This window comes from Extensimonas soli (assembly GCF_029211265.1).
GTDB classification, from domain to species: domain Bacteria; phylum Pseudomonadota; class Gammaproteobacteria; order Burkholderiales; family Burkholderiaceae_C; genus Extensimonas; species Extensimonas soli.
In genome coordinates this window covers 56,046-113,716 of the sequence record NZ_JARGEL010000032.1, presented here as the reverse complement: position 1 = coordinate 113,716, position 57,671 = coordinate 56,046, and the positions used below count along the sequence as shown (strand labels likewise).

Annotated in this window: 54 protein-coding genes and 1 riboswitch (2 of these 55 cut by a window edge); of the genes, 17 read left to right on the top strand and 37 right to left on the bottom strand. The window is 60.3% G+C overall.

Annotated elements, in window-relative coordinates; all coding sequences use genetic code 11:
- A protein-coding gene (locus PYV55_RS15560) for an efflux RND transporter periplasmic adaptor subunit (RefSeq protein WP_222116149.1) crosses the window boundary here: on the bottom strand, positions 1-882 show its 5' portion. The gene continues 279 nt to the left of window position 1, outside the view; the window shows 882 of its 1,161 coding nt (coding positions 1-882); it begins with the start codon at positions 880-882; its stop codon lies beyond the left edge, outside the window.
- 135 nt (positions 883-1,017) lie between these two features.
- On the opposite strand from PYV55_RS15560, the gene PYV55_RS15555 reads away from it, so the two are divergent.
- A complete protein-coding gene (locus tag PYV55_RS15555) occupies positions 1,018-1,182 on the top strand; it encodes a HepT-like ribonuclease domain-containing protein (protein WP_144733844.1) in 165 nt (54 codons plus the stop codon).
- 90 nt (positions 1,183-1,272) lie between these two features.
- On the opposite strand, the gene cobO is transcribed toward PYV55_RS15555, so the two are convergent.
- The 7 genes from cobO to PYV55_RS15520 form a co-directional block, all read right to left on the bottom strand.
- Positions 1,273-1,842, bottom strand: coding sequence for a cob(I)yrinic acid a,c-diamide adenosyltransferase (gene cobO / locus PYV55_RS15550; protein ID WP_275853057.1), 570 nt, complete (start codon positions 1,840-1,842; stop codon positions 1,273-1,275).
- Between the two features lie 64 nt (positions 1,843-1,906).
- Positions 1,907-2,671 carry an ABC transporter ATP-binding protein gene (locus PYV55_RS15545; RefSeq protein ID WP_275853055.1) on the bottom strand — a complete coding sequence of 255 codons (765 nt, stop codon included), beginning with the start codon at positions 2,669-2,671 and terminating at the stop codon, positions 1,907-1,909.
- Positions 2,668-3,699, bottom strand: a complete 1,032-nt coding sequence (locus PYV55_RS15540; RefSeq protein ID WP_275853053.1) for a FecCD family ABC transporter permease — start codon at positions 3,697-3,699, stop codon at positions 2,668-2,670. Before PYV55_RS15540 ends, PYV55_RS15545 begins: the two co-directional genes overlap by 4 nt.
- 338 nt (positions 3,700-4,037) lie before the next feature.
- Entirely contained in the window at positions 4,038-4,904 is an 867-nt protein-coding gene (locus PYV55_RS15535; protein ID WP_275853216.1) for an ABC transporter substrate-binding protein, read from the bottom strand.
- A 107-nt stretch (positions 4,905-5,011) separates the two neighbouring features.
- On the bottom strand, positions 5,012-5,617 hold the full coding sequence (locus tag PYV55_RS15530) for a bifunctional adenosylcobinamide kinase/adenosylcobinamide-phosphate guanylyltransferase (RefSeq protein ID WP_407066816.1): 606 nt from the start codon (positions 5,615-5,617) through the stop codon (positions 5,012-5,014).
- Positions 5,617-7,035, bottom strand: coding sequence for a cobyrinic acid a,c-diamide synthase CobB (locus PYV55_RS15525; RefSeq protein WP_275853050.1), 1,419 nt, complete (start codon positions 7,033-7,035; stop codon positions 5,617-5,619). Before PYV55_RS15525 ends, PYV55_RS15530 begins: the two co-directional genes overlap by 1 nt.
- Positions 7,036-7,137: 102 nt before the next feature.
- Complete coding sequence (locus tag PYV55_RS15520) at positions 7,138-9,060, bottom strand: TonB-dependent receptor domain-containing protein (protein WP_275853047.1); 1,923 nt, start codon at positions 9,058-9,060, stop codon at positions 7,138-7,140.
- Between the two features lie 86 nt (positions 9,061-9,146).
- A riboswitch (cobalamin riboswitch) is annotated at positions 9,147-9,383 on the bottom strand.
- Between the two features lie 175 nt (positions 9,384-9,558).
- Here PYV55_RS15520 and PYV55_RS15515 point away from each other — a divergent pair.
- Both PYV55_RS15515 and PYV55_RS15510 read left to right on the top strand, forming a co-directional pair.
- A complete protein-coding gene (locus PYV55_RS15515) occupies positions 9,559-9,792 on the top strand; it encodes a DUF904 domain-containing protein (RefSeq protein WP_275853045.1) in 234 nt (77 codons plus the stop codon).
- Positions 9,789-10,124 (top strand): cell division protein ZapA, encoded by a 336-nt coding sequence (locus PYV55_RS15510; RefSeq protein ID WP_275853043.1) that lies wholly within the window; start codon positions 9,789-9,791, stop codon positions 10,122-10,124. The genes PYV55_RS15515 and PYV55_RS15510 overlap by 4 nt, the downstream gene beginning before the upstream one ends.
- 61 nt (positions 10,125-10,185) lie before the next feature.
- Here the strand turns inward: PYV55_RS15510 and PYV55_RS15505 are convergent, their stop codons facing one another.
- On the bottom strand, positions 10,186-10,704 hold the full coding sequence (locus PYV55_RS15505; protein ID WP_275853041.1) for a Crp/Fnr family transcriptional regulator: 519 nt from the start codon (positions 10,702-10,704) through the stop codon (positions 10,186-10,188).
- A 142-nt stretch (positions 10,705-10,846) separates the two neighbouring features.
- On the opposite strand from PYV55_RS15505, the gene epsA reads away from it, so the two are divergent.
- Positions 10,847-11,674 carry an XrtB/PEP-CTERM-associated transcriptional regulator EpsA gene (epsA, locus tag PYV55_RS15500; protein ID WP_275853039.1) on the top strand — a complete coding sequence of 276 codons (828 nt, stop codon included), beginning with the start codon at positions 10,847-10,849 and terminating at the stop codon, positions 11,672-11,674.
- A 67-nt stretch (positions 11,675-11,741) separates the two neighbouring features.
- Here epsA and PYV55_RS15495 read toward each other — a convergent pair whose 3' ends face one another.
- From PYV55_RS15495 to PYV55_RS15410, 18 genes are all read right to left on the bottom strand, one after another.
- Positions 11,742-12,491, bottom strand: coding sequence for a VPLPA-CTERM sorting domain-containing protein (locus tag PYV55_RS15495; RefSeq protein ID WP_275853037.1), 750 nt, complete (start codon positions 12,489-12,491; stop codon positions 11,742-11,744).
- A 72-nt stretch (positions 12,492-12,563) separates the two neighbouring features.
- Entirely contained in the window at positions 12,564-13,394 is an 831-nt protein-coding gene (locus PYV55_RS15490) for an ExeA family protein (protein ID WP_275853034.1), read from the bottom strand.
- A gap of 5 nt (positions 13,395-13,399) precedes the next feature.
- The gene (locus PYV55_RS15485; RefSeq protein WP_275853031.1) at positions 13,400-15,802 is read right to left on the bottom strand and encodes a tetratricopeptide repeat protein; all 2,403 of its coding nucleotides are present in this window, start codon (positions 15,800-15,802) and stop codon (positions 13,400-13,402) included.
- A gap of 25 nt (positions 15,803-15,827) precedes the next feature.
- Entirely contained in the window at positions 15,828-17,378 is a 1,551-nt protein-coding gene (gene xrtD, locus PYV55_RS15480; RefSeq protein WP_275853029.1) for a VPLPA-CTERM-specific exosortase XrtD, read from the bottom strand.
- Positions 17,379-17,536: 158 nt separating this feature from the next.
- Positions 17,537-18,274, bottom strand: a complete 738-nt coding sequence (locus PYV55_RS15475) for a WecB/TagA/CpsF family glycosyltransferase (RefSeq protein ID WP_275853026.1) — start codon at positions 18,272-18,274, stop codon at positions 17,537-17,539.
- 53 nt (positions 18,275-18,327) lie between these two features.
- Positions 18,328-19,392: a glycosyltransferase family 2 protein gene (locus PYV55_RS15470; protein WP_275853024.1), complete on the bottom strand. Its 1,065-nt coding sequence runs from the start codon at positions 19,390-19,392 to the stop codon at positions 18,328-18,330.
- 128 nt (positions 19,393-19,520) lie between these two features.
- Positions 19,521-20,741 carry a glycosyltransferase family 4 protein gene (locus tag PYV55_RS15465; protein ID WP_275853021.1) on the bottom strand — a complete coding sequence of 407 codons (1,221 nt, stop codon included), beginning with the start codon at positions 20,739-20,741 and terminating at the stop codon, positions 19,521-19,523.
- Entirely contained in the window at positions 20,738-21,235 is a 498-nt protein-coding gene (locus PYV55_RS15460) for a hypothetical protein (RefSeq protein ID WP_275853018.1), read from the bottom strand. The genes PYV55_RS15465 and PYV55_RS15460 overlap by 4 nt, the downstream gene beginning before the upstream one ends.
- Positions 21,236-21,309: 74 nt before the next feature.
- Positions 21,310-22,182, bottom strand: a complete 873-nt coding sequence (locus tag PYV55_RS15455) for an alpha-1,2-fucosyltransferase (RefSeq protein ID WP_275853016.1) — start codon at positions 22,180-22,182, stop codon at positions 21,310-21,312.
- Complete coding sequence (locus PYV55_RS15450; RefSeq protein ID WP_275853014.1) at positions 22,179-22,898, bottom strand: glycosyltransferase family 25 protein; 720 nt, start codon at positions 22,896-22,898, stop codon at positions 22,179-22,181. Before PYV55_RS15450 ends, PYV55_RS15455 begins: the two co-directional genes overlap by 4 nt.
- A gap of 8 nt (positions 22,899-22,906) precedes the next feature.
- Positions 22,907-23,881: a glycosyltransferase family 2 protein gene (locus tag PYV55_RS15445; RefSeq protein ID WP_275853013.1), complete on the bottom strand. Its 975-nt coding sequence runs from the start codon at positions 23,879-23,881 to the stop codon at positions 22,907-22,909.
- Positions 23,874-24,362, bottom strand: coding sequence for a serine O-acetyltransferase (locus PYV55_RS15440; RefSeq protein ID WP_275853009.1), 489 nt, complete (start codon positions 24,360-24,362; stop codon positions 23,874-23,876). The genes PYV55_RS15445 and PYV55_RS15440 overlap by 8 nt, the downstream gene beginning before the upstream one ends.
- Positions 24,363-24,370: 8 nt before the next feature.
- Complete coding sequence (locus PYV55_RS15435) at positions 24,371-24,898, bottom strand: serine O-acetyltransferase (RefSeq protein WP_275853007.1); 528 nt, start codon at positions 24,896-24,898, stop codon at positions 24,371-24,373.
- A gap of 14 nt (positions 24,899-24,912) precedes the next feature.
- Positions 24,913-25,971: an acyltransferase family protein gene (locus PYV55_RS15430; RefSeq protein WP_275853005.1), complete on the bottom strand. Its 1,059-nt coding sequence runs from the start codon at positions 25,969-25,971 to the stop codon at positions 24,913-24,915.
- 15 nt (positions 25,972-25,986) lie between these two features.
- Complete coding sequence (locus PYV55_RS15425; RefSeq protein WP_275853002.1) at positions 25,987-27,033, bottom strand: glycosyltransferase family protein; 1,047 nt, start codon at positions 27,031-27,033, stop codon at positions 25,987-25,989.
- Between the two features lie 4 nt (positions 27,034-27,037).
- A complete protein-coding gene (locus PYV55_RS15420; protein WP_275853000.1) occupies positions 27,038-27,997 on the bottom strand; it encodes a glycosyltransferase family 2 protein in 960 nt (319 codons plus the stop codon).
- Positions 27,998-28,624, bottom strand: coding sequence for an acyltransferase (locus PYV55_RS15415; protein WP_275852998.1), 627 nt, complete (start codon positions 28,622-28,624; stop codon positions 27,998-28,000). It abuts the gene before it with no gap.
- Positions 28,625-29,058: 434 nt separating this feature from the next.
- Positions 29,059-30,834, bottom strand: coding sequence for an ABC transporter ATP-binding protein (locus tag PYV55_RS15410; RefSeq protein ID WP_275852996.1), 1,776 nt, complete (start codon positions 30,832-30,834; stop codon positions 29,059-29,061).
- A 109-nt stretch (positions 30,835-30,943) separates the two neighbouring features.
- Here PYV55_RS15410 and PYV55_RS15405 point away from each other — a divergent pair, with 109 nt between their 5' ends.
- Together PYV55_RS15405 and PYV55_RS15400 are read left to right on the top strand one after the other, a co-directional pair.
- Positions 30,944-32,425 carry an O-antigen ligase family protein gene (locus PYV55_RS15405; protein ID WP_275852994.1) on the top strand — a complete coding sequence of 494 codons (1,482 nt, stop codon included), beginning with the start codon at positions 30,944-30,946 and terminating at the stop codon, positions 32,423-32,425.
- On the top strand, positions 32,422-35,007 hold the full coding sequence (locus PYV55_RS15400) for a cellulase family glycosylhydrolase (RefSeq protein WP_275852992.1): 2,586 nt from the start codon (positions 32,422-32,424) through the stop codon (positions 35,005-35,007). The genes PYV55_RS15405 and PYV55_RS15400 overlap by 4 nt, the downstream gene beginning before the upstream one ends.
- A 2,277-nt stretch (positions 35,008-37,284) precedes the next feature.
- Here the strand turns inward: PYV55_RS15400 and PYV55_RS15395 are convergent.
- From PYV55_RS15395 to cobA, 8 genes are all read right to left on the bottom strand, one after another.
- Positions 37,285-38,106 carry a CpsD/CapB family tyrosine-protein kinase gene (locus tag PYV55_RS15395; RefSeq protein ID WP_275852988.1) on the bottom strand — a complete coding sequence of 274 codons (822 nt, stop codon included), beginning with the start codon at positions 38,104-38,106 and terminating at the stop codon, positions 37,285-37,287.
- A gap of 13 nt (positions 38,107-38,119) precedes the next feature.
- Positions 38,120-39,703 (bottom strand): GumC family protein, encoded by a 1,584-nt coding sequence (locus PYV55_RS15390; RefSeq protein ID WP_275852986.1) that lies wholly within the window; start codon positions 39,701-39,703, stop codon positions 38,120-38,122.
- 11 nt (positions 39,704-39,714) lie between these two features.
- A complete protein-coding gene (locus PYV55_RS15385; RefSeq protein ID WP_275852983.1) occupies positions 39,715-40,851 on the bottom strand; it encodes a hypothetical protein in 1,137 nt (378 codons plus the stop codon).
- 15 nt (positions 40,852-40,866) lie between these two features.
- On the bottom strand, positions 40,867-41,436 hold the full coding sequence (locus tag PYV55_RS15380; RefSeq protein WP_275852980.1) for a polysaccharide biosynthesis/export family protein: 570 nt from the start codon (positions 41,434-41,436) through the stop codon (positions 40,867-40,869).
- Positions 41,437-41,526: 90 nt separating this feature from the next.
- Complete coding sequence (locus PYV55_RS15375) at positions 41,527-42,006, bottom strand: hypothetical protein (RefSeq protein WP_275852977.1); 480 nt, start codon at positions 42,004-42,006, stop codon at positions 41,527-41,529.
- Positions 42,007-42,123: 117 nt separating this feature from the next.
- Positions 42,124-43,560, bottom strand: a complete 1,437-nt coding sequence (locus PYV55_RS15370) for an undecaprenyl-phosphate glucose phosphotransferase (protein ID WP_275852975.1) — start codon at positions 43,558-43,560, stop codon at positions 42,124-42,126.
- Between the two features lie 187 nt (positions 43,561-43,747).
- The gene (gene rng, locus PYV55_RS15365) at positions 43,748-45,235 is read right to left on the bottom strand and encodes a ribonuclease G (RefSeq protein ID WP_275852973.1); all 1,488 of its coding nucleotides are present in this window, start codon (positions 45,233-45,235) and stop codon (positions 43,748-43,750) included.
- A gap of 63 nt (positions 45,236-45,298) precedes the next feature.
- Positions 45,299-46,141 carry a uroporphyrinogen-III C-methyltransferase gene (gene cobA, locus PYV55_RS15360; RefSeq protein ID WP_275852971.1) on the bottom strand — a complete coding sequence of 281 codons (843 nt, stop codon included), beginning with the start codon at positions 46,139-46,141 and terminating at the stop codon, positions 45,299-45,301.
- A gap of 271 nt (positions 46,142-46,412) precedes the next feature.
- On the opposite strand from cobA, the gene PYV55_RS15355 reads away from it, so the two are divergent.
- The 11 genes from PYV55_RS15355 to PYV55_RS15305 all read left to right on the top strand — a co-directional run bounded on the left by PYV55_RS15355 (position 46,413) and on the right by PYV55_RS15305 (position 55,860).
- Entirely contained in the window at positions 46,413-48,134 is a 1,722-nt protein-coding gene (locus PYV55_RS15355) for a cytochrome D1 domain-containing protein (protein ID WP_275852969.1), read from the top strand.
- 96 nt (positions 48,135-48,230) lie between these two features.
- Positions 48,231-48,545 carry a c-type cytochrome gene (locus PYV55_RS15350; RefSeq protein ID WP_275852966.1) on the top strand — a complete coding sequence of 105 codons (315 nt, stop codon included), beginning with the start codon at positions 48,231-48,233 and terminating at the stop codon, positions 48,543-48,545.
- A 12-nt stretch (positions 48,546-48,557) separates the two neighbouring features.
- Positions 48,558-48,899 carry a c-type cytochrome gene (locus tag PYV55_RS15345; RefSeq protein WP_275852964.1) on the top strand — a complete coding sequence of 114 codons (342 nt, stop codon included), beginning with the start codon at positions 48,558-48,560 and terminating at the stop codon, positions 48,897-48,899.
- A complete protein-coding gene (locus PYV55_RS15340; RefSeq protein ID WP_275852961.1) occupies positions 48,896-50,107 on the top strand; it encodes a cytochrome D1 domain-containing protein in 1,212 nt (403 codons plus the stop codon). Before PYV55_RS15345 ends, PYV55_RS15340 begins: the two co-directional genes overlap by 4 nt.
- 3 nt (positions 50,108-50,110) lie before the next feature.
- Positions 50,111-51,208, top strand: a complete 1,098-nt coding sequence (gene ahbB, locus PYV55_RS15335) for a siroheme decarboxylase subunit beta (RefSeq protein ID WP_275852959.1) — start codon at positions 50,111-50,113, stop codon at positions 51,206-51,208.
- Positions 51,192-51,692, top strand: a complete 501-nt coding sequence (locus PYV55_RS15330; RefSeq protein WP_275852956.1) for an Lrp/AsnC family transcriptional regulator — start codon at positions 51,192-51,194, stop codon at positions 51,690-51,692. The genes ahbB (PYV55_RS15335) and PYV55_RS15330 overlap by 17 nt, the downstream gene beginning before the upstream one ends.
- On the top strand, positions 51,679-52,161 hold the full coding sequence (gene ahbB, locus PYV55_RS15325) for a siroheme decarboxylase subunit beta (protein WP_275852954.1): 483 nt from the start codon (positions 51,679-51,681) through the stop codon (positions 52,159-52,161). The genes PYV55_RS15330 and ahbB (PYV55_RS15325) overlap by 14 nt, the downstream gene beginning before the upstream one ends.
- Positions 52,162-52,167: 6 nt before the next feature.
- Positions 52,168-53,397, top strand: coding sequence for a heme d1 biosynthesis radical SAM protein NirJ (gene nirJ, locus PYV55_RS15320; RefSeq protein ID WP_275852952.1), 1,230 nt, complete (start codon positions 52,168-52,170; stop codon positions 53,395-53,397).
- Between the two features lie 82 nt (positions 53,398-53,479).
- Complete coding sequence (locus tag PYV55_RS15315) at positions 53,480-55,009, top strand: cytochrome D1 domain-containing protein (protein WP_275853213.1); 1,530 nt, start codon at positions 53,480-53,482, stop codon at positions 55,007-55,009.
- The gene (locus tag PYV55_RS15310; RefSeq protein WP_275852949.1) at positions 55,006-55,578 is read left to right on the top strand and encodes a cytochrome c oxidase subunit 3; all 573 of its coding nucleotides are present in this window, start codon (positions 55,006-55,008) and stop codon (positions 55,576-55,578) included. The genes PYV55_RS15315 and PYV55_RS15310 overlap by 4 nt, the downstream gene beginning before the upstream one ends.
- 12 nt (positions 55,579-55,590) lie before the next feature.
- On the top strand, positions 55,591-55,860 hold the full coding sequence (locus PYV55_RS15305) for a cytochrome C oxidase subunit IV family protein (RefSeq protein ID WP_275852947.1): 270 nt from the start codon (positions 55,591-55,593) through the stop codon (positions 55,858-55,860).
- 7 nt (positions 55,861-55,867) lie between these two features.
- Here PYV55_RS15305 and PYV55_RS15300 read toward each other — a convergent pair whose 3' ends face one another.
- Positions 55,868-57,337 carry a class I SAM-dependent DNA methyltransferase gene (locus tag PYV55_RS15300; RefSeq protein ID WP_275852945.1) on the bottom strand — a complete coding sequence of 490 codons (1,470 nt, stop codon included), beginning with the start codon at positions 57,335-57,337 and terminating at the stop codon, positions 55,868-55,870.
- A 193-nt stretch (positions 57,338-57,530) separates the two neighbouring features.
- On the bottom strand, positions 57,531-57,671 hold the 3' portion of the coding sequence (locus tag PYV55_RS15295; protein ID WP_275852943.1) for a Fic family protein. Its footprint extends 963 nt past the window's final position; the window shows 141 of its 1,104 coding nt (coding positions 964-1,104); its start codon lies off the right edge, out of view; the stop codon is at positions 57,531-57,533.

Sequence of the window (57,671 nt, the reverse complement as noted above, 5' to 3'; positions counted from 1 at the left end):
CGCGTCCCGCGGCAGCACGATGTCCACCTCGTAGCGGCGGGTCACGCCATCACCCGACGGCACAACACCCCGGACCCGTCCCTTGAGCCGCTCATCGCCCAGCGCGTCGATGCGCACGGGAATCGAGTCGCCGACCTTGACTGCCGCCAAGCTGCGCTCGGGTACGAACGCCTTGAACAGCAAGACCTCGCGCGACTCCACCGTCATCAGCGGCGCGCCGGGAGTAGCCATCTCGCCGCTGCGCCGGGCCACCGAGACGACCACGCCATCCACCGGACTGGTGATGGTCACGTAGTTGCGTTGCGCCTGTGCCGCCGCCAACGCCGACTGCGCTTGTTCCAGCGCCGCGCGGGTGGTTTCCTCCCGCACCCTGGACTTGCGCAGCGCGTCAGCCGAGATCGCGCCTGCCGGCGCCAGTTGCGCGTTCTGGTTCGCGTCGTGCTGCGCATCCCGCCAAGCCTCCTGGGCGGCCTGCACGCCGGCGCGTGCCTGCGCGATGGCCGCGTCGATGTCAGAGGCGTCGATGCGCAACAGCAGGTCGCCGCGCCTGACCGCCTGGCCCTCGCGAACATCGAGCTGGCGAATGAATCCGGTCACGCGCGAAGCCACGTCGATGCGTCCATCAGAGACGACGCTGCCAGTCACGTCGTTGGTAACAGGCCATCGTGCCTGCCGTACCACGACAACTTCCGCAGGCATCGGCGTGGATGCGGATCGAGGCGAGCTTGAGCCATCCGTGCAGGCGGCGAGCAGAAATACGCAGAGGGACAGCACAGCCGCCATGCACGCCTGCGTGCCCCTGCCTGCGCTCTGCGTGCCAGCCTCCCAGACCGACGGTACGGGGCTATGGCGGCCGAGCGCATAGGTAGTCAAGCGATTCATGAGTATCTCGAAGTCTTGGTCATGTCAGATTCTAAACAAGTTCGTACGATCGAACTATTTCCTGAATCCGTGAACGTCCCCCAACGCCCGGCCCGATAAGTTCCGCGCTTGCCTGCTTGCCGAGGCACGTCCCGTATGACGCGAGATAGGCAGCGGCAGCTGCCGCTGGCATCTGCCTACCAGATGCGCAAGGCCTTGACCCACGGGTATTTCAAAGTGGACTTCGAGATCGTCTGGAACGCCATCGAGCGCGACTTGCCAAGCCTGGGAAGGCACATTCGGGCGGCCTTGGGCAACTGAGCAAGCCTGTCTGGGCAAGGAAAGCGCCTCGCTCGGTCCTGAGGCTCGGAAGCTGAGAGTTTTTCGGCCGCGGCCGAACGACTCTCAGTCTCAATCCTCTATCCCGCGCTGCGCCGGCACGCCGGCGTTGAAGGCGTGTTTGACCAGGCGCATCTCGGTCACGGTGTCGGCGATGGCGATGATTTCCTGCGGGCAGTTGCGGCCCGTGAGCACCACGTGCACGTCTTGAGGGCGCGTGCGCAGGGTGTGCAGCACGTCTTCGAGCGGCAGCCAGCCGTAGATCAGCGGGTAGGTGATTTCGTCGAGCACGACCAGGAAATAGTCGCCGCTCAGGATGCTGGCCTTGGCGCGCTCCCAGCCGTTGCGCGCGAGCTGGGCGGAGCGCTCGAGGTCCTGGCTTTTCCAGCTGAAGCCGTCGCCCAGACCCTCCACGGGCACGCCGAGCTGCTCGAACACGCGGTGCTCGCCAAAGCGTGCGCTCGGCACTTTCATGAACTGGTAGATCTTCACGGCCTTGCCGCGGCCGTGCGCGCGCAGCGCAAGGCCGAAGGCCGCGGTGCTCTTGCCCTTGCCGTCGCCGGTGTTCACGATGATGAGGCCACGGCGCTCGCCCGCGGGGGGCTCGTAGGGTTTTTCGGTCGGTGGGGTTTGGATGTCCATGGGGGCTCCGGGAATGTGGGGTGGTCGAAGAATACGGAGGGTCCGCGGCGGGGCTGTGCTCTCACTATTTGAGCATCGCCACCCACTGCCCCTGCAGCGCGTGGATGGCGATGCGCCCGTCGAACACCTGCTCGAGCGCGCGCTGCGTGGCCGGCTGGGCGCAGGCGCCGTGGTGCACGACGCGCCCCTGGGCCAGCACCAGCATGTCGTCGGCCTGCAGGGCGAGCGAGACTTCATGCAGCACGCTGACTACGGTGGCGCCCTGCCCCACCAGCGCGCGCACGAGCTGCAGCCAGTCGGCCTGGTGCGGCGGGTCGAGGTTGGCGAGCGGCTCGTCCATGAGCAGCACCGGCGCCTGCACCGCGAGCGCGCGCGCAAGCAGCACGCGCTGGCGCTCGCCGCCCGAGAGCTGCCCCAGGCAGCGCGCGCGCCAGTCCCAGGCTTGCGTGGCGCGCAAGGCCTGTTCGACGGCGGCAAGGTCGGCAGCGCTGGGCGCGGCGAGCCAGGGCCGGTGCGGCAGGCGCCCGAGCAGCACCACATCGTGCACCGTGAGCTCTTCGGCCACGGCCTCGTTCTGCCCGAGCCAGGCCAGCGTGCGCGCGCGCTCACGCCGCGGCCAGTGCGGCAGCGGGCGGCCCAGCAGCTGCACCTGCCCCGTGCAGGGCTGCAGGCCCGCGAGCGCGCGCAGCAGCGTGGATTTGCCAGCGCCATTGGGCCCGACGATGCTCGTCCAGCGCCCCGCGGGCAGCGCGAGGCTGATGTTTTGCAGTATGGGGTGTTTTTCGATGCTGACGCTGATCTGCTGAGCGCTGATAGCTATGTTAATCATAGCAAACCTCCGCTTGCGCTGCGCCGGTGCATGCGCCACAGCAGGTAGCTGCCGCCGAGCGCCGCGGTGAGCACGCCCACGGGCAACTCCTGCGGCGCGAGCACCCAGCGCGCGAGGATGTCGGCCGCAAGCAGCAGCACCGCGCCCATGAGGCTCGCGAGCGCGATGTGGCGCGCAGAGGTGGTGCGCACCAGGGTGCGCACGAGGTGCGGCGCGGCCAGGCCGACGAAGGCGATCAGCCCCGTCTGCGCCACCGCCGTGCCCGTGGCCAGCGCCAGCACCGCGACGAGCCCGGCGCGCATGGGCACGAGCGGCAGGCCCAGGCTCGCAGCCGTGGCCTCGCCCAGCGTGAGGCCGTCGAGCGCGCGCGCCAGCGCCGCCGCGCCCAGCAGGCACAGGCCCCAGGCCGCCGCCATGAGCGCGCAGGCCAGCCAGCCGACGAAGCTGGTGCTGCCCAGCGTGAACGCCTGCATGGCCTGCAGGATGTCGGGCGAGGCAAGCTCCACCAGGTCGCGCGCCGCGCCCAGCACCACGCCCACGATCACGCCCGCAAGCAGCAGGCGCAGCGTGTGCTGCACGCCGCGCGCCAGCGCGAGCGTGAGCAAGACCGCCGCCGCCGCGCCCACGAACGCCATGCCGCTGATGCCCAGCTGCAGGCCCAGGCGCGCGAGCCACGGCGCGCCGCCCGTCGGCACCACGCCAAACAAGGCGAGAGCCAGCGCGCCGCCGAGCGCTGCGCCCGAGGCACTGCCGAGCAGGTACGGATCGGCCAGCGGGTTGCGAAACAAGCCCTGCGCCACCGCGCCCGCCAGCCCCAGCAGCGCGCCCGCGAGCCACGCGCCCAGCGTGCGCGGCAAGCGGATGTCCCACACGATCTGGCGCGCCACGGCGTCCTGCCCTTGCTGCAGCAGGCTCGTAAACCCCGTGCTGCCCACGCTCGCGCCCAGCAGCAGCAAGGCGCTGCTTGCGAGCAGCAGCGCCACGGCGAGCAGCAGCGCGCGGCGGCTTTGGCGATCCAAAACTTTCATCCCAGATGGTCCTTAGGCGACGCCCCATGGTGCGCGCGCTGACCGTAGCCCCGTCATTGCGGGGGGCGTTGGGCCGAGAGCGCTCCCCTTCCCGTCATTGCGAGGGCCGTAAGGCCCGTGGCAATCCATAGGGCCGAAGGTCCAGCGCCCACGCCCCTTGCAAAGCCCGCACTGGATTGCCGCGCCCCTGCGGGGCTCGCAATGACGATGGTCTATGCCAAACGCGCAATGGCGGGCACCTTTCAGCCCGAGGTCGGCGTGGCGGACGCCCGGGCCACAGCAAAACCGCCATGCCAGCCGCCCTGCTCTCCTCCCGCACCCCAATGCGCGCCAGCAGCTCATTGCGCTCTGCCTCCGAGCTTGTCAGCGAGGCAGCGCGCCATGGCACGCGCGCCCTCGGCCATGCGCGGGCCGGGGCGCACGATGAGTTCGGACGTGGCGGCGTCGAACACGCACACGCGCTGCGCGCGCACCGCGGGAATGCTCTCCCAGCCAGGGTAGAGCGCGCGTGCCTGCATGCTGCGGTTGCCGAGCATGATCACGTCGGGATTCGCGCGCACCACGTACTCGGGGTTCAGGCGCGGAAACGGCCCCAGCGCCGCGGGCACCACGTTGCGCGCGCCCAGGCGCTGCAAGGTCTCGCCGATGAAGGACGATGCGCTCGCTGCATACGGCCCGCGGCTGACCTCGAAATACACACGCGCGCCGCGCGCGCTGGCCGGCAGCGACTGCGCTGCCGCCTGCACGCCGGCGTCAATCTCGCGCCACAGGCGCTCGGCGCCCTGCGCCGGCGGTATGCCAAGCAAATCACCGAGCACGCCCAGTACCTGCCGCACCTGCGCATGCGTCTTGGGCTCGAGCGCCACCACCGTGAGCCCGAGCGCCTCGAGCCGCTCGGTGGCGCGCGAGGACACGCTCGCGAGCACCACGTCGGGGTGCAGCGCGACGACGGCCTCGATGTTCGGATCGAGCCCGCCGCCCACCTGCGGCAGGCGCGTGAGCTCTTGCGGCCAGTTCGAATAGCGATCCACACCCACGAGGCGCGCGCAAGCGCCGAGCGCACACACGCTCTCGCTCAGCGAGGGCAGCAGGCTCACGATGCGCTGCGGCGGCGCGGGCAGCCGCACCATACGGCCGCGCCCGTCGGTGATCTGCACGGGCTGGGCTGCGGCCACGCCGGCATACAGCAGGCTGGCGACGAGCATGCCCACGCCCCAAGCGCTGCGCCCACAAAAACGCCCCAAGTAGTGCCCAAAGTAGCGCCCCAAGTGGCTCCACCAGCCCTGGCGCACGATCTGCCGGCATGCACCCATCATTCGGACTCCTTCAGGCACAGCGGCAGGCCCGCGGCCATCAGCGTGACGCGCGTGCAGACCTGCGCCACGCGCTGGTTCAGCGTGCCCAGCGCATCGACGAAGGCGCGCACCTCGGGCCCGAGCGGGATGACGCCCAGACCAATCTCGTTGCCCACCAGCACCACGGGGCCGGGGGATTGCTGCAATGCTTTCAAAAACATAGCTTCCTGCGCTTGCCAGTCCTGCGTTAGATGCCTATTTTGCTCAGAATCATCGAAAGGCATGCGCCAGTTCGTGAGCCAGAGCGTGAGGCAGTCCACCACGACGAGCGTGTGCGCGTTGGAATGCACCGCGAGCGCGCCGGCCAGGTCGTGCGCCACCTCTGCCGTGCGCAGCCCCGGCACGCGCGCCGCGCGCTCGCGCTGGTGGCGCGCGATGCGTTCGCGCATTTCGGCGTCGTACGCCTGCGCGGTGGCGAGCAGCACGGCCTGGTGCGCCGGCTGGTGCGCATGAGATTGTGCGAGCCAGGCCGCGGCGAGTTGCTCGGCGCGGCGCGACTTGCCGCTTTTCTGCCCGCCGAGAATGAGCTCGCGCGCGGCGATGGGCGGCTGACGGGAGCCGATCACGGACACGCTGCTTTCTCCGCACCTGCCGCGCACTCTTCCTGCGCAGCGCCGAACAACAAGGCCACGGCCTGCGGGGCCGAGGCAAACCAGGCGTGGAAGTAGCTTGCATGGATGCTGCCATGCCGGTACAGCGCCTCGCCCACCTCGTGCACCTTGGCCCGGGGTGCTGCGCCCGGCGCTGCGGTGCGCGCGACTTCGCGTGCGCTGCTGCTGCAGGTCGAATAGTGAAAGGTGTGGCCGCGCAGGCAATGCCCCTGCCAGACCAGCTGCTGCGGCCCGAGCGCGGCCAGGCGCGTGTGCAGGGTGACTTCGCCCGGCAGCAGCCCCCACAGCGGCTGCACGCGGCCATCGGGCTGGCGGATGGAATCCATCAAGGCCACCATGCCGCCGCACTCGGCCCACAGCGGCTTGCCCGCCTGCACATGCGCGTGCAAATCGGCGCGCAGCGGCCGGTTGGCGTGCAGTTGCGCGGCGTGCAGCTCGGGGTAGCCGCCCGGCAGCCAGACGGCGTCGCAAGGCGGCAGTGCAGCATCCGCGAGCGGCGAGAAAAACACCACGCGCGCGCCCAGTTGCTCGAGCGTCTGCACATTGGCCGCGTAGATGAAGCAAAACGCCGCATCGCGCGCCACGGCCACGGTGCGCCCGGCGAGCAAGGGCGCCACGGGCCGCACCGTGGGCGCCGGGAAGTCCACCGTCCAGGCTTGCAACTGCGCCGCGTCCATGCGGCCCAGCGGCGTGGCGGCGAGCGCATCGGCCGCGGCGTCGAGCCGCGCCACGGCATCGCCCAATTCTGTCGCGGCCACGAGCCCCAGGTGGCGCTCGGGCAGCGTGAGCGCCGGGTTGCGCAGCAGCGCGCCCAGCCAGTGTGCGGGCTCCTGCAGGCTGGCCTGCAGCATGCCCGCGTGGCGCTCGCTGCCCACGCGGTTGGCCAGCACGCCGGCCCAGCGCAGCCCGGCGCGGTAATGCTGCAAGCCATACGCCACGGCCCCGAAGGTGCCGGCCATGGCGCCGGCGTCGATCACGGCAAGCACCGGCAGGCCGAAGCGCAGCGCCAAGTCGGCCGCGCTGGGCTCGCCGTCGTACAGACCCATCACGCCCTCGACGATGATCAGGTCGGCCTCCTGCGCGGCCGCGTGCAGGCGTGCGCGGCAGTCGGCTTCGCCCGTCATCCACAGGTCGAGCTGGTACACCGGCGCGCCGCTGGCCAGCTCGTGCCAGAACGGGTCGAGAAAGTCCGGCCCGCACTTGAACACGCGCACGCGCCGCCCCTGGCGCGCATGCAGCCGGGCCAGCGCAGCGGTGATCGTGGTCTTTCCCTGGCCCGAAGCCGGGGCCGTGACCAGCACGGCGGGGCAGCGGGCGACGGCGCCCTGGCCCATGTCAGCCATGTCAGCCATGTCAGCCATGTCAGCCATGTCCAGCTCCGAAAGTGCCCTTTGCCTTTGCATGTCTTTCCTTCCCATTTTCATCAGCGCCAAGGATGCCGGCAGCGCGCGCGGCGGCACCATTGCCGGGCATCACTGCGGCGCCCATTTGAGCCCCACGTACAGCATGCGCCCTGGCGGCACGTAGGTGTTTGCAAGCTGGTAACGCTTGTCGCCGAGGTTGTCCACGCGCGCGAGCAGCTGCGTGTCGCGCGCCACCGGCGTGCTTGCGTGCAGGTTGAAGAGCGTGTAGCCGCCGAGCCGGGTTTTGTTCGCGGCGTCGTCGAAGCGCTGGCCTGAAGCCTGCACCTCGCCGCCCAGCGTCCAATCGGCCAGGCGCGTGTCGGCGCCCAGCGTGGCGTAGCGCTGCGCGCGGCGTGCCAGACGCTTGTCGGTGTCGAGGTTGCGCGGGTCTTGCCAGTCGATCGAGCCGTGCAGCTGCACCCCACCCCAGCGCTGCGAGCCGGCCAGCGTCACGCCCTGGTAGCGTGCGTGCGCCGTGTTCGCATAGCAGCCGTAGGCCGAGGCGCAGGAGCCCGCGCCGACGAAGTTGATCAGGTTGCTCACGCGGTTGCGATAGACCACGAGCGACGCGCTGCTGTGGCCCTGGTCGTAGCGCAGGCCCAGCTCGGCGTTGTGGCTGGTTTCGGGCTGCAGCGCGGGGTTGCCGTATTCGCTGAAGCGCTGGTAGAGCGTGGGCGCGCGAAAGGCCGAACCCCACGACGCCGTGGCGCGCCAATGCGGCGCAAAGGCGTAGCCGTAGGCGGCGCTCGCGGTGTTCTTGCCGCCGAACTCGCTGTCGTCGTCGTGGCGCCAGTGCAGCTGCAGCGTGTGCGCGCCCGCATGCAGGCCGTAGCCCAGCGCGAGCGCGTTTTGCGCGCGGCTGCCGCGCACGGCCGTACTCCAGGCGTCGAGCGCAGGGTTCGTGAGCTCGTCCTCGCGGCGCTCGAGCGCGGCGCTGAAGCGGTGCACGCCAAGGCGGTAGTCGTTTTGCCAGAGGTAGTTGCGCAGCCGCGTTTCGGTCAGGTAGGGCGAGGGCGAGGTCTCGTAGCGGCTGAAGGTGTCGGTGGCCGACAGGCGCATGGTGTAGGCGTCGGTCCAGTCGGCCGTCCAGGTCAGGCCGGCGGTACGCAGGCGCTCCTTGTTGCGGTCGTCGTCCAGAGGCGTGGAGGGTTTGGGCATGCCGGACAGGTAGGCGTCGTAGCCCGAATTGAGCTGGCTTGCGAGCAAGGTCGCGTCGAGCCGGTGGCGCGCGTCGATCTTCAAGCCCAGGCGCGCGTGGCCCGAGGTGTTGCGGTAGCCGTCGCGGTCGGGGTTGTGCGGCACGCCGGCGCGGATGTCCCAACCGTCGCTGCGCTCGTGCGCAAGGCTCAAAGCGTAGTCGAAGGCATTGTCCACGCCGGTGGCGCCGCTCACGCCGGCTTCGAGCCTGCGCGTGCCGCGGTTGCCCACGCCCACGCTCACGTAGGGCGCGGGCGGGCCCTCACCCTTGCGCGTGAAGAGCTGGATCACGCCGCCGATGGCGTCCGAGCCATACACCGCCGCGGCCGGCCCGCGCAGCACCTCGATGCGCTCGATCTGCGCGAGCGGAATCTGCTCCCACAAGGCGCCGCCCGTGGATTGCGAATCCACGCGCACGCCGTCGATATACACGGCCGTGAAGCGCGTCTCGGCACCGCGCAAAAACACGCTGGTCGCATTGCCCGGCCCGCCGTTGCGCGCAATTTCCACCCCCGGCAGGCGCGCCAGCACGTCGGCCACACCCGTGGCGCCGCTGCTTTCTATGGTTTCACGGTCGACGATGGACAAGTCCGCCACCAGGTCGGACAAAGGCTGCGGCGCGCGCGTGGCCGTGACCACCACCTCCTGCAGCGAAGGGGCGCGCAGATTCTGCGCGAGCAGGGTTTGCGCCTGCGCGCTGGGCAGCGCCGCAGCGAGGGCAGACAAGGCAAAGCACGCCGCAGGGGCGCGCAGCGAGGGCGCGGCGGAGCGCGCAAAAGAGAGACGATTTTTCATGGAGAACATCCCATCGAGGGAAGCACCCGCGCCGGCTTCCCCGCCGGCTTGTGGGTAAAAATGGCTGCGCACGCGCAAAAAGCGCTTGCAGAGCCGCCTCGTTGGCCGGTATCCGGGCTGGCGGAACGCACTCCAAAGCCTTCCCAGATACTTTTCAGGGTATCCAGTGGCGTGGGGATGGAGAGGGAATCGGCAAGATTCGTCCGCTGACCGTTGCGGGGGCAGCGCAGGCTCGGCACGCATCGTGGATGCGCCCCTCCCTGCTTCCCGTTTAACCGCAGCCCATGGATCGGGCCGCGAGCACCAACGGCGGGGATTCTAATGTGCTGCACTGCAATGAAATCGATGGATTCGCGTTCAGGGCAAGGCGCAAACCGCAGCGATAGCCGCAGCTATCGCGAGGATTTGCAACGCCGCCCTGAGCACGAAGGCGCGATTTCATGTTCGGTTATTTGCGGGGCAGCACATTATGTGCGCGCCTCTACAATCTGCGGCGCCATGGACGACGCCGCATCCCCTAACGACCCCATCCCCCTGCTGAGCGAGCGCATCGAGCGCCTGCTGCAACGCCACGCAGAACTGCAGCGCAGCAACGCGCTGCTGAGCGAACAGGTGGCCGCCCTCACCAAAGAGCGCGACTCGCTCGCTTCGCGCCTGCGTGCTGCACGCGCGCGCGTGGATGCGCTGCTCGAACGCCTGCCCGAAACGCCCCCCGCGAAGGAAGCGTCATGAAACAGATCGAGGTGCAAATCCTGCAGCAAAGCTACCTGCTGAGCTGCCACGAAGGCCAGGAGGCGCGCCTGCTCGACGCCGTGGAGCGCGTGGACACCGCCATGACGCGCATCCGCGACGCCGGCAAGGTGCGCGTGCGCGAGCGCATCGCCGTACTGGCCGCGCTGAACCTCGCCTTTGAACTTGCCGAGCGTGAAAACGCAGCCATCACCGCAGCCGCCCAGGCCGAAGCCGGCGCCACGCCCCTGCCCCCCGGCGCAAGCCAGCGCCTGCAAACACTGGTGCAGCGCCTGGATGACGCCTTGGGCACGAACGGCATGCTGTTCGAATAAAGCAGAGGGGTAGCGGGCACAAAACCCGCAGCATTGCGCGCTGGCTACGCCGATGCCAATTTCATCCGGATTGCTGCGACGCCAATTGCTTTTGCAGCGCATGCAAACGTGCGCTGACAGAGTGCAGCAAAATCATCAAAAGCTTGTTGCCCAGCCACGGCAACGTCAGCATGATGTCTTTGAATGCCTGACTGGACAGCACCACCAGATCTACGGGTTCGGTTGCCACGCACGAAACGGCACGCGGTTTGTGGTCAATCATCGACATGCCGCCCACTGCCGCCCCAGAACCTATGGCGCCTATGGACATCGGTTGACCCCTGTCGTTCTCGATGAACAACTCCGCATGGCCGGTGAGCAAAAAAAACATGTAGTTGCCGACCTCGCCCTGCTGTACCAGCTTGGCCCCCCGCGGGGCTGAATAGCACACCATGAAATTGCAGAGCAGCAAAGTTTCGCTCGTGTCGGGGCTCTCCACCAACCCGAAGTTGCTGAAGATTTCATGGATGTCGTCGGCAAACTCCGTAGCACTCCCCAGGCACTCAAAGTCGGCCGGAAGCATGTCACTCAAAGAATCCATAAAACGGCTGCTTGTCTACTCTCGATTGCTGCAAAAGCTGTGCTCAGCGCACATTCCCATTGAGCGGTCATCATAGCCGCTATTGTTCGCTGACTTTTTGCAACATGGCGCCCGTTCTGTCCATACGGACCAATCTGCTAGGATGCACTTGGACACCACTAGCCCGCCCAAAATGTCGTTTCTCACGAATTTGTCATTGACAGAGCTGAACCAGATGCTGCAGGTAGTGCAGCAGTCCTTGACGATTCGCAGCCACTATGCCCTGTTCAACTGGCTGCAGGGGGACATTCAGACTTTCATGCCACACGACATCGTCATCGTCGCGTGGGGCAATTTTTCTCTGGGGCTGGTGTGCTACGACGTCGTCTCACCACTGCCCGGGCTGCGCACGGCATCCTTTGGCGACAAGTCCATCCAACCCTATATCACCAGCCTGCTGCAACGCTGGCACGCCTGCGATCATGCGCCCTTCACTGTGCATTCGAATGATGGGCTGCTGTTTCACGACATAGACAACCCTGACCTCCTGAACACCCTCTCGCGCATGCGCAGCGCCCTGGTTCACGGCATCAAAGACCAGCGCGGCCGGCAGGATTGCCTTTACGTTTTCATGGGCTCCACCGCATTGGCGGGGGAAGCGCCTCGTGAATCGCTACGCTACCTCTTGCCCTACATCGATGCAGCCTTCCGACAGGTTGCACATTTGCCGGAGCAATACCTTTCCCCGCCAGTATCCGCCAGCAGGCCCCAACCCCTTAAAACCGATGCCGACGTAGGCCTGAGCATGCGCGAAGTGGACATCATGGAGTGGGTGCGCAAAGGCAAAACCAATCAAGAGATCGGCATGATTCTGGACATCAGCGCCTTCACGGTCAAAAACCATGTGCAGCGCATTTTCAAAAAACTCGACGTCGTCAACCGCGCGCAGGCGGTGGCCAAAATAGAGTCCATGCGCAGCAGCTCTACTTGAGGCGAATATGGATCGCACATAAAAAAAGCCGCCCTGGTGTGCGGCTTTTTGGAAGAAGCAAACAGATTCAAGCCACTGCTGCGGGCGTGGCACGCCGACGCCGCTGCATCAATCCACCCAAACCAAGGGCAGAGCCGAACAGCAATGCGGCGGCAGGGATGGGAGTTGGCAAAACCGTAACCAAATCCTGCGCACTTCCATTGGAAAGCATCACGATTTTATACTTCCCGGTATCTGCGGAGCTGCTCAAATTGTTAAGCCACCCTTGCGCCATATCCCTGGCAGATGTCGAATCCCCATTAAAGAGTGGGGCGCTAGCACGGAAATTACCGCTCGACAAATCTAGATTGGAATTGGCAGATTCATTCACCACTTCCCAAATCGCCAGCTGCATTGCAGCGGATGTGATGCTGTTGGCTGCGCTCAAAACAGTCTGATAGTTTTGCGCAATGAGCTCTTGCAGTCTGCCCGCCCAACTCGGATTGGCAGCAGTCAAGTCTGTAGTTGTGTAGTTATAGTTCGATCCCTGAGTGATCGATTGGGTGAGTTCGATACACCAAGTCAAAATCGAACTACCCGTCTTAAATTGCGGATCATTAGAGGTGTTCACCTTCATGGTGAAACCGCCAGCAGGCTGGTTATAGTCAGAGACATATGGATTGCCATTCTGCAAATTGAAGTTTTCGTACCCGTATGCTGCACCATTAAATGCCAGGTTTACCGTTCCTGCCGTTGCCGCATGCATGGGCGCCATCACGCCCACAACCATTCCGGCAACTACAGAAATCGCTTTGAGAGAAAATTTGAGCTTGCTCATTGAGGACCTCCTTTAAAAAAACGTAGCTGAAGGTTACCGCTTGATTCGGTCACGCTCAATGAGCTGAACGGTCTATGCCGTCGGTGGTACAGAGAGCACTCCGTATTCCTGCCTGTCCCGCAGCACATCCTCCACCAGCGCTGCATCGATCACTACACTATCTGAAGCAAAGCCATAGACCAGCAACGTGTCGCATAGGATGTTGATACTACGCGGCACCCCGTGCGACGCCTGAGCGATGCGCTGCACCGCCGCGGGCGTGAAAAGTGGCTCCTCTCTACCTGCCACCTGAAGGCGGTGCGTGATGTAGGCGGCAACTTCTTCAGAGGTCAGCGGCGGAATGAAAAAGTCCACCGCCACGCGCTGCGCGAACTGGTGCAGCTCAGGCTTTTGCAGCAGATCACGCAGCTGCGGCTGGCCCACCAGAATCACCTGCAGCAGCTGGGCCTTGTCCACGTTGATGTTGGACAGCATGCGCAAGGACTCCAGCGCTCCCACGCTCAGGTTTTGCGCCTCATCGACGATCAGGATGGTTCTGCGGCCAGCGCCATACTCGTTGATCAAAAAGCGCTGGAATGCATCGTACCGGGCCACCGAGGACATGCCTTCGTAGGGCTGCCCGAAGGCCAGCATGATCCATTCGAGTAAATCCGCGATGTCCGGATGGGTGTTGTACACCAGGCCCACTGTCAGATCTGGCCCCAGTTGGTTCAGCAGGTGGCGTATCAGGGTTGTTTTGCCACAGCCAATATCTCCACAAATCACGGAAAAATTGGCGCGGTTCTGAATCCCATACTGCAGCATCGTGTACGCCAGGCTGTGGCGCTTACCCAGAAACAAAAAGTCGGGGTCTGGCTGAATGGAAAAAGGCTTTTCCTTCAACCCATAAAACGCTTCGTACATGCTGTTTAGAGTCCCTGCAGGGCTTTTTTGGCGCTCTCCACCTGCGGGAAGGGCTGCTTCGCCGAAAGCGCCACCGCCTTTTCCAAGGCCGGCTTGGCCAAGGTCTTGTTGTTTCTGGCCAGTTGCACCTGCCCGTAGTGGTATTGCACCACAGCCCTGTCTGGCAACTGGTCTGCCGCTGACTTGAGCAGTACCACGGCATCCTCGTTCTTGCCCACGCGGTAACTGGCCCAGCCCAGTGTGTCCTTGAACTGCGGCACGTTGGTATTCTTCAGGCGCTGCGCCAATTGGTAAGCCCTGTCTGCACTGGCTTTATCCTCACGGTAGTCTGCCAACAGACTGGCAAGGTTGTTCACCACCACCTCCGCGCCTGGCCGCTCTTTGATGAGCTGTTCATACACGGCGATAGCTTCGTCGATGCGCTTGAGCGCTTCCAACACCCCCGCCTGCGCCAGGCGCAAATTGAAATCCGCTGGCACGGCCTTCAGCCCTTTTTCGAGCGTGGCCTCGGCCTCCGCGAACTTGCCCTGCGCGGAAAACAGCGCAGCCAAACCGCCATACGCCGGGGCAAACTGCGCGTCTTGCGCAATCATCGCCTCATAAGCCTTTTGGGCGCCAGCCGCATCCCCCGTCTGCTGCAGCAACTGCGCGAGCAACAGCTGCGCATTCAGATTGTCCGGCGAAGCCTTCACCACCCCTTGCATGAAAGAAACGGCCTCTTTGCTCTTGCCTGCGGCCAGATAAGTGCTCACCAAGGCCATCATGGGGCGCACCTCGGTGGGCGACAACTCATAAGCCTTGCGGAATGACGCAATGCTGCCATCGAAGTTGCGCCGTGCGGCAAATACGGCCCCCTGAATCTGGCTCGCTGCTGCGGTCTGGTCTTTCATCTTCGCGACCGCGTCCGCAACGGCCTGCGCATTGGTCAGGTCGCCGGTGCTTAAGTAAGCTTGTGCCAACAATTGCAGCGCCGGGACGTGGTTGGGAGTGATGCCCAATACCTCACGCAACACCTCCTGCGCCTGCTTGGCCTTGCCACTTTGCAACAAAAATTGCGCGTAATTCACGCCGAACTGTGGCGACTGCTGCTTGCCCGCCTGAAAACTGCGCCCCAGGTAGTCCATCGCCAGATCACGCGAGCCTTGCAATTCGTGCGCCCTGCCCAATAGGGCCATGGCGCGCGCCGAGTTAGGTACGTCGCGCAAAATGGTGCGCAAGTCTGCCACGGCGTCATCCAGGCGCTGCTCGTCCATGGCCACACTGGCCTTCAACAGCAAAGCCTGCTCATTGCGCGCGTCTTTGGCCAAAACCTCCTCGATCAGTTTCTTGCCTTCGGACTTATCGCCCCGCTTGAGCAACTCCACCGCGAGCGCATCGCGCGCTTTCAAGCCGGCCTCTTCGGTGCCAGCCTGCTGGATCACCTCGCGCAACACGCTTTCTGCTTGCGCACTTTTCCCTTGCGCCAACAACGTGCTCGCCAGGGCAAAGCGCAACTCATGATTCTTGGGCTCGGCCGCAATCAGTTTGTTCAGCTCGGCCATGCCAGCATCTTCGCCTCGCGCCGAGGCCAGAAAACGCACGACATCCAGCTTGGCCTGCAAGTCTTTGGGAAATGCCTGCACAACCGCACGATATTCCGCTTCGGCCTTGTCTTTTTGCCCATGCAGCGTGTAATACTGCGCCAGCAGTGTGCGAAAAGATTTATTGTCCGGGTAAAGCGTAATCAGCTTGCGAAACACCTGCTCGGCCTGCTCGTGCTGGGCCATTTTTTCAAGGGCTTGCGCCTTGATCAGCTGCAGGGCCACGTCGCGCTCATTGGCAGCCAGGCCCTGATCGAGATACCTCACGGCAGCTGCGGCGTCGTCCGCCGCCAGGCGCTCCGAAGCCAGCACCACCAGCGCATCGACCTGGGCAGGCTCCTTGCGCAGGGCTTGTTGGGCAAGCTCCACCGCTTTTTTGCGATCGTCAAGCTTGAACATCAGCGCCGCGCGCAGGGCCAGCACGTCGGCGTCCTCCGGGGCCAAGGCCATAGCGGCATCACTTGCCGCCAAAGCCTTGTCTAGCACCCCGGCAGCCAAAAGCAATTTGGCCAAACGCAGCTGCGCAGTCAAGTTCTTAGGGTCGAGCTCCGCCACCTTGCTTAACAAGGCATATGCCTTGTCCCACTCGGCAGAGCGCTCGGCAATATCCACCAGCCCCATGAGCGCCGGGACATAGCTGGGGTTGATCTGCAAGGCATTCTGAAACTCCAGCCTAGCCTTCATCCATTCGCCTTTGGCCATGAGTTCGGTGCCGCGCGCATTGAAACGCGCCACTTTTTCTTCGGGTGAGGAACACCCCAAGACCACGACCACGGTCGCGGCCAAGGCCCACTTGCTCAGTGCCCCAAATTTGTTCTTACTCGTCATATCGTTCAACCCATCGGTTCGTTTGCTATTCGGGCACGTAGGGCCCAAGCATAGGTACGGCCAGCCTCACCAGCCGTTGCAGGCGCTCGTCCGCGCGCTGCACATTTTCTGCCGGGCCCAAAGCCGTCACCACACGCACCAACGCGCCATCGGTACGGTTGCGCGTCAAAGCGTCCTGCAGCAGATACCACTTCATCCAATACTCGTTCGCAATGCGTCGTCCGCGCTGCTCAAACCAGTAATACACCAACTGTCTCTGCCCACTTTTGTCGATCAGCACCCGCACCGCCTCCATAGGCTTGCCATCGGTCAGCGGAAACTTTACCTGCTCGATCGCAGAAATCACCCAGCCGCCTCCCGGAATGCACACCTGCGGCGAGTGCGGTGAAATGCCCTTGCGCTGCGAAGCGTAATAGGCGACGTAGAAATTTACCTGCGCGCCGTCCGGGTCCACGTAGTCGGCCAGCACGTAATCGCTGAAACCCAGCGCCTGCTCGACATCGATCGACAGCGACGACTCCTGCCGGGCCCGCCAGTCACCCAACTCCAGCGGAAAAGTCTTCAGGCTCTGGCGCAAGGGTTGCTCTTCAGCGCGCCCGCCCAACTGGTACACCAGCACCGAAGCTGCAGCCAACAGCAGCACGCCCGCTGCCAACTGCTTGCCCACGCCAGCCTCCGCAGGCCGCACAGGCTCCACTGCGGCTACAGCGGGCAACTTTTGCACCTCCAGCAATGGTCGGTGCTGGGTATAACGCTCGATCAGCCAGATTTCGAGCATCAAGACCAGCTGACAAATCAGAAAAATCACCCAGCCTTCAAAGTAGTGCAAAAAGCCATCCGCCATGCCGCTGCCCCAGCGCTCCACCAACACCCCCACCATGGCAATCCGCAAACTGTTCGTCAGCACGGTGATAGGGATAGTGCTCAAAAACACCAGCACCCGCCAGCGCAAGGCGGCTGGGTACATGTAGGCCATCAAAAAACCGATGCTCAACAGGGGGTACAGGTAGCGCAGGCCGCTGCATGCCTCCACGACCTGCAGCTTGTAAACACCCAAATCGATCACATTGCCTTCGAGGTACACCGCATAGCCCAGGGCACGCAATACGGTCACACCCAGCGACGAGGAAAGCAGCTGCAGGCGCCACGAAATTTGCGAATCCATGAAGTACGGCAATGGAATCGCAAACAGCAGGAACGCAATGGGCAGCCAAGCCACGCGCAGCAACGAAACCCCGCCGTAACACAGCACCACCCCCACCAGCGCGAGCAAAAAGCCCAGCTGAATGAGCAGAAAAATGGCCGTGACCTCCCCCAGCACCAGCAGCGCAGCGCTCAGCGCCAGAGCCACCAAACCCCATGCCGAGGGCGCGCCTACACTTTCACGCAGAGCCTGGCGCCGGCTCCACAACAGCCAAAGCGAAATCAACGGCAGGAAAAAACCGTGGCTGTATTCCTCTTGCTTGTACCAGCGGTGCACCAGGTCGAGCAGGCCGCCACCAAACGCCAAAAAGGTCAGCAGCAGCGCAAAAACAAGCAAAGCCTCGTTGAGGCGAAATTTGTGTGGAGCCGTCACGGGTGATTCGAAGAAATTTGGGTGGCAGATACTAGCAGTTACCCACACTCAAGTGATCCACCCCAGCGTGGGAAGGCTTAAGCCAGTTGGGCTATTTACGCATCTTTCTGAACCTTACCGCCCTCACCTGGCAACGCCTGGGTGCCAGCCAGATCTGATCACTTCGCATTGACCCAAAGCCCCAAAAAAGCCAAACCATCGTGCCAGTAGCGCCTGATCAGCGCCGGCTCCTCCTTGATGCGCCACACCCACTCGAGCCCCAGTTGCTGCCAAATTTCAGGAGCACGACGCACAGTCCCGGCCACAAAATTGACCACTGCACCCAGGTGACTCACCACGGGCACCTGCAAGTGCGGCAGATTATGAGTGATCCAGGCCTGCCCCTTTTTAGCGCCCAGGGCAACCACCAAAAAATCGGCGCCACTGGCATTGATGCGATCCAGCACCTGCGGACCAGACATCTCCTCGACACTTCCAAAGCCGGGGCATAGGGCGCCCACCGCCTGCATGGAGCCTCCCTGCGCAAACTCGGCATTCAACACTTGGCAGGCTGCGTCTGCAACACCCGGTAAGCCACCAAAAAAGAACACTCTCACCGGCCGTCCCAGCACCGACTGGCCAGCCCCGCAGCGCAGGGCTTCGAACAAGTCTGATCCCGCCACCCGCTCGGGCAAGGGCGTCCCCTGTTTGCGGGCAAGCCACAAAATGGGCATGCCGTCGGCCACGCTCATATCGCTTTGCAGCACAGACGCCTTGAAAGCCTCATCCGTTTGCGCCGCCACCAAGAAGTTCAGATTCGGGGTGGACAAAAAAAGCCGGCGGCGGTCACGCATCGCTTCGCACAGGCGACGCACGGCCTCCGCTTTGTCCACCACGTCAAAAGGCAGGCCGGCCACGTAAACCTTCCGGGTCGTATGCGCGGTCGTATGCACCACAGGTTTTGTCACAGTCACTTTCGCTCTGTCCGAACCCATGCCTTTTGCCGTCGAAAAACATACCCTGCATAAATCGGCAATTTGGCCAGCATGTAGCCCGGCACGCTTAACCATTCATGCGCACTGACCAAATCACGCCCCCAACCCTGCCAAGCCTGCCACAAGGTGACTTGGAACAGGAAAATAAGCAACGTTGCCAGCACCAGCGGAGCCGCCCACGCTGCGCCAGCCACAAGCACCAACACCAGGCTGGCCAACCACAGGCCGCACAACACTACCCCCAACAATGCCAGTGGCGGCACCAGCAAGTCCAGCGCCATAGCCACCACCGCCACGTTGCCTGAGCGCAAACCGCGCCAGAGCAACTTGGGGCCCAAACTCTGCAGAACGCTCAAATGCCCATGCTCCCAGCGTTTGCGCTGGCTTTGCTGGGCCGCAATTGCTGTCGGGAATTCACTCGTCACCCTTGCGCTGGGGCAAAACAATGGTGGGGCGCCAGCCAATGCCAAGTCAGCGCCCAGTTTCATGTCTTCAACCAAGTGCCCATTGGCCAGGTCCATGCCCTGCACTATGGGCCATGGAAATGCCATTCCTGTCCCCATCAATTGACACGGCCACCCTAGGCGGTGCCAGCCCAGTGGACGCGCCCAATTTTTCACGCGCCAAGCCCAGGCAGCCAAACGCTGCTTTAGCGAAGCAGCCGCATTGGGGAGCATTAAGTCCAAGGATTGAACGGGCCGCCCTTGAGTCATAGCCAGGTTTGCCAAACGCTGCAAACTTCCCGGCTCGACCCAACAATCCGCATCCACGATCACCAGCACATCGGGTGGATTGCGAGCCAAGTAGCGCACGCCAAAGTCCAAGGCAAAGCCTTTGCCGCGATCTGAAGCATGGCTGCGCTCCACAACCTCAGCCCCAGCCGCCCGCGCCACCTGCGCGGTATCGTCAGTGCAGTTGTCAGCCACCACCAGCAAGCGATCCCCCGCCTGTAGTTGCGGCAGCAAGGTGCGCAATGTGGACTCGATCACCTCTTGCTCGTTGTGCGCCGGCACCAATACGGCCACCGTTGGGCGCTTCATCTCATCGATAGCGGGAGGCGCAGGCTCAATAACAGCCCCACGTGCCAGACAAACTTGAAACAGTAAGACGCAAACCGGCACCGCACACGCCAGCCCAGCCACGCACAAAACAAGCTGCACTGCACCTATCAACACAAGCCGCCTCCTTTTGCCGCCTGGCGAAACAATTGCAGCAAATGGCTCGCTTCAGCGTCAACATCGTGGTGTTGCAATACTTTTTGATAGGCCTTGGTTCCCATATCATCCAATTCAGCTGTGCTGGCCCACACGCAGTCCTGCATTGCCTGCGCCAAAGCGTCCACATCGCCCGCCGGAAACAACCAGCCATGCTCCCCGTGCTGAACCAGTTCGGGAATGCCCGCGACAAAGGTGGACAGCACAGGGCGACGCAAGGCCATGGCTTCCATGATGACCACCGGCAAGCCCTCGGCAAAACTCGGCAAAACCAAGGCACGTGCAGCCAATAACTCCTGCCGCACCTGCTCGGCGCTGATCCAGCCCGTAATGCGAACTTGTGCCTGCAGGCCGTGGAACACGATCAGACGCTCTACCTCGGGCCGCATTTCGCCGTCGCCCGCCAGGACCAGCTCAACGCGCACACCCTTATCGTGCAACTGCCGCACGGCACCCAGCAACAACAGCTGGCCCTTTTGTTCACACAACCGGCCTACGCATACCAAACGCGGGACGGCAGGCACCGGAACATGGGCCACCTGATGAAAGGCCTTGTCCAACCCGCAGCGCACCACGTTCACCTTGGGCCAGTGCGCATGCCCTACCCATCGATACAACTGGCTGCGCCCAAAAGAACTGATAGCCACCACGAAGCGAGCGCGCTCGATCTTCTCGCGCAAGTGCAAACCCAGCGGCTTGTCAAACTCTTCCGGCCCGTGCACGGTGAAGCTGAAACCCGGCCCGCCCAGCGCGTGGGCCAGCATCACCACCTCGACCGAATTGGTGCCAAAGTGAGCATGCACATGCTCCACCCCGGTACCGCGCAAAAAGGCCAGCACCTTGCAGGCTTCGGCCAGATAAATCCAGTGGTAGGGCAAGGGCCGCTCAGACATGCGGGCCATGCGGCCAGCCAACAGCCAGGCCTTGCTCAAGCGCACCGGGTGGCGCAGCAATTGCCCCAGCACAGCGCCCAACAAACCGCGCAGCCCCCCACGCAGCACATAGTGCGTTTTGCCCTGCTCGGCCTGGTCTTCTACATCCACCACCGGGTCGTCCCACCCGCGCAAAGCCATGCGCACAACGGTTGCTCCCTGGCGCTCCAGCGCCAGAATCTCCCGCCGAATGAAGCTGTGGCTGACCTTGGGGTATTGGTTGATGAAATACGCGAGCTTCACGCAGACTCCCTGGCTCGCAGCCACGCCCCAACAGCCAAAAGCGCCAAAGCTCCATTTTCAATCATTACATTCACCTTGACATCAAACCAGCTCAAATTGATAAAAGCATCCATGTGGTGAAAAGACGCCGCCCTGATGCCCACAAACGCCACCAAGAATACAGCCCCACATAAAGCCATGATGGTGGACTTTGGCATGCCAAAAGAGACCCACACCAAAATCGCACACAGCGTCAAGCCCATCACGCTCCAAGCGGCGATAAAGGCCAGTTGCACGCGACGACGATCCTCATACCAACCGTGGGCATGCGCTACCATTCGGCTCATTTCGGTGAAGGCCGTTTGCAAGTCGAGTTGCTTGTTCACCCCCAGCACCACCAACCCCAGCAGCAAACACCACCACAAGCGCTTTTCTGTGGCTCCCAGCCATGGTTCCAACATAGCCTCGCGGGCAATCACGCTGTACACCATCCCCGCCGCCACAACGTAGGCCACTACAGTGATCCACCCCGCCAGTGTTGGGTCACCAATGCCAGGCGACCAGCGACCAATCCATCCAACTGAATTTATCATTTATTCAATCGGGCCAAAATACGTTTACCCGTCGCAAACGGATGCCTGATTCTCCAGAATTGGAAATTATCCCAAATCGGGCGCAGAGATTGCACTGCGCACCAGTCATCCGGAAGAATGCCACGAATTGGAACCGGCACACCCGGCCTGCACCACTCTAAGGGAGAAACAATCTTGGCACTTTTACATAAATTCAGATAGGCGCCCCACCACGCGAATGTCGAATTGGTTATTATATTTCCACGCCCACATATCGACATCAAATACAACTGCTCGTGCGGATTAAGACCATCCATGTAAATAAATTCCCCGCTTCCAGGCAACTTCTTAAGAAACTCCTTAGCCAAATCCAGTCTATCAGCAAAAACCACAACAGCACCGGAATTATCAAACAGACTCAACCCCTTTTGGTAATAACTCAGCGGATAGAGAGGAAAAAACTCTCGCGTAGCAGCATAATCATAATCTAAGCGCAACGATAGACTCAAAGCCGAAGGAAAATTAACATCAGGATATTTTTCCAAAGCCGAAAATTTCACCTCATACTTAAAGGAAAACCATTGCTTTACAGCACTTTCATCTGCATAATACTTATTCGACTGGAAATATCCCTCTATATCAGTATTATCCTGGATATGCAACGCACTTTCAGTGTATCCCGCCTCTCCAGACTGGGTGTATATTTTATCCAAGCCACTTGGCGAATCTGCACGCAAGTCCTGATCGGCGAGATCAAAAATTTGATCCCCTTCCCAATCTGGACACCAAAATTGAATTCCTAGCCGCTGCGCCCGGTCACGCAAAAAAGCATATTGAAATAATTGATTCCCGAGTCTGCCATAATTCCCCAACTTGCTGAATGCAATCATGCACCACTCCATTTGTTCCTCAAGAACCTCAAAACACCTATGACATTTTTAACAACTGGTGCACGGTCATACCAGCGCCTAGCATGCACATCCGTGGCCGAACTACGCTGAAACGCCAACTCCGGCACAGCAATCAGCGTAATTATTTCAGAATGGTCTTTACGAAACCATGAATATGCACCATCCACATGCATGGGCCCACCTTCGGGCGATCCCGGAGGACGCCGGAGCATCGCCTCAAAATACGCCACCACCATTGGCACCACGGGGCCACGCAAAGCAATACAATGCGACCCCATCAAACCAGTATTCGGCAAAACGATTTGCAAGCCGGATGCACGAGGCTGCAACGTAAAATGGTTCAATGCTCCACCATAAAAAATTCCCCAGTCCAGTTTCTGTAATCCGTCATCCATTTGGGGTAGCATTGCAGCCATGTTTTTGCTGAAATCGCAATCATCTTCCAGTATCAAGATATTGCCCATGCCCTTGGTCTGCGCCATCTGCAGCACGCCCAAATGGCTCATAAAACAACCCCGCGCGCCAATAGATGGAAATCCCCCCGGCGCATCCGGGCGCACCGCGGGGAAGAGCACCACCTTTTCGTGCTGGAGCGACAAACCCAGCCGTCGCAATTGCTGATCCATCTCGCGTCGCCGGTCAGCACGCGCTGGCAGGTTGATCACAAAGATCGCATCAAAATTTTCCAGCCACACGCGGCACCTCACTTGTATTCGATTAATCTGCCATGGCTACGCCATAACCGGTCCCACGCAAACTGCAGAACTCCCATAGCCTCCGGAAATTTGCCCAGCACCAAAAACACCGCTCGCTGCAAGCCCCCTGGAAGGCGCCGCAAACGCCAAATCTGCAGCGGATACGTACAGCCCAGCAATAGCCATGCCGGATGGACGAAACAGGCCAGCAGCAGCATGAGCACAGGCAACACCGCGCCCCATACCAAGGCACTCACCGTCTCTTTGACCCAATGCCGCTCTGGTGCTGCGCCATGCAGCCAGGCACCTTGTGCAAACGCATACCCCGCACGTTTGCTGCGTTTCCACCACTGCCCAAAGCGCGTCATGGCTGCGTCATGTAGCGTCATTTCAGCATCCAGCCGGTGTATACGCCAACCAGCTTGCCGCAGCCGCACACACAACTCTGGCTCCTCACCGGCGATCAGGTCATCACGGTAGCCGCCCACCTGTTGCAAAGCGCTCACGCGCACCAGCGCATCACCGCCGCAGGCCTTGGCATCGCCCACGGGGGTGTTCCATTCCAGGTCGCACAAGCGGTTGTAAACAGAACGCTCCGGAAACCTCTCGCGCCGGCGCCCGCACGCTACGGCATAGCCCGGGTTTTGAAGCAAAAACAACAACGCTTTGTCGAGCCAGCCATCCGCCACCACGCAGTCCCCATCGACAAATTGAACGAACTCCAGCCCTGGGGCCAACTGCAACAGCGCGCGCCAACCCTCGTTGCGGGCACGTGCCGCAGTAAAAGGCACCGTCATGTCCAAATTGACAACGTGCACGCCCATGGCCTGCGCCAGCGCCACTGACCCGTCCGTGGAACCCGAATCCACGTACACCACATGCGCCACACGATGCACCACCGACGCCAAACACGCGCGCAAACGCTCACCCTCGTTGCGACCTATGGCTACCAAACCAATCCGATCCAGACAGGCGTCACCCATGGGATAGCTCTCGCACCACTGCAGGTACACCGATTGCCAAAGCATGCTCTGGCACGTCGCCCAACACCACCGCATTAGCCCCAATTTGCGCATGCGCTCCCACGCGAATATCCCCCAGCAATTTTGCTCCGGCCCCCACATCGACGTGGCCTTCCAGCACTGGTGCTTCTGTGCCGCCCCGCGTGCCAAGGGTCACCTGTTGAAAAAGCAGGCAATTCGGGCCGATTTTGGCAGCGGGGTGAATCACTACTCCATTCGGATGCGGCAGCAGCAAACCGCCCTCAATCTGGCTGTTCAGCGGAATATCGGCCCCACTTATTGCACTCCAAAATCTGTGACGCAGCACGGACCAACGGCGAAACAAGGAGGCCAGCAAATGGCGGCTGGCACGGTGTTTTTGGTAGGCGCGGATGCTTGCCAACAGACTTTTACCTGGGTTCCACTCCCCGGGACGTTTGTATTCACGGCTCCAGTCAGGCATGGTACTGCTTACGTCTGGTTGCATGCCAGCACCTTTCTCGGCTTGATGACGGCAGGGACGCCATAGGCTACGTGGTTGTCGGGCACGTCGCACAACACTACGGCATTGGCACCTATCGCCACGTTGTTCCCTATGCGTATATTGCCTAGCAATTTCGCCCCAGCTCCAATGTCCACATTATTGCCAATCTGGGGCGCGCAAGGCTCGTCCACGCGCCGCAACCCCACAACCACGCCATTGCGTATACGGCAATTGTCACCAAAACTCGCGTAGCCGCTGATAACGATACCGCCAAAATGGTCTATCACAAAATTCTTACCCAGCCGCACTTCGCACGGCAGCTCAATACCCGTGACGATCTGCACCAGCTTATACAGCACCTTGTAAATGAGTGAAAATAGCTTTCGCAACAAAGCCGGGCGTACACTATAACGCCAACGGCCAAAGCGGTACACCAGCAACGCCCAAAATCCTTGGGCGCCCCAATCGCCATCGTGGGCGGCTAAGTCCGATCTAATGAATGAAAACAATTTCATCTCAACGCATCATTTCACCGCATTACATCAGCATGATTATTCAAAGCAAAATCACGTATAAACTTCTGCGCAGGCATCTCAAATTTTCGAAAAACCACCGCAGAAATCGTAAAGACCAAAATTAAGTACCCCACAAAAAACCAGACACTGAAAACCGGCAGCTGCAACCCCAACCATCCAAAAACCAAGATCACCGCCAACTGCAAAGGAAAGTGCATCAAATAACTTGCATAATTTAGGCCGCCCAAAAAATCAAAAACCCCTAACAAGCGCTGGTTTTTTAAAGGCAGAATTGCCATTAAAATAACGATAAGCGGCACAAGCATGAATAAAAAAACTTCTTCCGAGACCATATCGAAAAAATAAAAAATAGAAAACAATAGAAAACAATAGAAACACAATAAACCAACAAATTTCTCCCTTGGCAAATCAGAACTCAAAAGCATCGCAGATAAAATACCAACAAAAAAATATGCACCACATTCAAAAAACTCATTCCCGACACCAGCGAACCAAATCACGGCACAAAAAAACGCAACCATCAATGACGCCATCTTGAACATTGAAGCAAGCCGCAACAGAAAAACAAAACCAAAATATACAAAAACCTCTACAGATACTGACCACACCGGCCCATTAAAACTCAACCGCCAAACATCAAACCAACTACTTACGAAAAATATCTGGCGAATAAATGCCTTTATTCCATTATCTTGATAGACAAAATATGAATCATATCTATGATGATAAATATATTGCAGCAATGCAACCAAAAGCAGGGTTAAAAAATGAAGGGGATACAATCTCGAAAATCTATTGACGAAAAAATTCCAAAGTTTTACGATATCCCGATTGCGTAAAAAATATCGCATGCAAAACACAAATCCGCTCAAGCACCAAAATACCTGAACTCCATAAGATCCGTGGTTATAGAAAAAATTCAAATAATTATAAAGTGGTTGTTCGCTGGCAACATACGCCACCTTTTCCGCGGCATAGAAATGTTGGTAGTGCCACACCAACACTGAGAATGCCGAAAAAAATCTTAGAAGCTCCAGTCCATGTGCTTTCACCATTACCCTCTTCAATCAGAGAATTTCTTTATTTCTCAAAAGAGCCAACCCGATCAAATCGGATTTGAATTCACTCCCAATCTTTATACCCCACATCTCTGAAAATTGCGAAATCCTGTATCGCCAGTCATGGCGCGCAATAACATTCATTACGGCTTCGCGCCTGATTTCGGCAAAATTAGAAAAATTTCCTAAAATTTCTTCCACTTCTTCGACAGCGACCGCCGCATCCTCCGACAGCTCAACCGTTGCATTGTCCCAGAATAGCATCTCGTCGGCCATTCTTGAAATCGGCCTTTTACCAACGACCAGACATCCTGCAGCCAAAGACTCCAGCCATCTACTGGTCAGCATCATGCTTCTTGGTCTGCTCCCCTCGGGCTCGCAAAACAGATGAAACGCCAAAGACACCTTCGCTCGTTGAAGCAACTTGAACAGCATTCCTCTTTCTATTGCTATATCAGGCCCCGTAGTCGATCCTATGGGAGAATGCAAAAAAAGATAGGGGTTTTTCACGTCATGGAAACGAACCTTCATTGCTTTCAAATAAGAAATCGGCAAGCGTCCAAACCCTATCAAATCTATTGAACGCGCAACATTGTTTTGTGGAACCACCTTGTAACAATCAATACCGTGATATACGCAACTCGCCTCAACTCCATACTTATTGCGTAGAAAATCAACATCTTCGTGCGCTGTAACAGCCAAAAGATCATAATCCCTCACGACATTCGAATAACCTTCATAGAAGTATGAGTCCGCAACCCAGGCAACAATTTTACCAAACCTATATCTATAATCACCCAGCGCACGAATTAGAGCCAGATCCAATGAACTCCGAGCGATCACAATCAAAAGATCACCCGCAATGTCGCCTGCATATCCTTCTGCAACTATTTCCCCCTTCTTCATCAACACCCTGTCCCAGCGACTATAAGGTGGATTTTTTATAGAAATAATCGTTGCCTGGAGATATTTAGCCAACAACTCCGCAAGCTCATCAATGGCCAACCACCCGACAAAAGGGTATGTTCGCCCTTGATTCAAAATAAAAATTTTCATTCTCTTACCGAGTTGGATATTTACCCCAAGCAGTTTTTCTTAATGAATGCCGGGTCAGCAGCCAGTGTTTTATGTATTGAGTTAGCGCAGGCCTACCCCGACACGTCAACAGGCTCTTGAGGCATAAATAGAAATCCCCTATGGTTGTAAAAATAAAATGTTTAACTATCCCAGAAATCCCAAAGAATTTTCGAAAATACAAAATTTCGCTTTCAATCTGCAAGGCGGATAGTTGCTTGCCCGTTGCCGAAATTTCACCTTCAGATTTTGCACTTTCGCCCCCGATGTGGACGACAGAAGTATGAGGATAGTACACAACTTGCCAGCCCGCCTTTTTTACGCGCCTGCAGTGATCCACCTCTTCGTAATACAAAAAGTAGCGTGGGTCAAACAAGCCCAACTGGTCGAGCACCTGCCGGCGCACCAAGTAATAGCAACCAGGCACCCAGTCGCATTCGCGCACACTCGCATGGTCCCATGTCATATCATCCACCATGCGCGATTGCAGAAAGAAGCGCCCCAGCCCCGTACGCGACAAAAATACATTCCATGGCGTGGGGAAGTAACGACAGCTCGGTTGCAGGGCGCCATCACGCCCCAGCAGCTTCACACCCAGCACTCCGCAGAGCGGGTGCGCATCCATGTACGCCAAAGTACGCTGCAAGGTCTCCGGCTGCACAAAGGCATCGGTGTTCAGCAACAACACATAGTCACCCTGCACATGCCTGAGCAACTGGTTATTGGCTCGGCCAAAACCTACGTTCTCGGCATTGACCTCCAGCCGCGCAAATGGAAACTGCGAACGCAACACAGCAACCGATTCATCTCGAGAGGCGTTATCCACCACCCAATAGCGCACCTGCAGACCCTGCGCTGCCCGCTCGCAAGCGGCAAACATGGGGGCCAGCAAATTGGCCGTGTTGTAGTTGACAATGAGGATGTCGAGCACGCCAATATTTTTCATTCATTTTTTGGTTATACCAGACTCTGAATCATAAAAAAAGGCTACACGGCGGCGCACCAATTCCGGCTCCAACGTGGGGTCGTACGTCCCCTCGCGCTGCCTGATCAAGTCGATCCACGGATAGCTATTGCTTCGCTCTTCCACTCTCTGCAACAACTCTTGAGTCGTGCAAATGATGCCCGCCGGATTACCGCCCACTACCGTTCCGGGGAGCACATCCTTGGTAACGACCGCACCTGCTGCAACGATCGAATTCGGCCCTATGGTGACCCCCGGCAAGACAATAGCACCATGGCCTACGAAACAGTTATCTTGAATAATCACGGGACCAACTGAGTCCAGTTTTTTCCCGAATTGGTTATTCAGAACATTGATAGAGGCATCATGCCCCAACAGTACGCAATCCGAAAGGATGACGTTACTACCCACCCTGGTGTAAGCAGGGTCCGTTACCACACACCCAAAATTGATTGAAGTCTGCTCACCAATTGACTGGAAACCACCCCAGCGAGCCAAAAAACTTCCCCATTCCAGATTGTTTGGCAGACAAATACGACGATATAGTCTTTGTGCTCTTCCAGTACGCCAAGTGTACGCACGCACAACCTTTCGCAGCAGCCCCATCATGTGCAACACCCCCACAGCTTGATATACCCTCTATTTCACCTTTTTTTCCACGTTCACAGTCCCGATGTAAGGCCCTTTCGAACTGCTGGCCAAAAGCATCCCAGCTGGCATCGGCCATCGTTGCAAAAGCGTGGGCTGAAACGGTTCGCCACTGGGTATCTCCCAATTCAATAATTTTGGCCAAAGCTTCGGCGGCAGCGTCTGCATCATCCACATCACCTGGCATAAATGGCCGCCACGCGGATACAAGCAGAATAACCGACAGAAGGAAGCAAAAAATTTTCATTAATTCATTATTGGAATTCTTTAGATAATTTCACTTCGAATTTTTATAAATCGAAAATTTAGGCGAACCCTGAAAAACAAATTTTTAAGAGTGCTGCATCGATTTATCTTTTCATATCGCGAAATCACGACCGAAAGGGATGCACCCGTTAGAAGGCAACTTCATGTGCGGAAAAATTATTTTTTATTAATTTCAGCCTTCCATCAACTACTTGATATATATAGTGACAGCGCTCCAGTGTTGACGTGCGATGAGCAATCATTAGAATCACCATTTCTGGATTCAAATGGTAAATCGCATCCATCACTTTTGATTCTGTATCACTGTCCAAGGCACTGGTTGCCTCATCCAGCACCAGCATATCAGCTGATTTGTATAAAGCGCGTGCAATACCTATGCGTTGACGTTGTCCACCAGAAAGTTGGACACCTCTCTCCCCTACCCGCGTATCCAAGCCACGCGGCAATTGGCGCACCACATCTGTCAACTGGGCCTGCTCCACTGCCACCATCAACCGAGACATGTCAATCTCTGCTTTAGCTACCCCCAAAGCAATATTTTCTGCGATGCTGCTATCTGTTAGAAAAATGGCCTGCGGCACATGCGCAATCCTCCGCTGCCAGGTCGAACGATTTGATTCATTTATTTCCATACCGTCCACGCTAATAACCCCGGAGGTGGGGTTCAGCAAACACATAATCAAATCAATAAGCGTACTTTTCCCACTGCCAGTCGCACCAACAAAGCCAATTCGCTGACCCCGATTAATTCTCAAGTCAACAGATTTGATAATATTAGGTAAATTACTTGCGTAACGAAACTCCAACCCTTGCAACTCAACCAACACCCCAGATCGATAAAAACCGCGTTCCTCCACATTATTTTTAGCGCTTTTCATTGATTCTTCATGGGTCGGCAGTCTCAAAAAATACATAACATCTTCCGCAATACCCAAACTACCCTGAATGCAAGCTACAGAATTATAAATATTCTGCAGATACGGCAATAATCGCTGCGCCCCTAGTGCCAGCGCCCCCAGCAATGGAATAGCCTGCACTGCTGTGTCTTGTGTTTTTGTCAGATTATAAGCAAAGACAATCATCATAATGATGCCAGCACTTTCCACCACATATTTTGGCGCAATCGCCAAAAACGAATTTACAGCCTGAGCCCGCCGTAGCCGTCGATCGCTCTGAGAAAACGCGTTTACATATACAGAGCAATTACCATCCAAAATTACATCCCGAATGGAACCGATACCCTCTTGTATGATTTTAATTTTTTGAGTTTCTGCTGCGGCGATAATTTCGCTATTCTTTTTCAGTTTATTTTTCGCCCACTGATTTATTAAATAATACATTCCACCAAAAGCAATTCCAGCCAGCAAAGCAACCTTCACATTAACCAAAAGTATACCGACCAGAATAGCAAAAGTCATGACCGAGGCAATTACCATTTGCATTGCCGGCGCCAAAACACACATAACCAACGGGGTTACCTTTCCCATTCCTGAAATAGTTTCGCTGCTGTTTCTTTGCAAATGAAAATGATATGGTTGCCGCAAGATACGATGGTAAATTTCCTCCCCGAAATCGGCGCCCACTATATATACAAAACGAGCACTGATCCAACTCAAAAGCAGGCGCAACAACGCTGCAAGTGCAGCCGTACACGCAAAAAGCCATGATGCGGCGAGCAATGGCCCTCCACCAAGATAATGCCCCAAAAAGGACAGCACCTGCACAAACACTTCAGGAATACCAGCCAAGTCAGGCTTGGTCAACAAGGCCAAAAAAGGCAAGACGGCCCCCAAGGAGAACATTTCGGCCAACGCTCCAATCACCATCAACACCAGCACCAGCGCCAACTGCCACCGTCGACGCGGGGTCAGTTGAGCATAGATGTCACGAAGCAGTTCAAACATGGTAAGTAGCAATGGGCCCGCTCGGGCCCCCTATAGTTCACAGCAGCTTGAGTCTATGGCCTTAGACTGCCGGCTGACGCTTTGTCGAGAATAACACTTCATTTTGTCCATGCCTGAACATCTGCGCGCGCTCGTGGTGGTATTGATCCTTTCGGGCCTAGTGCTCGCGACTGTCCGACCGTCTTTTGCAGCCCTGCTGGGTGCAGCAACGGTGCAGCGCTGGCGCAATGCCTGGCTCGGCCTGACCTTGCTGGCGTTTTTGGCTCCGAATTTTTGGATTTTTGCGGTGCTGTCCAGCCTGTGGCTGCTTGCCAGCTTGCGGCGCGAAATTGACGTGATTGCCGGCTTTTACTTGCTGGTGTTGTTTGCCGTTCCGCCCGCCACCATCCAAGTGCCAGGGCTGGGCCTGATCAACTACCTGATCGAGCTGAACTACCCACGCCTGCTGTCGCTGGTGCTGCTGTTGCCCGCTACCTTGCTACTGCGTCAGCAAAAAAACCGCTGGCGCTTGGGGGCGACGTGGCCGGACAAATGCCTGCTGGCGTATGTGCTGCTGCGGGCGGTGCTCGAGTTTCGCGCCACGAATGCGACCAACGCCTTGCGCGGCTGCTTTTACCTGCTGCTCGACGTGTGGCTGCCGTATTACGTGGTCAGCCGCAGTGTGCGCAGTATGGATGCGTTCAAGGCTGCCCTGTCTGGCATGGTGCTGGCCGGCTTGCTGCTGGCAGCTATGGGCATGCTTGAATACCTGAAGTCCTGGAAACTGTACGGAGCCATGGTAGGAAACCTGGGGCTGAACTGGGGCTTGGGTGGCTACTTGGGGCGTGGTGGCAATTTGCGCGCATCTGCGAGCGTGGGGCATTCCATTGCATATGGTTACGTATTGCTGGTTTGCTGGGGGCTCTACTTTTTCCTGCGGGAACAAATCAGCCGCCCATGGATGCGCAAACTGGGCAATCTGCTGCTTTTTGGCGGCTTGGTGGCGTCTCTCTCCCGTGGCCCCTGGATAGGCGCAACGACATGCTTGCTGGTGTTTTTGGCTACGGGGCCCAAGGCTCTGGTAAAGATCGCCGGTGCTGTGGCCGCAGGCGCAATCAGCATTCCAATGTTGATGATGTTCCCGGCTGGTCAGAAAATGGTGGACTTACTGCCCTTCATTGGCACGATCGAGACCGAAAACATTGATTACCGAACACGCTTGCTGGACAACGCCTTGGTGGTGATTCAGCGCAACCTATGGTTCGGCTCCGAAAGCTACATGAACACACCAGAGATGCAGTCGATGATTCAGGGGGAAGGCATCATCGACATTGTCAATACTTATGTGGGCATAGCGTTGGACTATGGCATGGTGGGCTTGGCCCTTTTCCTGAGCGTGCTGCTAGGCAATGCCTGGGCTGTGTGGCAATGTCAAAAACGCTGGCCAACCGGCTCCCCCGAAAAGTTGCTGGGCCGCGCCTTGCTGGCCAGCATGGTGGGCGCCATGGTCACCATTTTTACCGTCAGCAGCATCAGCCTGGTGCCCACTGTGTACTGGTGCCTGGCTGGGCTGTGCCTTGCCTATACCCAAACCTTCAGGAGCCGCGCATGATCAACCGCACCATCAGCCGGCGGCTCGCCGCTATCTGCGTATGGCTGCAATGCTGTCTGGCCTGGGCCGGACCGGCGTGGCAGGTCAGCGTGAATGAAACCCATGTTCTGCCACAGTTGACCGTGGGCGGTGCCCGTGGTTTTGACACCCAGGTTGTCTTTTTTGGTGCCAACTGGGCGTGGGCGCACACCCAATTTGCCAGCACACTGGAAAACAGCATCTACACCAGTGTGGGCCGCAACAGCACATTGGGTTTTGAATTGACCACCACGGCCCAACAGGCTGAACCAAAGGAGTTGCGTTACCAGTTCCAGTTGAAAGCGGCGGCCTCTCGGCAAAACGTGGTGGGAGGGGGACTGGTATTCAATTTTGACCTGAACAGCTTTGGCAGCAGCATGGGCAACCCGGTACTTTTGCCCGGCAACACCGGCTGGCAATGGGGCCGTCCCGGCGGGCCGCAAGTAACCATACGATTCAAGCCTGCTCTGCCTGCCGTGTTTTTCGAGCGCGGCAACCCGGCGGAAGTTCGCGCCTATTTTTACAGCGGCGACATTCCCGCAGGGGTACGCAGTTACACGGCCACGCTGACCTGGAATGACGCGGTGAACTTTGTTCCTACCCTGCGTGAACGCCTGGGCGGGAAACCCGCTGACAGCTGGCCCAAGGACGCCTTGGAGCCCAACCGCATACCGATCGACCTGACATTCATGAATGCCGAGGATAAACCGGCAGGACGGCATGGCTTGCTGCAAGTGAACGGCGACGCTTTGCAATTCGCGGATGGCACACCTGCCAGGTTCTGGGGCACCAACATTGCGGCCTACGCGCTGTACCAAACCCCGCGCGAAGCAGTGCCACAGCAAGCGAAACGTCTGGCAGCCCTGGGATTCAACCTTGTACGTCTGCACCACCACGACTCCTTCTGGGTTAACCCCAATGTGTTTGGCAACCCTCAAACCTACTCCAGTACACAAAACCTTTCAGCGAACAGCCTGGACAAACTGGACTGGTGGGTAAAGTGCCTCAAAGACGAAGGCATTTACGTTTGGCTGGACATGCACGTGCAGCGCGGCCTCAAATCTGGCGACAACATTTACGGTTTTGACGAAATCAGCAAGGGCAAAGACCAGACTGACCTGAAAGGTTACAGCCACGTCAACCAGACCATACAACAGGCCATGAAGCGTTTTCAGCAGGCTTATCTGGACAGAAAAAACCCCTACACCGGCCTGGCCTATAAGGACGAACCCGCAGTGGCCGCCCTGCTGGTCACGAACGAAAACGACATCACCCACCACTTTGGCAATGCACTGCTGCCAGACAAGGGAGTGCCCTTGCACAACAAACTGTACACCGCTGAGGCCAATGCCTTTGCCAGTGCACACAATCTTCCAGCCGATAAGGTGTGGCGAAGTTGGGAAGATGGCCCCAGCAAGCTGTTTTTGAACGACCTGGAGCAGCGCTTTGGTTCGGACATGGTGGCCCACCTGCGCCAGTTGGGCATGAAGCAGCCCGTGGTAACCACCAGTTCCTGGGGCTACAACCCCATCAGCAGCCTGCCAGCGTTGACCGCCGGCAACATGATCGACGTGCACAGCTATGGGGGCGCGGGCCAATTGGAAATGAACCCGCTGGTGGCCGCCAATGCAGCGCACTGGATGGCCGCCGGCCAGGTGGTAGGCATGCCCATGGCGGTGAGCGAGTGGAACGCCGAACCCTTTCCGCTGCCCGACCGGCATGCTTTGCCCCTGTACATAGCCGCCACCGCCAGCCATCAGGGGTGGGATGCGCTGATGCACTATGCCTACAGCCAAGAGGGCTTCAAAGGCGCTGGCAGCCCTTCCAACTGGCACGCATACAACGACCCTTCGCTCTTGCCCATGCTGAGCGCTGCGGCGCTGCTGTACCGTGAACGCCACGTGCGCCCGGCCACAAGCACCTATGTCTTCGACCCCGGCGCTGAGGTGTTCTACAGTCAGACCATTTCTGCTGGCAACGCACCCGCTCTGCGCACAGCCATGGAAAAGGGCAGGTTGCTGATTGCCATGCCCGCCACCAAGGAACTGCCGTGGCTCAAGCGCAGAGCCCTGCCCGCAGGCGCTACGGTGCTGCGTGACCCGGCGAAGCCCGTGATCGACCCCAACGCAACCCAGGCCTCCACCGACACAGGTGAATTGACGCGCAACTGGGAAGATGGCATTTACACCATCAACACCCCCCGCACCCGCGCCGCCATGGGCTGGATCGGCAGCAAGACCGTGCGCCTGCCGGATGTGACGCTGGAGCTGGCCACTCGCAATGCCAGCGTGGCGGTGCAAAGCCTCAACGAACTGGCGGTGGGTCAATCAAACCAATTGCTCATCAGCATTGGCACCCGTTCGCAGCCACAGCCGGGCAACAAAACGCCGTTTTTGGTGGAACCACTGGAAGGCACTATCCACGTCAAGGCCCCCAAGGGCTTGAAGGCCTACCGCAATGGTCCGTTCAACCAGTGGCTGGAAATGCCCAGCACCTATGCCGATGGACGGTATTCCATGGTGCTGGATGGCGGCCGGGCCGTGCAATGGCTGATGTTGCGTTAGACGTTTTCAGATGAAGGACGGCCGCTTGCGCAGGGCGGCTATTTGACGACCAAGTCCCGAATCCACACCGAGCCTTTGCTGGCCCGAATACGCGCCACACTCAAACCCTCTGGCAGCACCACTGTGAGCGAACTCGTTTCTTTCGGCTGCCCGCTGCCGTCCGCAACGGGCAGCAACTCACCATTCAGCTTTCCATTCACAAAGAGTTGCAAGCGGTCCGTTGCAGCAGCGTTCAGAGTGGTCATACTGATTTGGTATTGGCCAGGCTGGGCAACGCGTATCGGCACCAACACCATTTCAGATTTTGCCAGATCAGATTCGTTTGCATTGATGCGATAGGCACTTCCGCCAAATCCCCAAGAGGTGTCACCATCCGTCCGGCTTTGAATGGCCGATGTATTGCTGCGTAAATAAACCGTACCAGGTACCGCAGTCCCCAAGGTCACAGCCGGCAAGGGTCGCTTAGCCAAGGCGTCAATGGCTTGCAGTTTGGGACTTGTGGTGTCCGAGACCGTACTCAACGAAAGACCATCGATAAACGCCCAAGGCGCTGCACTGTTGTAGGCGTAATACACTAGCAAGTCACCACCATTGGAAACCCACATGTTGCTAGCAACCAGCATACGATCTTTCATGCGTGGATCAGCGTTGTAGGTGTAGGCGAGCTGCTCAGTACCACTGACAGACCCCAACGCGCTCCCCCCTGGCCCTGGCCCTCCTTCATAGGCCACGGTTTTGAGTCCATAACCCTTGGTCCAAATGGCGTCTGTAGCTACGCTTTGACCAAAGCTGGCAGTAGGCAAATTGTCAAAATAAGCCTGCATGGTCGCCGCAGACGTATCAGCAGGCTGCACTGAGGAATCATAATAGGCAGCCCCGCCTCCACCGTACCACAGCTTGGTCACGTCACCATAGTAACCTTCTGCCCAGGCAAGGCCAAGGGACAAATATAAATTACCGTTGCCCACTTGACTCGCCAAAATGGGACGTACCGTGTCCATCATGGCGGCATTACCAAAGACGCTTCTAAAGGATTGGCTGATGAAGGCGGAGCGATACGCAATCCAGCGGCGCAAGGCGATGTATTGATCATTGACCGGCCCATCGTAGGCGATTGGATGGCTGATGTTGAGACGGTTGGCATTTGCTAAGTCCAAAGCCCAGTAAAAACCCCAAAATCCTGGCCCAGAATTCCAGAGCTCATTGCCATACTCAACGTACACGCGGAGGCCTGGCTTGAGCGGAGGATATTTTGGCTTACTTTGGCTGCTGGTGTAGGGTTCTGAGCCATCTGAGCCATATTTGAGCAGGTTCGCCAATTTTTGAATGTAGGCATCATCAGCCTTGACGGGCACGTTGATCCACAAGTCCCGATTCGCGGCATTGGCCAACATCACCATCAACTCCCACGGCTGGCCTTTGTCACCCGTGCTGCCAAGCCAGTCGATGCGGGTGCGCTCCGCCCAGGTCTGGGTCGCATTGCTGTTGGCACTGATGAAATCCATGGTGCGAATCACACTGAACTTCCGCATGGCCGCAATGAACTCTTTGGTAAAGAGCACTGAGCCGTCCGTAGGATAGCCAGGACGCCATAGATGGACATTGCCAATACCATCTGCCGAACTGGAAGATGCCGTCCTGCGGGTGTTGAGAAACGTGAGCCAGTTATTGCCAACCGAATCTTGCGGCAAAACGATATCCACCGAAGTCGTATTACTTGCAGCATCGTATATCTGATTCGCCACAACTCCATTAGGTGATGCCGCCAGACTGACATCTGCCCTACCTTGAAAAGTCAGTTTGTACGTTCCCGCACCAATACGTCTAGAATTGAAAATCAAATAGCAGTCCTGCCGCGGCGCGCCCTGTGGGTCGAAGTCCACGTCGTAACCCCAGGAAAGGGTGCGAAATTGCGCCTGCCGCACCACGTCGGCCATGGCAAAGCTGTTATCCCAATAGCTAAGCTGGCCTATGCCTATGCCTACTTCTGCGGTAGGTTGAACNGCGTGGGCGTGGGCGTGGGCGTGGGCGTGGGCGTGGGCGTGGGCGTGGGCGTGGGCGTGGGCGTGGGCGTGGGCGTGGGCGTGGGCGTGGGCGTGGGCGTGGGCGTGGGCGTGGGCGTGGGCGTGGGCGTGGGCGTATCGACCGCGATGCTCCCGGGCACAGTGGACGGAGTTGGAGCGTTGATAGCACTAACCCCAGCGTCACCACCACCGCAGGCGTTAAAGAACAGGCTCGAAAGAGCGAACAAGCAAAAAATGAAGCGTGAAAGCATGGTCAGTAATAATCTTTGCGCACGAGTGCTTCGTCTTTGTTCAGAGCAACGCCGAGTAAATTAGCTCCACCCAAATGGCGCATGGCCTCTTCGATTTCCTTTTGATTCGACATACCGCTGCCAACCACCATGAGCGCGCAGTCAATGCGCGGCAGCACAGCTAGCACGTCATCTGCGGCAAGCACGGGGGGCAAGTCAAATATGACGATGCGATCCTGGTAGCGGTCGTGCAGCTCCTCAATAATGCCCGCGACCCTGCTGGAAGAAAGCACCTCTGACGATTTGGGCACTGGCCGAGCCGTGGGCAACACCACCAAACGCGGCAGGCCAGGGTTGACCAGCGCCTGCGGCACCTCCGCCTGACCGGAGAGCACGTCATTGAAAGACACCTGACGCTTCAAACCCAGGTAGCTGGCGACCATGGGACGGCGCAGATCAAAGTCCACCAACATGGCAGTGCGCTGGGTTTGATGGGCAATGCTGGTGGCTAGGTTGATGGCGACCACGGTTTTGCCAGAATCTAGCGTGGGCGAAGTGATGGCCAGAGTGCGCCAGCCATGCTCGTCCATTTTTTGCAACACCTTGGTGCGCAGCACATCAAACGCCCAATTGGCATGATGGTTTTTGTTGAATGCAACAATTCGATTTTTCTCCAAATCAGCAGAATCGAGATTTACTACATCGGTATAGAGGTAGTTCACCTCGATCTGTCCATTCAACGTTTGCGCTTTCGCCTCCTGACCAACCGCTGGGGCTGCGCCGGAAGGGACTCCAGCGGTCGCTTGTGTCTTGGCCTTCTCAATGGCTTGCTTGATACGTTCCATGATCTACACCACCTTAACTCAAGCGAACCAGCACCTTGGACAAAACCATGTCCAGGGGCATGTAAAGAAAATGCACCGCAAGAAGCAGCAGTGGAACAATCACAGCCACCGCAACGCCAACGCGCAGCATTATTTGGCGCCGCTGCTGCAATTCTGCCGCTACTGTAATGTATGGAATGGTGACCATGGGCCGCTGTCCTACAATGGCGGCCACTGCCTCTACACCACGCACACGGCCATTGAGGGTTTCTAGCAATATAACCACCCCAGCCGAACATGCAGCCGCAAGAAAAAACCCAAGGGCAATCATTTTTTTGCGATTGGGCTTGATCGGAACATCAGGCGCCAGCGGGGGCTCGAGCAGAGTGAATCGTTCGGCCTTCTGCTCATCTTCCAGATTTTCCGCCACCTGCGCAGACATTTGCTTCGATCGAATTTCCTCGTATTTGCGGCGCGCGGTTTCCTGATCACGCAAAAGGTCTGCCATCCCACGCTCCACTTGTGGTGCTTGCAACATCTGCCCTTCCAACTGACCGATTTTTCCGCGCAGGCTGGCTTGCTGTTTATCCAAAAGACTGATTTGCGAACGCAAAAAAGCCACGCGCGACTCGAGTCGCGCCACCTGCAAGTCTGCTGCAGAATTTATTGCGCCATTCCCGCCTGAACTGGCATTTTTTTCTTCTGCGACCGTTTTTTCCAGACCTTCAATTTTGCGCTTGAGCGCACGCACGTCGGGATGGTTTTCGGTATAAATTGCCGCGACACGTGCCAGATCAGCCCGCGCCTTGACCAATTCTTGCTGAGCGTTTTGCACCCCAACATATCCTGGAATACCAATGCCCGCCTTGGCACTTGCCAACTCGATCTCCAATCCACGCAACTCATCCTGCGCAGCTCGTTGGTCGCGCTCTGTATCGCGCAAGTCCGTTTCCATTCGCTGCATACTGCTCATTGTGAGCGTCATATTGTCTGGCAACGCACCCCCATGCTGCATTTTGTAGGTTGCGATCTGGCTTTCCAATTTGTCCAGGTCGGCGCGCAGTTTGTCGGCCTCTTGGGTCAAAAACGCAGTGGTTTGCTCGGCCCGCTCAGTGCGCACTTTGACGTTTTCATCCAAAAAGAGTGTGACCAGTTCATTGGCAACGCGCTGCGCCAAATCGGGGCGCCGATGCTCGAAGGACACTTTGAAGGCGATGGTAGCGCGCTGACGCGCCTGCACGTTGGCATTCACCAATTCCACACCAATGCGGCTACGCATCTCGTCCACAGCCTCAGACGGGGTAAAACTTAATCCAGCATCCGCAAAAAGTTGGTATTTTTTAGCAATACGAAAGAGATTGTCGCGCGTCATGACACGCTGCTTGATAATTTCTATACGCTCATCGGCATAACTTGTGACCGTAGCCTGCACCAAATCGTCTGGAATTTGCTGAGACTCCACCATGATGGTACCAGTGGACTGGTAAACCGGCGGCATCATAATGGCGAACGCAACAGCCAAGGCAAAGACGCCGCCAAATACGAAAATAATTAATACGCCACGCCGTCGCACAATATCAATATAATCTCGCAGAGAAAGCTGATAATCAGATTGCATGCTATTGAATATTAAAAATCTGAATGCGAATAATTGAGACCAACCCCCACCAAATTGGCGCCAGCATAACCAGTGCGTTGGTCTGCCGTCCTGCGCTGCACATTAAAATTCAGGCTCCAGAGAGGTGATATTTGAAATAAATATTTCGCTCCCATGCTATTCGTTTTGCCACCGTTGAAGCCAGCATTTTTGGTGAAAGTATAATAAAAATCGACAGCAGTACGTTCTGCAACTTCAATTCGTGTTTGCAGTCGCAGCGAATTACTGATGGTCAGACCACCTGTCTGGCCACCTGCAACCGCACTGCGATCGAAACTAGCACCGCCACTCATATAATTTCCCTTGTAATTGACTTCCATTTTTCCTTGCAAATAATAGCCAGCATCCAAGCCAGTTATTTTTACCTTGCCCGCCTGAACATTCAAGTCGATTTTATCTGATAGGGCACCAACATATCCAAACACCAGCCCCATTCCACTGGAAGATCTGGCCAGAACAAAATTATTTGCATAAGGAGAGTAATGACTTCCAGCGAAAAATATACTCATCTTTTGACTGGCAGCCAAATCGTAAGAAAGCCCTCCGCTTGCCAATGAATTTCTGTAAGAAACCAAGGTATTGGTATCATAATCAACCCATTGCTGGCTGATTCCACCATTCGCCATCCAGCGCTCCGTCAAGTATTTGCCCCAGTTCGCGCCCACGCTACGGTTGGTCTGGGTGCGGTCGGCGGTCACGATGCCGGTTTGGTCGAATTCGGTGGTACGTGTCGATGCTTTGGAGTACTTGGCATTCAGCTCCCATAGGGAAGTGGGGGCTTTTTGCAGCCACTTCAGTTCGACGGATGGATCCTGGCGATTAGCGCTGACCTGGGTATTGCTGCTGCGCTCGAGGTTGGCCCCCAATACCGCTGACCACTCGTTGGTGTCATCTACATGGTAGGTGTAGTTGTACTGTGGCCTCAGGCGATAGCGCACAGCGCTGCTTGCACTGCCGGGCCGAAGTTCAGGGTTGGAGTCGAACTCCACCTCCGCAGGCATAGAAACTGCTTGCTGCGCGGGCCCCGATGCACAAGCCAACGGCACCTGCCCACACAGCAAGGCCGCAAGAACGAATTCGGAGCAGCAGCGACGCACGTTGATCGACACCCTTAACTCTTAAAGTCAAGGCACCAGTATGGTGTCACCAGGCTGCAACATCACGTTGGTCGATAGCTCCGACCCTTTGAGCAAGTCGTTCAGACGCACGGGCAGCAGTTGAAAGCCGTTCTGCGGGGTGGCCCGCAATACCTTAACTGCATTGCCGTCGGCAAAGCGATCCAAGCCGCCCACCTGGCTCAACGCCTGCAACACGGTAGTGTCAGGGGCGTTTAGCACCACAGGCCCGGGTTTGAGCACCTTGCCGATCACATACACCCGGTTGCCTTCAATGCCAGTGATCACAACGGAAACGACGGCATCCGGGATGAAGGGCTTGAGCTTGTCGGCAATGCGCCGCTCCACCTCTTCTGACCCTAGCCCTGCCACCTCTACGCGCCCGACGAGAGGGAAAGTAATGCTCCCGTCTGGCAACACCCGCACCTCTTTCAGCAAGGCTTCTTCCCGCCACACCGCCACCAGCAAGGTGTCGCCGGAATGTAACGTGTACGGCGTGTTGTCCGCATGCGCCCCTACACTGGTGCACACCATCAATACCAAAGCCCAAAGAAGAGCCACAGAACGCAGCAAAGACATCAATCGCCCCTCAAGCAAAAATAGCGAAATTCATTCTAACAACAAAAAAGGGGCTTGAAGCCCCTTTTCTTCCCTGCACAAAACTTGCTTTTAGACCTTGCGACGATTGGCAAGCCCCAGGAAACCCAGCAGGCCCGATCCAAAAAGCAGCGCTGCGCCCGGCAACGGCACCTCAGACACTCGGGTGGTACCTCCATTTGCTGCAGGGAACGTCGTATCCAGATTGACAACTTTCATCTCCCACTTGCCTGCAGACATCATAGTGGAAAATTTTGCACCGGCAGCAAGCAAGTCAAAGTTGAAGGTTTCTGCCGTATTTGCCGTATTCGTAAGCGTATAACTCATTTTTTGTTCCGCATCCACAGGTGTGACGATGACATGCATAAACATTATCAAACCACCAGTTGCCAGATCCAAATAATCAGTGTCTACAGTGCTTTTGCTGAAATCACTAAAGACATCCACAGGCGTTCCCGTGCTTGTAACGGTATAAGTATCCGCGTGGGCGCCCGCGGCCAGCAGCGTACCGAGGCAAAACACGCCAGCCCCTAGTAGTTTGTTCAGTTTCATCATGTTCCCCTCAGAAAAAAAGTGGATCGAAAAGTTGATGGGCGTAGCCTAAGCCTTCGCATGGACCGCGCCAATGATCCGTAAGGACTACCCCGTCCGAGGGGATGGGCCGCCGCGTCAGTAGGCGTTTTTCCCCGTAAAGGCGACCAAGGTGCGCAGCAGGATGGAGAGGTCTAGCCAAACAGACCAATGGTTGATGTATTCGATGTCCGATTCGATGCGCAGCGCCATCTGCTCCAGGTCGCGCGTCTCACCGCGGAAGCCGCGCACCTGGGCCAGGCCGGTGATGCCAGGCTTGATGTTGTGGCGCGCCATGTAGTCACTGATGCGCTGGGAGTATTCGGCATCGTGTTGCACCGCGTGGGGGCGTGGCCCCACCAGGGACATCTCACCCGCGAGCACGTTGAAAATCTGCGGCAGCTCGTCGAGGCTCGTGCGCCGTATGAAGCGGCCTACGCGGGTGATGCGCGGGTCGTCTTTCTCGGCCTGCTTGAGCACTGTGCCTTCAGGCTGATGCACGTACATGCTGCGGAACTTCCAGATTTTGAAGGTTTTGCCGTTCCAGCCGTTGCGGTTCTGGCGGAAGAACACGGGGCCGGGGCTGTCGAGCTTCACGGCGAGCGCAATCACCAAAAGCAGCGGCGTAATGCCCAGCAGGATCAGGCTGGACAAGACCAAGTCTTCCAGCGACTTGAGCGCCAGGCGGGTGCCCGTGAGGGGCGTTTCGGACAAAGCGATAACAGGCAGTCCCGCGATCTCGCGCACGCTGTGGTTGACCAGACGCAAGGAGAAAATATCGGGCACCCAGTGAATTGCCACGTGCTGCTCGAGCAACTTGAAGTACAGACCCTCCAAAATATCCGAGGCGTCCAGGGGGATGGCGAAATAAACGATGCTGACCTTGTGTTGCTCGATCAGTTGGGGTAATTGCTCCAGACGGCCCAATTGCTGCATGCGCCCACTGACGGCTTGCGCATCGGCACCCGCGCTCTGCGCTTCATCCACCTTGTCGTCTGACAAGGCCACACAGCCCACCACCTGCTGATTCAGCCAGGGGTTGTTGCTGATCTTTCCCTGGAGGTAGTTGGCCAGGCGCCCTGAGCCCACAATGATGACGCGCTCCGCCTGCAGCCGCTGCATGAACTTGACCTGCACCAGCCAGACCAGCAGGTGCAAGCCCAACTGCGCCCCATAGCCAGCAACATACAGCTCGCCCACGAGCAGCCGAGAGAATTGGCCGACATTTTTTGTCAGGAAGCCAAGTAAGACCACGACCAAGAAGGTCAGAGACCACGCATTGAACAGATTGAGCGCCTTGCGCGTGAAGTTGGCATTGCTGCGGTAAATACCGTAGTGGTCATAGACCACGGCCAACGCGCCCATGAGCAAGAGAACGAAGACGGTGTATTCCGCCGTCACTATCCCTATGTGACGCACGATGAGAAAGTAGGAGATGCCAAGCACGGCGGCGCCGTCCAACAGCGTCTGCAGCATGCGCGTCATGCTGTTGCGACGTTGGAGCAGTGAGCGTTGCGAACTGTATGAAAAACTCATGAGGCAAAAGGAAGTCTTTGGGCTTGATGCAAGTTGGCAGCGCTCTTTGCCCGCGACCCTTGCCCGTCACAAGCAAAATGCATTCCGGCAAGGCCGTTGGGTGTACTGCGCCACAGGGGCGCGACCACGGGACAAGGAACCGGTGAGAGCGCCACCTGCGCCAACAGCTTGGAGCCCGCCCAGGCGCTCACCACAACACGATATCGTACTGTTCGGGCCCGAGCGCGCTCTCGGCTTGCAAAGAAATCGGTTTGCCGATGAAGTCCGACAGGCCCGCGAGGTGCTGGCTTTCTTCGTCGAGAAAGAGCTCGACCACGCGCGGCGGCGCGATGACGCGGAATTCGCGCGGGTTGAACTGGCGCGCCTCGCGCAGGATTTCGCGCAGGATGTCGTAGCACACGCTGCGCGCGGTTTTCACGCTGCCGCGCCCCGCGCAGGCGGCGCAAGGCTCGCACAGCAACTGCGCGAGCGACTCGCGCGTGCGCTTGCGCGTCATCTCGACCAGGCCGAGTTGCGAAAAGCCGCTCACCGTGGTCTTGACGCGGTCGCGCGCGAGTTGTTTGCGCAGCTCGCCCAGCACGGCCTGCTGGTGGTCCTCGCGCGCCATGTCGATGAAGTCAACGATCACGATGCCGCCCAGGTTGCGCAGGCGCAGCTGGCGCGCGATGGCCTGCGCGGCCTCGAGGTTGGTCTTGAAGATGGTGTCGTCGAAATTGCGCGCGCCCACGTAGCCGCCGGTGTTCACGTCGATGGTGGTGAGCGCTTCGGTCTGGTCGATGACGAGGTAACCGCCCGACTTCAAATCGACGCGCCGCCCGAGCGCGCGCGCCACTTCGTCGTCGATCGCGTACAGGTCGAAAATCGGCCGCTCGCCCTTGTAGTGCTGCAGCTTGGCCGCAGCCGCGGGCATGAACTCGCGCCCGAAGGCGCGCAGGCGCTGGAATTGCTCGTGCGAGTCTATGCGTATGCTTTGCGTGTGCTCGCTCGCCAGGTCGCGCAGCACGCGCTGCAGCAAGTCCAAATCTTGGTGCAGCAGCGAGCGCGGCGGCAGCTCGAACGCGGCGGCCTTGATGCGCGCCCAGGTCTTGCGCAGGTAGGCGATGTCTTCGGCGAGCTCGGCGTCGCTCGCGTCCTCGCCGTTGGTGCGCAGGATGAAGCCGCCCCCGCCGCCGCTGGCCTTGTCGCCCACGAGCGCCTGCAGGCGTGCGCGCAGCGCATCACGCTCGGCCGCGGGGATTTTTTGCGACACGCCCACGTGCTCGTCCTGTGGCAGAAACACGAGCAGCCGCCCCGCGACGCTGATCTGCGTGGAAAGGCGCGCGCCCTTGGTACCTATGGGGTCCTTGATGACCTGCACCATCAGTGCCTGGCCCTCGAACACCTGCTTTTCGATCGGCACCTGCGCCTCGCTCTTGCGTGCCCAGGGCGCGGCATCGCCCTCCGCAGGGCGTTGCCAGACGTCGGCCACGTGCAAAAAGGCCGCACGCTCAAAGCCGATGTCGATGAACGCCGACTGCATGCCCGGCAGCACGCGCGCGACTTTGCCCAGGTAAATGTTGCCCACGAGGCCGCGCTCGAGCGGGCGCTCGATGTGCAGCTCCTGCACGGCGCCGCTTTCGACCACCGCGACGCGCGTTTCCTGCGGCGACCAGTTGATGAGGATGTCTTGTTGCATGAGGGCGGAATGTTGTGAGGCAGTCATGATGCCTCAAAGCATTCCGCCCTGGGTGGCAAGGGATCAACCCAGATTGTCCACTTGCGCCGGCATCCCGCGCATGCCCTGCAACAGCTGCGGCTGCAGGGCCACCACACCGCCGATGATGATGAGCGCGGGCGGACGCACACGGTGCTGCTGCGCCAGCGCCGGCAATGTCTGCAGCGTGCCGGTAATGCAGCGCTGCGTGGGCAGCGAGGCCTGTTCGACCAGTGCTGCGGGCGTGTCGCCGGGCAGACCATGGCGCAGCAGTTCGGTGCTAATGGTGGGCAGCGTGCCCATGCCCATGTAGATCACCACGGTCTGGCGCGGACGCGCCAGCAGCTCCCAGTCGAGCGCCACCTCGTTGTCGCCGCGCAGGTGACCACTCGCGAACACCAGTGTTGCGGCATGGTCGCGGTGCGTGAGCGGTATGCCCGCGCAGGCGCCAGCACCCTGGGCCGCCGTGATGCCGGGCACCACCTCGAACGGAATGCCCGCTGCGGCCAAAGCCTGGGCCTCCTCGCCGCCTCGGCCGAAGATGAAGCCGTCGCCCCCTTTGAGCCGCACCACTGGGCGGCCGCTGCGCGCCAGGCGCACCATCAGGTCGATGATGGACTCCTGCGGCAGCGTGTGGTGCGAAGATTCCTTGCCCACGTAGATCAGATCGGCATCTTCGGCCACGTAGCGCAACACCTCCTTGCCGACGAGGTGGTCGTACAGCACCAGGCGCGCGCCGCGCAGCGCCTTGACGGCGCGCAGCGTGAGCAGTTCGGGATCGCCAGGACCCGCGCCCACCAGCGTCACGCGCCCAGGGGCGATGGAGGCGCCTGCGCACTCCTCCCGCGGGGGGGCGCGAAACCAGCGTGCGTCTTCGATGAAATTCATGGCGGTCTTTCCTTGTCTGTCGGCATCGTGGTCAGTTGCACCCATGTCGCATGCTGCGCATCGCAACGGCCCGGTTGATCTGCCCAACCTGCACGCATTGTTCGACTGCCTGGCCGCAGGCGTCCTTGAACCAGTTCAAGGACAGCCAGGGCCACCTGCGGGACGATGCCCTCGCTCGCAAGAAGAGGGAATGGACAGCAACCTCGCGAGAAGTGCCCCAGCATCCGCAGGGTCACATCCATGTGCTGATCCCTGACGCAGAGGACCCACAATGACCACGAAAAGAATTACCAGGTTGGTCGCACTAGCGGCTGCCGCCCTGGCATCGGCCACCGCCATGGCCCAGAGCGGCAAAGCCGTCGAAGAAGCCGAAAAGAACTACCAGGCCGGCAGTTCGCCGTTAGCGGACGTGCCCATGTACCAGAGCACAAACCCCAAGGCGCCGGCGATGACGCAGGCCGAGTTCGAGCAAGCCCGCAAAATGTATTTTGAGCGCTGCGCGGGCTGCCACGGCGTGCTGCGCAAAGGCGCCACGGGCAAGCCGCTGACGCCGGACATCACTCTCAGCAAGGGCACGGACTACCTCAAGATCTTCATCGCCTATGGCTCGCCAGCGGGCATGCCCAACTGGCAGACGAGCGGCGAGATGAGCGAGAAGGAAGTGGACCTGATGGCGCGCTACGTCCAGCAGGACCCTCCGACACCGCCCGAATTCAGCATGGCGGACATGAAGCAGACCTGGAAGATCATCGTCCCGCCGGAAAAGCGGCCGACGAAAAAGATGAACAACTACAACATCAGCAACATCTTCTCGACCACGCTGCGTGACACCGGCGAGGTGGCGCTGATCGACGGCGACACCAAGCAGATCATCAACATCGTCAAGACCGGCTATGCAGTGCACATCTCGCGCATGTCGGCCTCGGGGCGCTACCTGTTCGTGATCGGCCGCGACGCGAAGATCAACATGATCGACCTGTGGATGGAAAAGCCCGACAACGTGGCCGAGATCCGCATCGGCCTCGAAGCCCGCTCGGTGGACACCTCCAAGTTCAAGGGCTACGAAGACAAGTTTGCCATTGCCGGCAGCTACTGGCCGCCGCAGTACGTGATCATGAGGGGCGACACGCTGGAGCCGCTGAAGATCGTCTCCACGCGCGGCAACACCGTGGACAAGCAGGAGTACCACCCCGAGCCGCGCGTGGCCTCCATCGTCGCGTCGCACTACAAGCCCGAGTTCGTGGTGAACGTGAAGGAAACCGGCCAGACGCTGCTGGTCGATTACTCGAACCTCGACGCACTGAAAGTGACGACCATAGGCACTGCGCGCTTCCTGCACGACGGTGGCATGGACTCGACCGGCCGCTACTTCATGGTGGCCGCCAACCAGTCCAACAAGATCGCCGCGGTGGACCTCAAGGAAGGCAAGCTCGCCAAGCTGATCGACGTGGGCAAAATTCCGCACCCGGGCCGGGGCGCGAACTTCGTGCACCCCAAATACGGCCCCGTGTGGTCCACCGGCCACTTGGGTGACGAAACCATCTCGCTGATCGGCACCGACCCTGTCAAGCACAAGGAATACGCCTTCAAGAAGGTGGCCGAGCTCAAGGGCCAAGGTGGCGGGGCGCTCTTCATCAAGAGCCACCCCAAGAGCCAGCACCTTTATTCGGACACACCGCTGAACCCCGATCCGAAAATCTCGCAGTCGGTGGCGGTGTACGACATCAAGAACCTGGACAAGGGCTATACCGTGCTGCCGATCGCCGAGTGGGCCGACCTCAAGGACGACGGCGCCAAGCGCGTGGTGCAGCCGGAGTTCAACAAGGCCGGCGACGAAGTCTGGTTCTCGGTATGGAGCGCCAAGAACAAGCAGAGCGCCATCGTCGTCGTGGACGACAAGACGCTCAAGCTCAAGGCCGTGATCAAGGACCCGCGCCTGATCACCCCCACGGGCCACTTCAACGTGTACAACACGCAGCACGACGTGTATTGACAGCCCTCGCCCAGGTACGCATGGCCCGGCTCTGTCGATGCCATCGCACCTGGAGCACAAGCCAAACCATCTCGTTGCATTTTTCTGGAGATTTTCATGAAGCAGTTGATTCCCCTGCTGGTTGCTGCGGCCGCGGTCCTTGCCTCGGGCGCGGCGTTCGCAGATGCCGATGCCGCGCTGAACAAGGCCGGCTGCATGGCCTGCCATGCCAAGGACAAAAAGCTGGTTGGCCCTGCGTTCAAGGACATTGCGGCCAAATACAAGGACCAGGATGCCTCGGCCAAACTGTTCGACAAGGTGCGCAAGGGCGGCTCGGGCTCCTTCGGCCCGATTCCGATGTCACCCAATGGCCCGGACAAGATCAGCGACACCGAGCTCAAAGAGGTGATCGCCTCCATCCTCAAGTCCTGATCGGGCCAAGCCATGCCGGTACGCACCACCATCGTCCTGTCCACGCTGTTGCTAGGGCCCGTGCTGGCCTGGGCGCAGACCGCGCCCGATGCCGCCCGCTCGCGCGAACTGGTGCGCATGGTGCGGCAGGACTGCGGTTCGTGCCACGGCATGCACCTGACCGGCGGCCTGGGCCCCGCGCTCACCCGCGAGGCCATGGCCGAACGGCCGCTGGACAGCCTGGTGGCCGTGATCGTCCACGGCCGACCCGGCACCCCCATGCCGCCCTGGCAGACCATGCTCAGCGAGCCCGAGGCCCGCTGGATTGCGCTGCAACTGCAGCAGGGCTTTCCTGAAGAAACGCACACACCATGAAGCGCCGTGACTGGCTGGCCACTGTGGCCACGCTCCCTTCCTTCGGCGCCCTCGGCGCGCTCGGCGCTCTCGGTGGAGTGGCCGGCTGCGCCGCGCCGGCGCTGCGCGGCACCGGAGACCTGGGTGTGGTGGTTGGCCGCGCCAATGGCACGCTCTACCTCGTAGACACCACGGCCCGCACCCTGATCGGCGAAGTGCCCGGGCTCGGCGACCTCTCCCACGCCTCGGTCGTGTTCTCGCGCGACGGGCGCTACGCCTACGTATTCGGCCGCGACGGCGGCCTGTCCATGGTCGACCTGCTGGGCCAGCACCTGGTGCGCCGCGTGCTGCAGGCCGGCAACGCGATCGGCGGTGCGATCAGCGACGACGGCACGCTGGTGGCAGCGCAAAACTACACGCCCGGCGGCATCAGGGTGTTCGATGCGCGCACGCTGGACTTGGTGGCCGACGTGCCTGCCGCCTATGCACCGGGCAAGCTGTCCCGCGTGGTCGGCCTGGTCGATCTGCCGGGCCGGCGCTTCGCCTACAGCCTGTTCGACGCCGACGCGATCTGGATCACCGACTGTTCAGACCCGAAAAACCCGCGCACGCAACGCTTCGACGGCATAGGCCACCAGCCCTACGACGCGCTGGTCACACCCGACGGCCGCTACTACATCGCCGGGCTGTTCGGCAAGGACGGCCTGGCGCTGCTCGACCTCTGGGCCGAAAAGCCGACGGTGCGCCGCATCCTCGGTGGCTACGGCAAGGGCCAGGCGCCGCTGCCCGTTTTCAAGATGCCGCACCTGCGCGGCTGGGCCGTGGCCGGGCGCCGCGCCTACCTGCCCGCCATTGGTCGGCACGAGGTGCTGGTGGTCGATACCGAAACCTGGCAGGAAGTGGGCCGCATTCCAATCGCGGGGCAGCCGGTGTTCGTGATGGCGCGGCCCGACGGCCGCCAGGTGTGGGTCAACTTCGCCGTGCCCGACTACCACCGCGTGCAGGTCATAGACACCCAAACCCAGCAGATCGTACAGACGCTCGCGCCGGGCAAGGCCGTGCTGCACATGGAATTCACGCCGCGCAGCGACACCGTCTGGATCAGCAGCCGCGACGACAACCGTGTCAGCGTGCTCGACACGCGCAATTTCGCCACGCTGGCGCGTCTCGACGTGCCCGCGCCCAGCGGCATCTTTTTCACCGCGCGCGCCGCGCGCATGGGTTTTTAAGCCATGGACGCCCCCACCGACGCTCCAGACGGCGCCCCCATCGAGGCGCGCCTGCGCCTGCTCAACGACTGGCAGCACGACTTTCCGCTGTGCGCCGACCCCTTCGGCGTGCTCGCCGATGCCACCGGACTGGAGCGCGGCGCCGTGCTGCGCACCCTGGCCCAGGCGCAGCACGATGGGCGCGTCAGCCGTATCGGCGGCGTGTTCGCCCATGGCGCGGGTGGCGATGCGGTGCTCGCAGCGATGGCCGTGCCCGCCGAACGCATAGAACCAGTGGCCGCGCTGGTGTCGGCCCATCCGGGCGTCAACCACAACTACCTGCGCGAGCACCACTACAACCTCTGGTTCGTGATGACAGGCACCCATGCCGAGGCGGTCGAGGCAGGCGTGGCCGCGCTGGAGCGCGCGACGGGTTTGCCCGCGCTGCGCCTGCGCATGCTCAGGCCCTACCGCATCGACCTGGGCTTCGACCTGCGCGGCACCACGGCCCCGCGCCCGATGCGCCGCCCGGCAGACGGCCCCACAGCCGGCTCCACAACCAACCCGGCCCCGCTCCCGCGCCCACAACCGTTGCCCGCCGCGCTGTGGCCCCTGGCGCAGCGCGTGGAAGCAGGCCTGTCGCTCATCGAGCGGCCATTCGCCGCCTGGGGCCGCGAGACGAACATGGGCGAAGACGCCGTGACGGCGCAGCTGCGGCGCTGGCTGGCCGAAGGCCGGCTGCAGCGCTTTGGCGTCGTGGTGCGCCACCACGAGTTCGGCTTCGACGCCAACGCCATGACTGTTTTCGACGTCCCCGACGATCAGGTCGATGTCTGCGGCCAGACGCTGGCCGAACAGACGGGCGTGACCCTGGCCTACCGCCGCACGCGCGCCGACGGCTGGCCCTACAACCTCTACGCCATGGTGCACGGCAAGAACCGCAGCGCAGTGCTCGCCGTGATCGAGCGTGTGACGCAGGCTGCGGGCCTCGCGCGCCATCCACGCGAGGTGCTGTTTTCCACCCGGCGCTTCAAGCAGACCGGCGCGCGGCGTTTTCGCGGCTGGGCCGATGCCCCTGCCACTGCCCCATTGCAGGAGGTGCCCCATGCCCTCGCCCGATGACCTGCGCCTGATAGACCGGCTGCACGGCGGTTTTCCGTTGTGCGACCGGCCGTTTGCCGCCGTGGCCCAGCAACTCGGTTGCAGCGAGGACACGCTGATCGACCGCCTGCAAGGCCTGCTCGCCCACGGCGACCTGACGCGCTTCGGCCCGCTGTTCCAGATCGAGCGCGCCGGCGGCCGCTTCGTGCTGGCGGCCATGGCGGTGCCGGAAGACCGCTTCGCATCCGTGACCGCGCAACTGGGTGCACTGCACGAAATCGCTCACAACTACCGCCGCGAATCGGCCCACCCCGACCAGCCCGGCGCCACGCCGCTGAACATGTGGTTCGTGATCGCCGTCGAATCGGCGGCGCAGATAGACCCGCTGATCGCGCGCATCGAGGCCATGACCGGTCTGCCGGTGTACGCCTTTCCCAAGGAGCGCGAGTTCTTCGTCGAACTGCGCCTGCCCCTGCTGCCCGGAGACCCCCATGGCGCTCGATGAACTGGACCGCCGCATCATCCAGGCCACGCAGTCCGGCCTGCCCTTGGTGCGTCGGCCCTACGAAGCCGTGGGTGCGGCCCTGGGTATCAGCGGCGAGCAGGTGCGCACGCGCCTGCAGGCCATGCTAGACGCGGGGCTGATACGCCGCATAGGCGCCGTGCCCAACCACTACCGCCTGGGCTTCACCGCCAACGGCATGAGCGTCTGGGACGTGGCCGACGAGCACGTGGACGAGCTCGGCGCGCGCGTGGGCCAGCTGCCCTTCGTGAGCCACTGCTACCGCCGGCCGCGCCGCCCGCCGGTGTGGCCGTACAACCTGTTCGCCATGCTGCACGGCCGCTCGCGCGCAGAAGTCGAGGCCCAGGCGCAGCAGGTGGCCGCACTGCTGGGCGATGCCTGCCGCGCCCACGACATTCTTTATTCGACCGCAATCCTCAAGAAAACCGGTCTGCGCATCTCCGAAAGCTGAAGAACCATGCTGCGCATCAGCCAATACCTGCGCGAACTCGCGCACGCCGAACAGACCGGGCAGTGGCCCGCCCCCAGCCGCCGCGACAGCGCAAGCGCGCCCGGCCCCGTCGTGATCTGGAACCTGATCCGCCGCTGCAACCTCACGTGCAAGCACTGCTACGCGCTCTCGGCCGACCACGACTACGCGGGCGAACTTTCGCGCGACGAGGTATTTGCCGTCATGGACGATCTCAAGGCCTTTCACGTGCCAGTGCTCATCCTCTCGGGCGGCGAGCCGCTGATGCGCCCTGACCTGTTCGACATTGCCGATCGCGCCAAGCGCATGGGCTTTTACGTCGGCCTCTCGAGCAACGGCACGCTGATAGACCCCGCGCTGGCCGATCGCATCGCCGCGCAGGGCTTCGATTACGTCGGCATCAGCCTCGACGGCCTGCGCGAAACGCACGACCAGTTCCGCCGCCAGAGCGGTGCATTCGAGCGCAGCCTCGCGGCGCTGCGCCTGCTGCGCGCGCGCGGCGTCAAGGTCGGGCTGCGCTACACCATGACGGCGCTCAACGCGCACGACTTCGAACCGCTGCTCGACCTGATGCGCCAGGAACAGGTTGACAAGTTCTACTTCTCGCACCTGAACTACGCCGGCCGCGGCAACATCCACCGCGGCAAGGACGCGCAGTTCCAGTCCACGCGCGCGGCGCTCGACCGTCTGTACGAGCGCGCCTGGCAGGCCGCCCGCGACGGGCGGGACGAGGAATACGTGACCGGCAACAACGACGCCGATGGCCCCTACCTGCTGCAGTGGGTGGCGGCACGCTTTGCGCGCTGGGCCGAACCCCTGCGCGCACGCCTGCAGGCCTGGGGCGGCAACAGCAGTGGCGTGAACGTGGCCAACATCGACAACCTCGGCGAGGTGCACCCCGACACCATGTGGTGGCACTATGGTCTGGGCAATGTGCGCGCCCGCCCCTTCTCGCAAATCTGGATGGACACGCGCGATCCGCTCATGGCCGGGCTCAAGCAGCGCCCGCGCCCGGTCGAAGGCCGCTGCGCGCAGTGCCAATACCTGGCGATCTGCAACGGCAACACCCGTACCCGTGCCCAGCAACTCACCGGCAACCCCTGGGCCGAAGACCCGGGCTGCTACCTGAGCGACGAGGAGATCGGCCTGCCGGCGGATGCGGCAAAGGCTGCGCCACGGCGTGCGACCATCCTGCTGAAGGAAGTGGGCCATGCGTGAACACGCCCGCGAACGGATGTTTCGGCCGCGCACATGCCTGGCCGACCTCGCCCGCGCTGCGCTGGTGGCCGGTCTGGTCTGGATGGGCGTGGACATGGCCGCCGCGCAGTCCGTCGATGCCAAGGCGCTCTACCAGCAGCACTGCGCCAGCTGCCACGGCGCGCAACGCACCGGTCTCATGGGCCCGGCGCTGCTGCCCGAGAGCCTGGAGCGCCTGCGCCCGGCCGAAGCGACGCAGGTCATCGCCCAGGGCCGTCCGGCCACGCAGATGCCCGCCTTTGCCGACCAGCTCGGCGCCGCCGGGGTCGCAGCCCTGGCCGCCTACATCCGCACGCCGGTGCAGCCCGCGCCGCACTGGAGCGACGAGGAGATCCGTGCCTCGCGTACCTTCGCCGAAGCGCCCAAGGACGAGCCGGCCCAACCCCTCTGGCATGCCGACCCGATGAACCTGTTCGTCGTCGTCGAGGGCGGTGACCACCACGTGAGCCTGGTCGATGGCGACCGCTTCGAAGTCATCGCGCGCTTTGCAAGCCGCTTTGCGCTGCACGGCGGGCCTAAGTTTTCGCCCGATGGTCGCTATGTGTATTTCGGCTCGCGTGACGGCTGGATCACCAAATACGACCTGTGGCGCCTGCGCGTCGTGGCCGAGGTGCGCGCGGGCCTGAACATGCGCAACGTCGCGGTCAGCAGCGACGGCCGGTGGGTCATGGCCGCCAACTACCTGCCGCACACCCTGGCCCTGTTCGACGCCGACCTCCACCTGCGGCAAACCTACAGCGCCGCCACGCTGGACGGCAAGACGAGCTCGCGCGTCTCGGCCGTGTACGACGCCGCGCCACGCAAGAGCTTCGTGGTTGCGCTCAAGGACATCCCCGAGCTCTGGGAAATCTCCTACGACCCCAAGGCGGCGCCGATCTTCGACGGCTACGTGCACGACTACAAAATGGGCGAGGCCATAGCCAAGCCCGGTTTCCTTGGCGTGCACCGCACCCCGCTGGAAGAGCCGCTCGACGACTTCTTCTTCGACCAGAGCTACCGCAACGTGCTGGGCGCCACGCGCCCGAAGTCTGGCGACGGCGCGGCCACTGCGCAGGTGGTCAACCTCGACGCGCGCCGCAAGATCGCCGACCTGCCGATTGCCGGCATGCCGCACCTGGGCTCGGGCATCACCTTTGCGTGGAACGGCAGCACCGTGCTGGCCAGCCCGAACCTCAAGGGCGGCACCATCGACGTGATCGACATGAAGACCTGGAAACCTGTCGCCTCCATCCCCACACCCGGGCCTGGCTTCTTCCTGCGCAGCCACGAGGCCACGCCCTACGCCTGGGCCGACTCGATGATGAGCCCCACCGCCAAAGACACGCTGACCATCATCGACAAGGCCACGCTCAAGCCCGTTGCCACGGTGCGAGAGCCCGGCAAGACACTCGCTCACGTCGAATTCACCAAGGATGGCAAATTCGCGCTGGCCAGCGTGTGGGAGCAGGACGGCGCCCTCGTCGTCTATGACGCGGCGACCTTCAAGGAAGTCAAGCGCCTGCCGATGTGCAAACCCGTGGGCAAATACAACGTGTGGAACAAAATCACGCGCTCCGAAGGGACTTCGCATTGACCGCGGCACCGCATGAAGAGCGCCTTGCCGGCGACGGCATGGTCTGGCTGCTGGTGCTGGCCGAACTGCTGACCTTCGGCTTGCTGTTCGCCTCGTTCGCGGTGGCGCGCTGGCGCGAGCCCGAGGTGTTCGCGCAGGGGCAGGCCACGCTGAGCCTGCACACCGGCGCGCTCAACACCCTGCTGCTGGTCACGGCCAGCTGGGCCGCGGTGCGCGCGGTGCGCGCCTTCGAGGCCGACCGGGGCCGCACCGGAGCCCACTGGCTGCTGGCGGCGCTGGCCGCTGCCGTCGGCTTTTTGCTCGTCAAGTCGCTCGAATTTGCGGGCAAGGTGCGTGCCGGCTTCGACTGGGCCACCAACGCCTTCACGCTGCTCTACACCCTGCTCACCGGCTTTCACTTCCTGCATGTGCTCGTGGGCGCCATCGTGTTCGCCGTGCTCTGGCACAAGGCGCGCAGCGGCGCCTACGGCCGCGCCAACCACATGGCCCCGGCCTCGGGCGCGGTGTTCTGGCACATGGTGGACCTGCTGTGGATGGTGCTGTTCCCGCTGGTTTACGTCATCCGCTGAAGGAGCCCCCGCATGCGTTTCACCCGGGCCGACCTGATCTTCGCGCTGCTCGCGCTGGCCACGCTCGCCAGCTGGTGGCTGGGCGAAGGCGCCGCCGCCAAAGGCCAGCACCTGGGCAAGGCGGCAACACTGGCGGTGCTGGCGCTGGCGGCCTGCAAGGGCGCGCTGATTGCGCTGGACTACATGGAACTGCGCCGCGCCCCTGCGCTATGGCGGCGCGCGGTGCTGGGCTGGCTGGCCGTGGTGCTGGCGCTGATGGCGGTGTTTGGCGTGGTGCTCTGACGCGCCCTCAAGCCCTTGCCCCGCGCGGCAGCGCTGCCGCCACGTCCCGAAACGCCGCCAGCGCCGCTTCCATGTGCTCGATGATCTCCTGCTGCAGCACATCAGGCGGCGGCAGATCCTCCAGCTTGTCCAGGCTGTCGTCCTTGAGCCAGAACACGTCCAGGCTGGCCTTGTCTCGCGCCACCAGTTCCTCGTAGCTGAAAAACCTGAAGCGCTCGGTTGCGATGCGCACGTGGCGGTTTTCGGGGTTGTAGCAGTGGATGAAGTCCTGCAAATCGTCCAGCTTGAGGGGGCGCGTCTTCAGCGTGAAATGTTTGTTCGTGCGCAGGTCATAAAACCAGATTCCTCGGGTGTGAACCTGCCCGTCTTTCGGCCTGGCGTCGAAGAAGACCACGTTCGCCTTCACCCCTTGCGCATAAAAAATCCCCGTCGGCAGCCGCAAGATGGTGTGCACGTCGCAGTTTTCGAGCAGCTTGCGGCGGATCTTCTCGCCGGCGCCGCCTTCAAACAGCACGTTGTCGGGCAAGACCACCGCCGCCTTGCCGCCCACCTTCAGCATGCCGACGATGTGCTGCAAAAAGTTGAGCTGCTTGTTCGACGTGGTTTCCCAGAAGTCCTGCCGCTCGTAGGTCAGCGCCTCCCTGTCTTCCTCGCCCTCTTCGTTGGTGATGGTCATGCTGCTCTTCTTGCCGAAGGGCGGGTTGGCCAGCACGTAATCCACCTTGCGCCGGGGTTCGACAATCAGGGCGTCAGAACGCTCCACGGCGGGCTCGCCGTCCAGCTCGCCGATGTTGTGCAAAAACAGGTTCATCAGGCACAGGCGGCGGGTGTTCGGCACGATCTCGTTGCCGTGGAAGGTCTGGTTGCGCAGGAATTCCTTCTGGCGCTTGTCCAGTTGGGCGCCGGGGCGCGTCAGCCAGTGGTAGGCGCCCAGAAAGAAGCCCCCCGTGCCGCAGGCCGGGTCCGCAATGGTCTTCATCGGCTCGGGCCGCACGCAGGCCACCATCGCCTCGATCAGCGCGCGCGGCGTGAAATACTGGCCCGCGCCGCTCTTGGTGTCTTCGGCGTTTTTCTGCAGCAAGCCTTCGTACAGATCGCCCTTGGTGTCCGCATCCAGGCTGATCCAGCTTTCGGCGTCGATCATCTGCACCAGCCGGCTGAGCTTGGCCGGGTCCTGAATCTTGTTCTGCGCCTTGAAGAAAATGGCCCCCAGCATGCCGGGCTCCTGCCCCAGCCGGTGCAGCGTGGCCAGGTAATGCGCTTCCAGCGGCTCGCCCGTCCTGCTGCGCAGGCTCGCCCAGTCGTAGCCAGCCGGCACGTGCGTATCGCGGTTGTAGGGCTCTTGGGCGTACTCGTGCGCGAGCTTGAGGAACAGCAGGTAGGTCAACTGCTCCAGATAGTCGCCATAGCCCACGCCGTCGTCGCGCAGGGTGTGGCAAAAGTTCCAGACCTTCTGGACGAGGGCGGAGGTATTCATCAGACGTCCATCAAATAAAACAAAACAGATCGCACTCCCTGCTTGATCGCACGACCACGGATGACCGTCCTCGCTGATCGGAAGGTCGTTTCAGCCAGCAAATTTGCGTCTGGCACACCACGTGCGAGAGATTTTGAGTCCGGTTTTTTTGCATATTCCGTCCACAATTTGGTTTGTGTGTAGCCGATCGGACTCAAAGAACCTTGCGGCCTTCGGCGCAGTTGAGCAGCTCCCGGAAGGCCAATACCGCAGAACGGCGACCGCTGCTCTCGCGCAACACCTGCAAAATGCCAGCCTCCCGCAGACTGCGCAAGAAGGGCAAGGCCGACTGTTT

Bases quoted from the DNA above. Each gene is read 5' to 3' on its own strand.
- PYV55_RS15510 (WP_275853043.1), top strand. From the start codon at position 9,789: ATGAAACAGATCGAGGTGCAAATCCTGCAGCAAAGCTACCTGCTGAGC.
- PYV55_RS15395 (WP_275852988.1), bottom strand. From the start codon at position 38,106: ATGGAACGTATCAAGCAAGCCATTGAGAAGGCCAAGACACAAGCGACC.
- PYV55_RS15350 (WP_275852966.1), top strand. From the start codon at position 48,231: ATGAAGCAGTTGATTCCCCTGCTGGTTGCTGCGGCCGCGGTCCTTGCC.
- PYV55_RS15525 (WP_275853050.1), bottom strand. From the start codon at position 7,035: ATGGCTGACATGGCTGACATGGCTGACATGGCTGACATGGGCCAGGGC.
- PYV55_RS15505 (WP_275853041.1), bottom strand. From the start codon at position 10,704: ATGGATTCTTTGAGTGACATGCTTCCGGCCGACTTTGAGTGCCTGGGG.
- PYV55_RS15345 (WP_275852964.1), top strand. From the start codon at position 48,558: ATGCCGGTACGCACCACCATCGTCCTGTCCACGCTGTTGCTAGGGCCC.
- PYV55_RS15540 (WP_275853053.1), bottom strand. From the start codon at position 3,699: ATGAAAGTTTTGGATCGCCAAAGCCGCCGCGCGCTGCTGCTCGCCGTG.
- PYV55_RS15410 (WP_275852996.1), bottom strand. From the start codon at position 30,834: ATGTTTGAACTGCTTCGTGACATCTATGCTCAACTGACCCCGCGTCGA.
- PYV55_RS15535 (WP_275853216.1), bottom strand. From the start codon at position 4,904: ATGCTCGTCGCCAGCCTGCTGTATGCCGGCGTGGCCGCAGCCCAGCCC.
- PYV55_RS15520 (WP_275853047.1), bottom strand. From the start codon at position 9,060: ATGAAAAATCGTCTCTCTTTTGCGCGCTCCGCCGCGCCCTCGCTGCGC.
- PYV55_RS15435 (WP_275853007.1), bottom strand. From the start codon at position 24,898: ATGAAATTGTTTTCATTCATTAGATCGGACTTAGCCGCCCACGATGGC.
- PYV55_RS15455 (WP_275853016.1), bottom strand. From the start codon at position 22,182: ATGATTGCATTCAGCAAGTTGGGGAATTATGGCAGACTCGGGAATCAA.
- PYV55_RS15305 (WP_275852947.1), top strand. From the start codon at position 55,591: ATGCGTTTCACCCGGGCCGACCTGATCTTCGCGCTGCTCGCGCTGGCC.
- PYV55_RS15470 (WP_275853024.1), bottom strand. From the start codon at position 19,392: ATGAAGCGCCCAACGGTGGCCGTATTGGTGCCGGCGCACAACGAGCAA.
- ahbB (WP_275852959.1), top strand. From the start codon at position 50,111: ATGGACGCCCCCACCGACGCTCCAGACGGCGCCCCCATCGAGGCGCGC.
- PYV55_RS15490 (WP_275853034.1), bottom strand. From the start codon at position 13,394: ATGTACGAAGCGTTTTATGGGTTGAAGGAAAAGCCTTTTTCCATTCAG.
- PYV55_RS15515 (WP_275853045.1), top strand. From the start codon at position 9,559: ATGGACGACGCCGCATCCCCTAACGACCCCATCCCCCTGCTGAGCGAG.
- PYV55_RS15340 (WP_275852961.1), top strand. From the start codon at position 48,896: ATGAAGCGCCGTGACTGGCTGGCCACTGTGGCCACGCTCCCTTCCTTC.
- PYV55_RS15370 (WP_275852975.1), bottom strand. From the start codon at position 43,560: ATGAGTTTTTCATACAGTTCGCAACGCTCACTGCTCCAACGTCGCAAC.
- PYV55_RS15415 (WP_275852998.1), bottom strand. From the start codon at position 28,624: ATGATGGGGCTGCTGCGAAAGGTTGTGCGTGCGTACACTTGGCGTACT.
- nirJ (WP_275852952.1), top strand. From the start codon at position 52,168: ATGCTGCGCATCAGCCAATACCTGCGCGAACTCGCGCACGCCGAACAG.
- rng (WP_275852973.1), bottom strand. From the start codon at position 45,235: ATGCAACAAGACATCCTCATCAACTGGTCGCCGCAGGAAACGCGCGTC.
- PYV55_RS15440 (WP_275853009.1), bottom strand. From the start codon at position 24,362: ATGCCTGACTGGAGCCGTGAATACAAACGTCCCGGGGAGTGGAACCCA.
- PYV55_RS15300 (WP_275852945.1), bottom strand. From the start codon at position 57,337: ATGAATACCTCCGCCCTCGTCCAGAAGGTCTGGAACTTTTGCCACACC.
- PYV55_RS15495 (WP_275853037.1), bottom strand. From the start codon at position 12,491: ATGAGCAAGCTCAAATTTTCTCTCAAAGCGATTTCTGTAGTTGCCGGA.
- PYV55_RS15355 (WP_275852969.1), top strand. From the start codon at position 46,413: ATGACCACGAAAAGAATTACCAGGTTGGTCGCACTAGCGGCTGCCGCC.
- epsA (WP_275853039.1), top strand. From the start codon at position 10,847: ATGCACTTGGACACCACTAGCCCGCCCAAAATGTCGTTTCTCACGAAT.
- cobA (WP_275852971.1), bottom strand. From the start codon at position 46,141: ATGAATTTCATCGAAGACGCACGCTGGTTTCGCGCCCCCCCGCGGGAG.
- ahbB (WP_275852954.1), top strand. From the start codon at position 51,679: ATGGCGCTCGATGAACTGGACCGCCGCATCATCCAGGCCACGCAGTCC.
- PYV55_RS15380 (WP_275852980.1), bottom strand. From the start codon at position 41,436: ATGTCTTTGCTGCGTTCTGTGGCTCTTCTTTGGGCTTTGGTATTGATG.
- PYV55_RS15315 (WP_275853213.1), top strand. From the start codon at position 53,480: ATGGGCGTGGACATGGCCGCCGCGCAGTCCGTCGATGCCAAGGCGCTC.
- PYV55_RS15405 (WP_275852994.1), top strand. From the start codon at position 30,944: ATGCCTGAACATCTGCGCGCGCTCGTGGTGGTATTGATCCTTTCGGGC.
- PYV55_RS15390 (WP_275852986.1), bottom strand. From the start codon at position 39,703: ATGCAATCTGATTATCAGCTTTCTCTGCGAGATTATATTGATATTGTG.
- PYV55_RS15400 (WP_275852992.1), top strand. From the start codon at position 32,422: ATGATCAACCGCACCATCAGCCGGCGGCTCGCCGCTATCTGCGTATGG.
- PYV55_RS15555 (WP_144733844.1), top strand. From the start codon at position 1,018: ATGACGCGAGATAGGCAGCGGCAGCTGCCGCTGGCATCTGCCTACCAG.
- PYV55_RS15420 (WP_275853000.1), bottom strand. From the start codon at position 27,997: ATGAAAAATATTGGCGTGCTCGACATCCTCATTGTCAACTACAACACG.
- PYV55_RS15425 (WP_275853002.1), bottom strand. From the start codon at position 27,033: ATGAAAATTTTTATTTTGAATCAAGGGCGAACATACCCTTTTGTCGGG.
- PYV55_RS15485 (WP_275853031.1), bottom strand. From the start codon at position 15,802: ATGACGAGTAAGAACAAATTTGGGGCACTGAGCAAGTGGGCCTTGGCC.
- PYV55_RS15330 (WP_275852956.1), top strand. From the start codon at position 51,192: ATGCCCTCGCCCGATGACCTGCGCCTGATAGACCGGCTGCACGGCGGT.
- PYV55_RS15375 (WP_275852977.1), bottom strand. From the start codon at position 42,006: ATGAAACTGAACAAACTACTAGGGGCTGGCGTGTTTTGCCTCGGTACG.
- PYV55_RS15445 (WP_275853013.1), bottom strand. From the start codon at position 23,881: ATGGGTGACGCCTGTCTGGATCGGATTGGTTTGGTAGCCATAGGTCGC.
- PYV55_RS15545 (WP_275853055.1), bottom strand. From the start codon at position 2,671: ATGATTAACATAGCTATCAGCGCTCAGCAGATCAGCGTCAGCATCGAA.
- cobO (WP_275853057.1), bottom strand. From the start codon at position 1,842: ATGGACATCCAAACCCCACCGACCGAAAAACCCTACGAGCCCCCCGCG.